We start from the raw sequence: 53,997 nt of genomic DNA on the forward strand, positions 1-53,997 counted from the left end.
GCGGCCAGGAGGCCGCGTAAATCCTCCCCATTCATATGGGGAGGTGGCGCGTCGGCACTTTCACGCTCCGCGTGAAAGTGCCCTATCCGCGACGGTGGGGTCAGAAGCCGCAGTCGTGTTGTCGCCCATGACCCCTCCGTCGGCGTATGACGCCGACACCTCCCGATTTGAATGGAGAGGATTCCGGTCACATCAGCGGCGGCGGGCCGGACATGCCGAGCGCGTGCGAGCCGAATAGCGGCGCCTGCACGTCGGGTGAGAACATGACATGCGCGTTACAGGCGTGGGCGTCGCGGAACAGCCGCTGCACCGAGTTCTTGAGATAGAGCCCGCTCGAGCCCGACACGTTCATCAGGATGTTCACCGCCTCGAAGCTGAGCCGCACCGAGAAGAAGGCGTCGCGCCGGTAGCGCAGCTTGTCGGCGTGCTGGACCTCGCGGCCCTCGCGCGCCACCGCCATGGCGTGGCCACAAACGCCGCGCATCAACATCTCGGCAGTGTCGATCCGCGCACTCGCCTCGGCGACCTTGATCTGGATCGCCTGGCTCATGCCGACCGGCATGCCCGTCGAGGTGGCGTTACGCTTGCGCGCCGCACCGACGACTTGCTCGTAGGCGCCCTGCGCGCAGCCCAGCATCACGCCCGACAGCACGTAAGGCCCCAATGCCAGAAGGGGCAACTTCCACAACAGGCCCGGATTCATCGCGGAGCCCGCATGCGGTTCGCCGGTCATCGCCCAGGCGGAGATGGTTCGATACTCCGGCACGTATAGCTTGGTGGTCGCAACGTCCTTGGAGCCCGTGCCGGCAAGGCCCACCGCATGCCAGGTATCGATGATCTCGTACTGCGAGCGATGGCAGAGCGCGAACCGGTGATCGACCGGCGGCCCATCGTCGCGCTCCCGCACGATGAAGCCCAGCATGTTCCAGTCGGAGTTGTCGACGCCTGAGGACAACGGCCAGCGGCCGGTCACTTCCCAGCCGCCGTCGACCTTGCGCCCTTGGCCGCAGGGAAAGGCGAGCGAGGTTGCAATCAGGGTGTCGGGCGAGACGTCCCAGATCTCGTCCTGGATGCGCGGATCGCAGTAGCCCAGCATCCAGTGGTGGCTGGCGAGATTGCCGAAATTCCACGCCGTCGAGGGACAGACCCGCGCCAGCTCGGCACAGACATCCACGAAGATTTGAACGTCGAGCTCCGCCCCGCCGACCCGCCTTGGTTGAGCGACGCGAAACAGCCCCGCCTCATGCAGGTCGCGCTCGGTCTCGTCCGGCAACCGGCGCAGCCGCTCGCACGCCTCGGCACGCTCGGCCAGCACCGGCTTGAGCGCGCCCGCCCGCGCCAACATCTCCTCGTAACCAACATCTGCGAAGGACGTTCGCTTCGTGGGCAGCACAGGCGACGGAGACCACGAGATCGGCCCTGCGTCGGGCATGGCTATTTCCTCCCGGGAAATTCGGCGTGAGGGAAAAGCGATTCCATTGCGATGACCATCCTTCGTCCCCAAGTAAGCACTGAGCAAGAGCGGAGTGAGTCCATGTCCGAGCCGCTAGTCGTCGAAGTCTGGGGCAAGCCTGCGGGCGTCGTCCTCAGGGAAGGCAAGACCTTCCGCTTCCACGCCTTCGCCCGTCCCTTCTCCGAGCTGGACGGCGCCGAGTTCAACACGCTGGGCCATGCCCGGCTGGCCGCCGCCAAACTCCAGCCGGTCCCGGTCGTCGCCCCTCCCCCGCGCCTCAGCTAGCGCGCCACCTTCCAACCCGCCTCGATCGCGAAGCGCTGGAAGAAGTCGACGTCGTAGGCCTGCTCGGGAGAGCGGCGCACCCATTCATCGATCTTGTGCGCATCCTCGCCGACCAGGATGCGCCAGCGGTCCTCCTTGACGCCGTCGAGGATGACCTTGGCGGCCTCGGCTGCCGTCATCGGCGCCTCGGCCAGGAAGCGGCGGGCGCGCTCGCGCACCGCCTCCTCGATATCGCCGTCCGACATCCTCGAGACATCGTGGCCGCCCGCCTTGAGCCGGGCCCGCGCCTGCTCGACCTGCTTGGGCGTCAGCTTGTCGGTGTCGTTGCCGGCCTGGACCTTGCCGGTATTGGCTGCAATGCCGGTGCCGATATGGCCCGGCATCACCACCGAGCACTTGATGTGCGGCGCGTTCAGCCGCAGGTCGGTCTGCAGCGCCTCGGAGAAGCCCTTCACCGCGAACTTGGCGGCCGCGTAGGCGGTCTGCGGGATGTTGACGCCGATCTGCGCCCAGAAGCCGTTGACGCTACTGGTGTTGACGATGTGCCCCTTGTCGGCCTTCTGCAGCATCGGCAGGAAGGCGCGGGTGCAGAGATAGACGCCGCCCCAGCAGATGTTGAACGTCCGCTCCCACTCCTCGCGGCTGTTGACGAACATCGACGAGCCGCCGCCGATGCCGGCGTTGTTGAACAGCAGGTGGATGCGGTCGGTCCGGTGCTGCGCGGCCACATCGTCACGGAACCGCAACACTTGCGCTTCATCCGAGACGTCGGCGATGAACGTCGTGATGCGCACGCCCTGCGGCAGGCGCTCCCGCTCGCACATCGCCCTGGTCTCGGCCAGCCCGCGCTCCGAGACGTCGCAGGCGGCGATGCTGCAGCCTTCGGCCACGAGCTGGCGCACCAGCTCGCGGCCCATTCCCGAGCCGCCGCCCGTGACGACGGCCAGACGGCCCGAGAGGTCTCTCATGGCAGCGACCGGATCTGGACCAGGCGCCACTTCAGATTGCCGGAGCCGTACTGAAGCGCGATCGGGCCGGCGCCGGGCAGCCGCTTGTCGGTGACATCGACCGTCTTCTGGCCGTTGAAGATCACCACGAAGTGGTCGCCGACGGCGGTGATGTCGTAGGTGTTCCACTTGCCGCCCGCCTTGGGCATCGGGATCACCTTGGCGACGTCGACGATCGCGCCGGTGCCGTAGCTCGGATCGGGGCGCTTGTCGAAGATGTTGACCTCGTAGCAGTTCTTGGCGTCGATCGCCGTCGAGCTGTTGCAGCGGATGAAGATGCCGCTGTTGACGTCGTCGTCGGCCCAGAACTCGGCATGGATCTGGAAGTTCTTGTACGAGGCCCTGGTGACGAGATAGGCGGGATCCTTGCCCTCGAGCTTGTCGGCAACCAGCGCGCCGCCTTCGATCCGCCAGTTGGCCGAACCGACCTTGCCGAAGTCGCCCATGGTCTTGCCGTCGACGATGGTCGTCCACTTGGGATCCTGCGCCGACGCGGCAACGCTCAGCAACGCAACACCCGCAGCGATCGCTATCATACGTTTCATGGCGTTTCCCCCTTCACATATTGATTGACGGTGAACCATAGCAACCGGCGCTACCAGGTGTCGATGCAGGGCCGGCGCTTGGTGCCATGGCCCGGCCGGCGCGGAGCGCCGAGCAGGCCAGTCGCCACCCATTTGCGCGAATCGGCCGGATCGATGACCTCGTCGACCTCGAAATAGGTCGCGGTCGATAAAGCCTTGCCACGGGCGTAGGCGGCCGCGACCATCTTGTCGAACAGCGCGCGCCGCTCGCCGGCATCGCTCACCGCCTCGAGCTCCTTGCGGTAGCCGAGCTTGACCGCGCCTTCGAGCCCCATGCCGCCGAACTCGCCGGTCGGCCAGGCGATCGCGAAGGTGCCGGCATGGAAGCTGCCGCCCGCCATCGCCTGCGCGCCCAGGCCATAGGCCTTGCGCAGCACGATGGTGCCGAACGGCACGCCGAGATTGGCGCCGGTCACGAACAGCCGCGAGCAGTGGCGCACCAGAGCGGTCTTCTCGACCTCCGGCCCGACCATCATGCCGGGCGTGTCGCACAGGAACAGCACCGGCAGGTCGAAGGCATCGCAGAGCTGCAGGAATCGCGCCGCCTTGTCCGAGCCGTCGGAGTCGATGGCGCCCGCCAGATGCACCGGGTTGTTGGCGACGATGCCCAGCGGCTTGCCCTCGATGCGCGCCAGCACCGTCACCATCCCGGGCCCGAAGGCGCGACGGATCTCCAGCACCGAGCCCTCGTCGCACATCGTCTCGATCACCTGCCGCACGTCGTAGACACGCAGCCGGTTCTCCGGAATCGCGCGGCGCAGCAGCCGCTGGTCGGCTGAGCGCCAGTCGGGCAGCGCGCCCTGGAAATAGGACAGGTACTTGCGCGCGACGGCGACCGCTTCGGCCTCGTCCTCGACCGCGATGTCGACGGTGCCGTTGGGCACCTGCACGCTCATCGGTCCCACTTCCTCGGGCGCGAACACGCCGAGATTGCCGCCCTCGATCATCGCCGGCCCGCCCATGCCGATCGACGAGTTCTTGGTCGCGATCACCACGTCGCAGCAGCCGAGGAGCGCCGCATTGCCGGCGAAGCAGCGGCCCGAATTGATGCCGACCAGCGGCGACACGCCCGACAGCCGCCCGAAGATGTGGAAGGCCATGGTGTTGAGGCCGGCCACCGACTGCACGTCGACATCGCCGGGCCGCCCGCCGCCGCCTTCGGTGAAAAAGACCAGCGGGAGGCGCTGCTCCTCGACGATTTCGAACAGCCGGTCTTTTTTGTGATGGTTGGTCTTGCCCTGCGTCCCCGCGAGCACCGTGTAGTCGTAATGCGCGATCGCGACCCGGCTGCGGTCCGGCCCGAACAGCGAGCCGTTGACCCGGCCCACACCGGTGATCAGGCCGTCGGCCGGCGTGCGCTCGACCAGGTCCTCGACGGTGCGGCGCGTCCGCTGGCTGGCGATCGCGAAGGCGCCCCATTCGATGAACGAGCCGGGATCGAGCAGGTCGTCGAGATTCTGCCGCGCCGTGCGCTGGTTGGTCTTGCGCCGGCGGCCGACCGCCTCCGGCCGCTTGTCGTCGAGCGTCATCGCCCGGCGCTCGAAATACTCGGCGAGATCGGGGCGGATGTAGTCGAGGTCGATCTTCTCCTCGACCGCGGCGCCCTTCACCTCGACGTCCGCTTCCTCGACGAACAGCAACGGCGCGCCTTCGTAGATCGTCTCGCCCGCCTCAACCGCGATGCGCCGCACATAGCCGCGCGCCGGGCTCTTGATCTCGTGCTGCATCTTCATGGCGTCCATGATCAGCAGCGGCTGGCCGGCGGCGACGGCGTCGCCTTCTTTGACCGCCAAAGTGACAATAGTCCCCTGCATGGGGGCGGGCACCGGGACCCCCACCCAACCCTCCTCCTCCGGGGGAGGGTTTATGACCTTCGCTCCCTCCCCCGCAGGGGGAGGGTTGGGGAGGGGGTGAGCCCCACTCGTGGTCTTGCCGAAAGTCAGCACCGCCAGCGGATCAACCGCATCGACCTTGGCGCCGGCCTGCCGTCCGCCGCTGCTCGCAGGGGCTGCCGCCTGGAAGTAGCGGCCGCCATTCAGCTTCGCCGCCGTGCCGATCAGCTTCTTCGCGTGCTCGTCGACGAAGCGGGTGTGGACCTTGTCGGCCCTTACGTCCTTGTCGCCGATCAGTGCGCGCAGGAAGCCGAGATTCGACGGCGCCCCCTCCAAGCGGAAGCCGGCCAGCGCCCGCTCGGCGCGCGCCAGGGCCGCGTCGTAGCTCGGCGCCTTGACGATCACCTTGGCGAGCAGCGAATCGAAGTTGGGATTGGTGCGGTAGCCCGCATAGCCGTAGGTGTCCACCCGCACACCCGGGCCCGACGGCGGCTCGAACACCGAGAGCGTGCCGCCGCCCGGCTTGGCCGAGCCGTCCTCGGTCATGGTCTCCATGTTGACCCGCAACTGGATCGCCGCGCCCTGCGGGCCGTCCGCCTTGGGCAGCTCTCCGCGCAATTGCGCCTGCACCAGATCGACGCCCCACACCTCTTCGGTGACGGTGTGCTCGACTTGCAGGCGCGGATTGGCTTCGATGAAGAAGAAGTCGCTGCCCTCGACCAGGAACTCGAAGGTGCCGAGGCTGCGATATTTGACGGCCTTCGCCATCGCCAGCGCCGCATCGACGATCTTCTTTCGCAGCGCCGGCTTGAGGCCGGGGCTCGGCGCCAGCTCGACGATCTTCTGGCTGCGGCGCTGCAGGCTGCATTCGCGCTCGCCCAGCGCCACCACGCCCTTGCCGTCGCCGACGATCTGGATCTCGATGTGGCGCGCCTGGCGCACCAGCCGCTCGGCATAGAGCGCGCCGTTGCCGAAGGCGGCCTTCGCCTCGGCCGAGGCGCGGACGAAGGCGTCGGCGATCGCGGCTTCGTCGGTGATCAGGCGCATGCCGCGGCCGCCGCCGCCGGCGATCGCCTTCAGCGCGATCCCCGACTTCGCATGCTTCTTGAAGAAGGCGGTCGCGCCCGCGACGTCGACTTCGTCGGTGCCCGGCAGGACCGGCACCTTGCACTTCCGGGCGTGCGCCCGGGCGCGGGCCTTGTCGCCGAACAGATCGATCTGCTCGGGCGTCGGGCCGACGAAGGCGATCCTGGCCGCGGCGCAGGCCCGTGCGAAGGCGGCGTTCTCCGACAAAAAGCCATAGCCCGGATGGACCGCATCGCACTTCGCGGCCTTCGCCGCCGCGACCACGCCAGCGATGTCGAGATAGGAAGCGGCGCCGCGGCCCTTCAGCGCCACCGCCTCGTCGACCCGTTTCACGTGAAGCGAGGTGGCGTCGTCCTCGGAGTGCACGCCGACGGTCGCGATGCCGAGCTCGGCCGCCGCCTCGGCGATGCGGATGGCGATCTCGCCGCGATTGGCGATCAGAAGTCTCTTGATCATGTTAGAACCGGTCCATGAAACGGCTGCTGATCGTGGCACATGCGCCGTCGGAGAACACCCGGGCCCTCAGGGACGCCGTCGAGCGCGGCGCGCTGGGCGAAACCGGCATCGAGGTCAAGGTCGTGGCGCCCCTGCAGTCCGGCCCCGACGACGTGCTGGCGGCGCAGGCGGTCATCCTCGGCACCACCGAGAATCTGGGCTACATGAGCGGCGCGCTGAAGGACTTCTTCGACCGCTCCTACAATCCCCTGCTCGAGCGCACGCAAGGGCTGCCCTGCGCGGTCTACATCCGCGCCGGCAGCGACGGCACCGGCACGCGGCGCGGCATCGAGACCATCCTGACCGGCCTGCGCTGGAAGATGGTTCAGGAGCCCTTGACCTGCCGTGGCCCCTGGCAGCCCGCCTTCGTCGAGCAGTGCGAGGAGCTGGGCGCGGCCATGGCGGCCGGGCTCGCCGCCGGCATCTTCTAGCGGCGGCGAAAACGGAGAGTGCGCCAAAAACGGGGAAAACGGTCGAAAACGGCAGCAGACGGCGATGTTCATGATCTCCTACGGGAAAACTCAAAGTCTCCCATAGTTAATCATAAATATATGATCGAGTCAACCGCGGCGCCTGGAGCTACTCTGCCGCCTGCTTTTTCTTGTCGTCGGCGACGTCGGTCATCATCACCGCGATGTCGGCGTTGACGTGGTGGGTCGGCCCCTCGGTTGCCTGCCCCGCCTGCACGACGTTGCGGCCGTAGGCGATCACCGTCGGGATCGCCTCGCGCGCGACCGGCGCCATGCGCTGCTTGCGCTTCAGCGCCGCCTCGATGAAGGGCGCGAGTTCCCGCGCCTTCTTCGCGTCGCGTTCGGCCTGGTCGGCCTTGAGCACCGGCATGACCTGGGCGGCGAACAGCTCGAGCGCCTCGCAGATATGCTCATGCCTGTTGCGGCCACCCTGCTGAATGAACACCACCTGATCGACGCCGGCGTCCTGGTACTGCTTCAGGTGCCCGATCAGGTCGGCCGGCGTGCCGATGCCGCTGCCGCGCCCCGCCGGCGGCAGCTTGTCCTTGGCCGCCTCGAAACGCTCCCAGACGTTGGTCACGCCCGGCTGATGGTTGCCGTAGACGTAGAAGTGGCCCAGCGAATAGCCGAAGAACTGGAAGCCCTCGGAGCCGCGGGCGCGCGCCTCGGCGGCATCCTCGTGCACCGAGAAGCCGGTCACCATGGCGATGTTGGCGTTGACCGTGTGGCCGATCGGCACGCACTCCTCGCTCTTGATGATGTCGTAATATTCGTGCGCCCACTTGCCGGCCTCGGCCGGATCGACGAAGGCGAAGGTCAGCGCGCCGATACCGGCGCGCGCTGCGGCATGGATGGTCTCGCGCTTCGAGCACGCCACCCAGATCGGCGGATGCGGCTTCTGCAGGGGCTTGGGCACGACGTTGCGCACCGGCATGGAGAAGAACTTGCCCTGAAAGCCGGGATACGGGCTCATCGCCATCATGTTGGCGGTCTGCTCGACCGCCTCGGCCCACATCGCCTTCTTCTGGTCGGGATCGATGCCGAAGCCCTCGAGCTCGACCCGCGACGCCGATTCGCCGGTGCCCCAGTCGACCCGGCCGTCGGCAATCAGATCGAGCGTGGCGATGCGCTCGGCCACCCGCGCCGGGTGGTTGTAGCCCGGCGGCGCCAGCACGACGCCGTGGCCGATGCGGATGTTCTTCGTCCGCGCCGCGCAGGCGGCAAGGAAGACCTCGGGCGCCGAGGAGTGCGCATACTCCTCGAGGAAGTGATGCTCGACCTCCCAGATGTGGTCGATGCCGAGCCGGTCGGCCAGCTCGACCTGGGCGAGCGCATCCTTGAACAACCGGTGCTCGGTGTCGCCGTCCCACGGCCGCGGAAGCTGGTGCTCGTAGAGGAGTCCGAAACGCATTGTGTGTCCTCTCGTATGAGTCTGATCGCTGGTCCAGCTCTCGCTGTCATCCCGAGCGCAGCGAGGGATCTATGGGTCGCAACATAGATCCCTCGCTGCGCTCGGGATGACACCGTTACCTTTTCTACTTCTCCGCCTACCTAGTGCGCGGTCCAGCCGCCGTCGACGACCAGGCCAGCGCCGGTCATGAAGCTCGCATCGTCCGACGCCAGGAACACGATGCCCTTGGCGATGTCCTCGGCCACGCCCAGCCGGCCGATCGGATGCAGGCCGAGCGTCGTCTTGCGCGCCTGCTCGGTGTCGTTGGTGCCGACCTGCTGGGCGCGCATCACGAAGGTCTTCTGGCCCATGTCGGTCTCGATCAGGCCGGGATGGATCGAGTTCACCCGGATGCCGTAGCCCTTGCGGCCGAACTCCAGCGCCGTCGACTTGGTGAACAGGGTCACGCCGCCTTTGGTCAGCGAATAGAGCGGGTCGAGCTGCGAGCCGACCAGGCCCGCGATCGAGGCCAGGTTGACGATGTTTCCCTTGGTCTTCTTGAGGTGCGGCAGCGCCGCCCGCGTGCCCAGCACCACGCCGGTCAGATTGACCGCGACCAGCTTGTGCCAGTCGTCGAGCGAAGCCTCCTCGACGCCCTTGCCGTTGAAGATGCCGGCGTTGTTGACCAGCACGTCGAGCTTGCCATGCGCCTTGACCGTGGCGTCCAGGGCGGCGACCCAGCTCGCCTCCTGCGTGACGTCGAGATGGAGATAGGTCGCGCCGATCTCCCGGGCGTGCTTGGTGCCGACCTCGTCCAGCACGTCGCCGATCACTACCTTGGCGCCCGCTTCGACCATCCGTTTGGCCGTCGCGCCGCCGATGCCGCGCGCCGCGCCACTGAGAAATGCGACTTTACCGTCGAGCCTGTTCATTTCGTTTCCTCCACTTCGTCGTCTCGACCGAGGAGCGCAGCGACGAGTGGAGAGACCTTGTCTGCTTCCGACACGGCCCCTCGGCTGCGCTCGGGGCGACGGGTTATTTCTTCCCGAGTTGGTTAAAAGGCACGTCCTTGTCGACGCGGACATCCGCCGGCAGGCCGAGCACCCGCTCGGCCACGATGTTGCGCAGGATCTCGTCGGTGCCGCCGGCGATGCGGAAGCCGGCGCCGCCGATCCATTGCGCCTGGAAGCCGGCCGCCTGCGGCACGTCCTCCTTCATGATGCCGGCCGGGCCCATCAGCTCCATGGCGAAGGCGCCCATATCCTGCATCTTGGGCGCGGCGACGATCTTGATGATCGACGACTCAGGCCCCGGCGTCTGGCCCTTCGACAAAGCCGTGAGCGTGCGATAGCGCGTCAGCTTCAGGCCCTGCTGCTGGACGTACCAGTCGGCGATCTTGCCGCGGACCTGCTGGTTGCGGATCGCCGGCCCGTCGTCGAGATCGGTGTCGCGCGCCAGCTCCATCAGCTCGTCGACGTCGAGGCCCCCCGACGGCAGGCCAACGGCAAGTCGCTCGTTCATCAACGTGGTGAGCGCGGCCTTCCAGCCCTCGCCCACCTTGCCCAGCCGCTGGCTGTCGGGGATGCGCACGTCGGTGAAGAACACCTCGTTGAAGTTGGCGCCACCCGACATCTGCTTGATCGGCCGCACCTCGACGCCCGGCGTCTTCATCGACAGGAAGAACATCGTCAGGCCGGCGTGCTTGGGCACGTTCGGATCGGTGCGGGTGATGATGATGCCGAAGTCGGAGTAATGCGCGCCCGAGGTCCAGACCTTCTGGCCGTTGATCACCCAGCCCTCACCGTCGCGCTCGGCGCGGGTGCGGATGCCGGCGACGTCGGAGCCGGCGGCGGGCTCGGAGAAGAGCTGGCACCAGATTTCCTCGCCGTGCAGCGCGGGCTTCACGTAGCGCGCCAGGTGCTCAGGCGAGGCGTAGGCCATCATGGTCGGGATGCACATGCCGAGCCCGATGTCGAAGAAGCCCAGCGGCACCAGGTAGTTCGATTTCTCCTGCTGGTAGATCACCTGCAGGATCGGCGAGGCGCCGCGGCCGCCGAATTCCTTCGGCCAGGTCATGCGGGCATAGCCGGCGGCGGCCTCCTTGGCCTGCCACTCCCTGGCCTTCTCGAGCAGGTTGGGATCGTCGTTGCGGGCGCGGAAGCTCTGCCGATCGTCGCTCTTGCGCGTCGCGTTGGCGTCGAGCCAGGCGCGCACTTCCTTGCGGAAGGCGGCTTCCTCGGGCGTGTCGTTGAAGTCCATAAAGAGTCTCCATCCGTAGCCCCTCCCCCGTCTGCGGGGGAGGTGTCGGCGTCTTCGCCGACGGAGGGGTCATGGGTTGCTAGGCAGCGTTCTTCTGTTCGAGCCGGGTCACCAGCTTGTCCTTCCAGGCCATCGGCCCGCCGATCGACAAGGCCATCACGCGCGCCCGCCGGTAATGGAACTGGGTGTCGGCCTCCCAGGTGAAGCCGATGCCGCCATGGGTCTGGATGTTCTCCTTCGAGGCGAAGTCGTAGGCGTCGGTCGCGGCAATGCGGGCCGCTGCGGCGGCCAGCGGCAGATCGGCGCCGCCGTCGGTCAGCATCATCGCGCCGTAATAGGCGTTGGAGCGCGCCAGCTCCAGTTTGACGTAGCAGTCGGCGAGCTTGTGCTTGATCGCCTGGTAGGAGCCGATGGCGCGGCCGAACGCCTGGCGCTGCAGGGCGTAGTCGCGCGCCATCCACATCGCCGCCTCGGCGCCGCCGACCTGGGCGAAGGCGAAGTAGACCGCCGCCGCATCGTACAGCCGCTCGAGCAGGGTCCAGCCGTCGCCCTCGGCGCCCAGCAGCTCGGCCGACGCACCGTCGAAGGTCAGCTCGGCATGCTTGCGCGCCGGATCGACGGTCTCGACGCGCTTCTTGGCCACGCCCTTCTGGTTGAGGTCGACCAGCACCAGCCCGTTCTTCGCCAGCACCACGGCGAAGGTCGCCGCGTCGCCGTCGGCCACCGGCACCTTCTTGCCGTTGAGGAAGCCGCCGCCGTAAGTCGTCGCGACGTTGCGCGGCTTGGGCGGCTGCGCGCCTTCGGACACCGCGAGCGTGCCGATCGCCTTGCCTTCGGCGAGCAGCGGCAGCCACTTCTTCTTCTGCGCCTCCGAGCCCGCGAGCTTGATCGCCTCGGTTGCCAGCACGACGGACGTATCGAACGGCACCGGCGCGGCGGCGCGGCCGATCTCCTCGGCGACGACGCAGAGCTCGAGCGGCGACAGGCCGAGGCCGCCATAGGCCTCCGGGATGCCGACGCCCGGCACGCCCAGCTCGACGAGGCCCGTCCAGACCTCCTCGGCATAGGCTTCGGGGCCGTCGAGCACGCGGCGCACGACCTTGGTCGGGCATTTGTCGGTAAGGAACTTGCGGACCTGCTCCTTGAGGAGCTTCTGGTCGTCTGAGAAATCGAAGTTCATGATGCGGACAGGCTAGCATAGGGTTCAGGCATGGAAACCCCGCAGATCAAAGACTGGCACGCCCACGTCTACTTCGATCCCGCCACGCGAGACGCCGCATGGGCGTTGCGCGAAAGGATCGAGAAGCAATTCGACATCGTGATGGGCCGCTTCCACGAGAAGCCGGTCGGCCCGCACCCGATGTTCAGCTACCAGGTGACGGTGCGGAACGACCAGTTCGCACCGGTCGTGTCGTGGCTGACCCTGAACCACGGCGACCTCACCGTGTTCATCCATCCCAACACCGGGCAGGATCTCGAGGACCATCGCGACCGCGCCGTCTGGATCGGGAAGTCGATGCCGCTGGTGCTGAGCCTGTTCACCGACCAAAAAAAGGACTGATCGACATGGATACTCTGCTGCCGCTCGCCAAACAGGTCGGCGAGAAGCTGAAGGCGCGCAAGGAGACGGTCGGCATCTCCGAATCGTCGGCGGGCGGGCTGATCTCCGCCGTGCTGCTCGCGGTGCCCGGCGCCTCGGCCTATTTCATGGGCGGCGCCGTGGTCTATACGCGCCCCGCAGGCGAGGCGTTCCTGACCGCGACGCCGTCCAAGCGCGCCGGCATCCGGTCGTCGTCCGAGCCGTGGGCCACCCTCGCCGCCGAGCTGGTGCGCGAGCGGCTCAACACGACCTGGGGCCTGGCCGAGACCGGCGCGTCGGGCCCGACCGGCAACTCCTACGGCGATCCCGCCGGCCACACCTGCGTCGCCGTCGTCGGCCCCAAGGGCAAGATCGCCCGCACCTTGCGCACCGGCTCCAGCGACCGCGTCGCCAACATGCGCGCGTTCGCGGCCGAGGCGCTCAAGCTGCTGGATGAGCAGCTTTCCTGACGCAGTGGCGGAGTCGATCGGCCCGGTGCGCTGGCGGCTCCAGGTGCCGCATCTTGGGCTTACCGACTACCGCAAGCTGCAGCGCCTCATGCTGCGCCAGTACGCGCGGCGCTCGCGCCGGACAATTATCGCCATCTGCGCCGCGATCGGCCTGGCGATGGGGTGCCCACGCTGGCGGCCGGCCACTGGAATGTCCGGGTAGGTGGCAACCTGGCCTTCGGCATCGGCCTCCACACACTCCTGATCGTCGAACACCACCGCATCCAATGGGCCTTGATTGCGCTCGCCCTCGCGGGCGCGGTCGTCACATGGCTGTTCTTGGTCGCGAACTACAGGGTGCTGATGCGGCGCATCTACGACACGTCGCTCCGCACCACGCCACACTGGTCGCTCGAGATCGGCGAGAACGGCCTGTACATGGTGCTGAACGAGATCACCGCGACGATCCCCTGGTTGGACGTCCTCAGCCTGCAGTCGAGCATGACCGCGAGCTTCCTCACCTTGAAAGGCTACTTCAAAGCGCTCGGAATCTCGCATGCGGGCTTCGCGACCGACGCCGACCGCGATGCCTGCCTCGCCTTTCTGAAAGCGAAGATTCCAGCGTCTTCACCGGTTGAAACTGAACGTCCAATGAACTAAGTTCAGTTAGTTTAGTTCTCCGGACGCCATGAAACAGGTCAACATCCACGACGCCAAGACGAACCTCTCCAAGCTGGTCGACAAAGCGGCCAAAGGCGAGCCGTTTGTGATCGCCAAGGCTGGCAAGCCCTTGGTCAAGGTCGTCGCGTTGGACTCGCCATCGCACAGCGAGGTCCGCCGCCTGGGCTTCATGGCCAAGCAACTGAAAGTCCCGGATGACTTCGATCGGATGGGCGCGTCCGAAATTGCCCGGCTATTCGGCTCCGCCCCGTGAACTTCCTGCTCGATACCCACGTCCTGTTGTGGGCGGCAGGACAGCCGGAAAAGCTTTCTCGCAGGACGCGAGGCTTGCTGAACGATCCGGCCAACTCGCTTCTCTTCAGTGCCGTCAGCCTCTGGGAGATCGTCATCAAGCAGACGCTTGGCCGAGACGATTTCAACGTCGATCCGCGACAACTGAGGCGCGGACTGCTCGACAACGACTACGGCGAGATTGCAATCACGAGCGCGCACGCGCTGGCGGTGGAAGGCTTGCCGCCACTGCATCGCGATCCCTTCGATCGAATGCTGCTGGCGCAGACGCATGTGGAAGGCTTCACGCTGCTGACCGCAGACGCCGCCGTCTTGCGCTATGCCGGTCTGGTACAGAAAGCCTAGACCAGTCTAGCGCACCCGATACAGCCGCACCGTCCAGCTCTTGCCGGCGTCGCTGCACAGCGCGCCGTCGGTGCCGTCGCGGCAGGCGAGCGCGGGCGGTGCGTCGCTGCTGCCGGCGTCGCAGGTCGGCTTGGCGTCGAGGCGCAGCTCGCGCCCTTCCCAGCGCGCCTGCGCCTGGGCGTGGCAGAAGAAGACGTTCGGTTGGTCGGTGCGGGTGTAGAGGTAGCGGCCGCCGCCCTTGTCGTCGACGAAGCACCAAGTGGTGGTGCCGCGATGTCCGCCATACGCGAAGTTGTCGGTGCGCCAGCAGCCCTTGAGGAATGCGAGGCTGCCGTCCGGCCGCTCGGGCAACTGCAGCGGGATGCTGGCCGGCGGCCGCGCCGCCGAGGTCGTGAACGGCTCGTTGGGCCGCGGATAGGGCGACGGCCGGCTGGTCGAGGGCGCCGCCATCGACGGCCGCGGTGCGCTGTAGGTCGAAGGCGGGGCCGGGCTCGAATAGCCGCCGGGCGGGACCGGCGTGATCGAGGGCTGCGGCGCCTGGTTGGTGCCGTTGGGCCAGCTCGGCCCGGTGCCGGTGACGCCGCCCAAGCCGCTGCCGATCCCGGTCGAGCCGCCGATCGGGCCGCCCGGCGCCACACCCTGTGCAGCCGCCGAGGCGCTCGCAAGCGCGGCGAGGATAGCCGCTACAAGGGCGATCCTGGACATGCCTGGATATTTGGGTCGACGGCCCGAGCGTCAAGTCACGGCTGGGTGTTCGGCGTCACTTCCAGCATTCGACCTGCGTGCTGGCCGCCTCGGCGCGGGCGGCGCGCTCGGTCGCCGGCACTTCGCGCGCGGCAGGATCGGCGGGCTCGTAGGCGATGTTGTGCGCCTCGAGGAAGTTCACCAGCGTCGTCACCTTGATCGCGAAGTTCACGTTCTGGGGGATGTCGCCGGTGAGGCGCGCGATCGCGACAGCGTTGAGCTTGGACACCACCACGCCCATCAGGCGGCCGGCCTCGTCGACCGCCGGGCCGCCGCTGTTGCCGGGCTGCACCGCCGCCGAGATCTGGATGAAGCGCGAGTCGTCGCGCAGGCCGCTCAGCGCCGTGACGTTGCCCAGCGTGGTGTTGCCGGCCGACGACAGTGCATCGGCCAGCGGATAGCCGAACACCAGCACCGGCTCGGCCGGCTTGATCGGCGCGCCGACGCGCAGCTTGAGGAAGGTCTTGCTCTGGGTCTGCACGCGCAGCGCCGCGAGATCGTCGGCGCGGCTGGTCGCCACGACGCGCGCCTTGCCGAGGTCGCCGCCGTTCTTGCGCAGGCGCAGGTCGACGCAGCCGTTGACCACATGGAAGTTGGTGACGACGGTGTCGGGCGCGATGAAGAAGCCGGTGCCCGCGCCCACGGCTTTCGGCACGCCGCCGGGTCCATTGCCCTGGCCGCCGGCGGGTGCGCGCGAGGCCACCGCCTTCTCGAGCTGCGACCGCACCGTGTCCGACGGCAAGCCGTCGCCGCGCTCGCCGATGCTCTTCTGGAAGGCCGAGATCGCCATGTTGGTCTTGAGCCCGGCGACGCCGTTGATCGGCCCGGGGTCGTAGCCGAGCCGCGTCAGCAGCGACTGGATCGCGGTCACCAGCAGGCTGCCCGAGGCCCCGGGCAGCGTTGCGGCGTGGCCCGGCGGCAGAGGCGGCACGGCTGGGCTCGCCGCCGCGTACTGTTTCACGCAGTCGCGGGTCCGTTGCAGCGCAGCTTCGATGCCGTCGAGGCTGATCGTGAAGCGCTTCTGGTTGGCCGACACCGTGAACTGCTGGCCCGACTTCAGTTCGCCGAAGATCTCCGGCGCCACGCTGAAGCCCATCCCGCGCCCGTTGAAGGCACGGCCGGTCGCCGTGTAGCTCGTGCCGCCCACCTGCAGGGTCGCGGTGTAGCTCTCCTTCGCCGTAAGCCCCCAGTCCGGCGCCTCGGCACCCACCGTCCAGACACCGTGGGCGGTGTAGCCGACGCCGAGGCCGAAGCCCTGGCTTTGCACGCGATAGAGCGTGCAATGGTCGAACGGACCCGCCGCGCCGCGCGTATAGGCCGTGACCTGCCAGGCGCCGACCTGGGTCGACGAGCCGGCGATGGGATCGGCCGCGGCGAGGCTCGGCAGCAGCCCCGCGCTGCACAGCACAGCCCACGCACCGACCTTCATGCCACAACCTCCCCGGGGGGAAGATGGTCACATGCGGCGCGTCGGTCGTCCACCGGCGGTCATGCCGCCGTCGATCACCAGCTCCTGGCCGGTCATGTAGCTTGCAGCGTCAGTGCACAGGAACAGCACGCCGTTGGCGACGTCCTGCGCCTCGCCGACACGGGTCAGCGGCACGACGGCGGCGGCGCGCTCGCTCGGATCGATCGGCGCATTGCTGCGGTTGCCGGTGGCGCCGGTCGGGATCTTCTCCCAGATCGGCGTGGCGATGATGCCGGGATGCACGGAGTTGCAGCGGATGTTGTCCTCGGCGTGCTCGAGCGCCACCGACTTGGCGAGCAGCCGCACGCCGCCCTTGGTCGCCGAGTAGGCGGCAAGCCCCGGCGCGCCGCGCAGGCCCGCGATCGACGACATCAGCACGATCGAGCCGCCGCCCTGCTTCTTGAGCGCCGGGATCGCGTGCTTGATCGACAGGAAGACGCCGTCGAGGTTGATCGCCTGCTGCTTCTGCCAGTCGGCGAGCGTCATGGTGGCGATCGGCGCCATGATGCCGACTCCGGCATTGGCGACCATGATGTCGAGCCGGCCGAAGCGCTTCTCGGCCTCGGCGATCACGCCCGGCCACGCCGCCTCGTCGCGCACATCATGGCGCAGGTAGTGCGCCTTGCCGCCCGCCTTGGCGATGCGGACGACGACCTCCTTGCCGCGCAGGTCGTCGATGTCGGTGATCAGGACCGACGCGCCCTCGCGCGCCAGCGTCTCGGAGCAGGCTTCGCCGATGCCGGAGGCACCGCCGGTGACGATCGCGCCTTTGCCGGCAAGGAGAGCCATTAGCGGCTCTTCCAGTTGCCCGGGCGCTTCTCGGCGTAGGACTTGACGCCCTCCTTGAAGTCCTCGGTCTTGCGCGTCCAGTCCTGCTCGGTGAGCTCGCGCTCGGTCGCGATCTCGGCACCGTCGGCGAAGCCGCGGCGCATGGTCTCGCGGGTCGACAGGATGGCGAGCGGCGCGGACTCCGCGATCTCGGCGGCGAGCTTCATCGCCTCCTTGCGCACGTCGGCGAGCGGCACCAGCACGTCGGCGAGGCCCCATTCGTAGGCCTGCTCGCCGCCGATGCGGCGGCCGGTATAGAACATCAGGTTCGCCTTCTGCTGGCCGATCAGGCGCGGCAGCGTGAAGGTGAGCGAGAAGCCGGGATGGAAGCCGAGCCGCGTGAAGTTGGCGGCGAAGCGCGCCTCGGCGCAGGCGACGCGGAAGTCCGGCATCAGCGCGAGGCCGAGGCCGCCGCCGATCGCCGGGCCCTGGATGGCGCCGATCGACGGCTTCTTCGAGCGGAACAGCCGGGTCGCTTCCTTGTAGAGATGCTTGCCGCTCTCGGCCGAGCCGGTTTGCGGGCGGTTGGCGAAGTCGGCGCCGGCGCAGAACGACTTGCCCTGCGCGCACAGTACGTAGGCGCGGATGTTGATGTCGCGATCGAACGCCTCGAAGGCGTCGGCGATCTGGTTGATCAGGGAATTGTCGAAGAAATTGTGCGGCGGCCGCTGGATCTCGACGACGCCGACATGACCTTCGCTCGAGACGCCGATATCCTTGTAGGTGCCGCTCATGTGTTTCCCCTGCGGGTTATGGGTGAACGGCGATCTTGCCCCGCGCCGGGGCCGTCCGTCGAGTTTGGGAGGTCGAAAAATGCCGCAACGCGAACACCCGTCGGCGAAGCATGCCCTGGTGCTGGGCGGAGGCACCATGGGCGTGGGCATCATCGCCATGTTCCTGGGCGGCGGCTGGAAGGTCGACGTCGTGTCGCGCTCGGCCTCGACGCGCGACGGCTTGCCTGCGGCATGCGCGAAGGCGCTGGCCGCCATGGGCAAGCCCGCGGATAAGTTGCTGGGCTCGCCCGGCAACCAGTCAGGGCTGCGGACTTTCGCGACCCTGCCCGAGGCCGACTGGTCGAAGATCGACGTCGCGGTCGAGACGGTGACCGAGGACCTCGCGCTGAAGCAGAAGCTGTTCGCCGAGATGGAGCAGCTCGCGCGCCCCGGCTGCGCGATCACCTCGAATTCCTCGAGCTTCCCGATCAGCGCGATCGCCAAGGGCCTGAGGACGCAGGGCCGCATGATGGGCCTGCACTTCTTCATGCCGGCGCATCTCATCCCGCTGGTCGAGGTGGTGAGCTCGGTCCACACCGACCCGACGGAGGCCGAGCGCGTGGCCGAGATCATGAAGGCGCTGGGCAAGCGGCCGGTGCAGGTGCGCAAGGACGTCATCGGCTTCCTCGGCAACCGCATCCAGGGCGCGCTGATGCGCGAGGCGCTGTGGCTGATCGAGCAGGGCGTCGCCTCGCCCGAGGACATCGACGCGACGGTGCGGCTGAGCTTCGGCTTCCGCTACGCCGCGGCCGGCCCGATCGTTCAGAAGGAGCATTCCGGCTGGGACACGACCTGCGCCGTCGCCAAGATCATCTGGCCCGACCTCACCAACGCCTCTGGCCCGCCGCCGGTGCTGCAGAAGAACGTCGACGAGGGCCGCATCGGCTTCAAGACCAAGCGCGGCTTCTTCGACTGGGACGACGAGAGCATGGCCAGGGAGCGCGCCCGCTACGAGCGCGCGCTGCGCAAGTGCCTCGAGATCTTCAAGGAAGAAGGGATCGTCTGATCTATTGGCGGTGCGGCGCCGGGCGATAGCCGAACCACGCCGTCGCGACCAGCACGCCGAGATGATGGAGCAGCGTCAGCGCGCCGGCGGCGAGGAAGACGACGCTGACCCAGCAGATGATCGGGTCGATGCCCTCGGTCGGCATGACATCGTTGGGCAGGCGGACAGCCTCGACGCAGATCTCGGCGAACAGGCCGAGGATCAGCAGGCCGATACCGCTGGAATGACAGACCCGATCGATCGCGATCTGCCGCACCTCGTCGGGCAAGCCGACGAGGTGCGCCATCTCGCGCAACGTGTGGCGCTCCTCGATGGCAACGCCCCAGCCGATCAGGATGACGCCCAGCCCTTCGAGGATCTCGGCGATGTGCTCGACATCCTTGCCCGCCAGCAGGTCGCGGCAGGCGGCAAAGATCCCGAGCGACAGCGGCACCATGATCAGCAGGCCAACCAGCCCGAAGAACGGTGCCGACACGAAGATACGCATCAAAAACCGAAACATGACGCTCCCCCGCCGCAGGCGGGGCCGGTCGGTCAGGCGGCGCGGCCGCGACCCCGGCCGCCAAACCGGCGACCGCGCCATTGTGGCCGAGCCTCGCGGTCGCCGTAAGACCGCTCGGCTTGCGACTCGCTGCCATGGGTTGGACGCTGGTCGCCGCGAGGGCCCTGACCGTGGCCGTGAGGACCGCCGCGATGCTCCGGGCGATGCCCCTGCGGACGGTCACCGTGCGGACGGTCACCCTGTGAGCGGTCGCCGTACGGCCGGTTGCCGTGCGGCTGGTCGCCGCGATGATGGTGCTCGCGATGTGGCCGCTCCTCCTGGCGCGACTCGGGGCGCGGCTGGTCGCGGAAGTCGCCCTGCATCCACTGGGGGTCGCCGTCCTGGCGCGGACGATCGTCGTGACGCGGGCGGTCGTCGTGGCGGTGATGATGCGGTCCGCCGTGGCCGCGATGCTCGACACGCGGCCCGCCGCGATGACCGCGATGCTCGGGACGCGGACCGCCGCGGTGGCTGCGCGGACCACGGCTCTCGCCGCGCGGCTCGCTTCGCTCGTCGCGCCGATCGTCGCGCTCCGGGCGCGAAGCCGGCGCGACCTGCGGCAGGTCCTCGTTCGCCGGCATCGGCAGCACGGCGAGGCGCTGGTTGGTCAGCCGCTCGATGCTCTTGAGCTGGCCGCGCTCGCTGCCGTCGCAGAACGACAGCGCGATGCCCGAGGCGCCGGCGCGCGCGGTGCGGCCGATGCGATGGACGTAGCTCTCGGCCTCGGCCGGCAGCTCGTAGTTGATGACGTGGGTCACGCCCTGCACGTCGATGCCGCGCGCGGCGAGGTCGGTCGCGACCAGCACGCGAGCGCGGCCGCGGCTGAAGGCGTCGAGCGCCTTCTGGCGCGCGTTCTGCGACTTGTTGCCGTGGATCGCCTCGGAAGCGACGCCGGTCTTCTCCAGCGCCTCGGCGACCCGGTTGGCGCCGCGCTTGGTGCGGGTGAAGACGATGACGCGCTCGAGCGCGGAGTCGGCCAGCAGGTAGCTGAGCAGCGCGCGCTTGGTGCCGGCGTTGACGAAGTAGACGCTCTGGTCGATGCGATCGACGGTGCGGCCCTGCGGCGCGATCTCGACCTTCTCGGGATTCTTCAGGATCTCGTGCGCCAGCTTGGAGATATCGCCCGGCATGGTGGCGGAGAACATCAGCGTCTGGCGCTGCTTGCCCACCGCGGCGACGATTCGGCGCACATCCTTGATGAAGCCCATATCGAACATGCGGTCGGCCTCGTCGAGCACGAGGAAGCTGACGTTGCCGAGCCTGGCGTGGCCCTGGTTCATCAGGTCGAGCAGACGGCCTGGCGTGGCGACCAGGATGTCGACGCCGCGATTGAGCGTCTCGATCTGGCGGCCGAAGCCCAGACCACCGATCACCATGCCGAGGCGCAGGCCGAGGCCGCGTCCGTAGGTGTCGAAGCTGCGGCCGATCTGCACCGCCAGCTCGCGGGTCGGCGCGAGCACCAGCGCCCGCGGGCTCTTCGGCTGCGCGCGCTCCTTGGCGGCGGCGAGATGCTGCAGCACGGGCAGTGCGAAGGCCGCCGTCTTGCCGGTGCCGGTCTGGGCGATGCCCAGCACGTCGCGGCCCTGCAGCAGCAGGGGAATGGTGCGAGCCTGGATGGGGGTGGGCACGGTGTACTGGGCGGCGTCGAGGGCACGCAGCAACGGCTCGGCGAGGCCGAGATCCGCAAACAAAACATCACTCACTGGGAAACTAGTCCTTACGGCCGCTCGAGCTTGGAGCGGCTTTTGGCTCACTCTCCGGCGCGGCGGAGGCGGCTCTTCCTTCTGGGAGATTGTCTCGGGATGAAGCGCCCCTGTTTGGTCGGGCGCGTCGCGCAATCGCGAGAAACCTTGTATCCTCGCGCTTCGCGAGTCGGCGCGTGTATGACGGTGCATTGGGGCCAAGTCAAGGCGCGTCGATAGTTGCGTCCGGCGGCGGCTGCACGCTCGAATGTTCCAGCTGCGGCCTGCCGATCAGCGCCTTGCGCATCAGCCACTCGGTCGCCGGATCGACCTCGGTCAGCAGCCGGACCTCGCCGCCGCTCAGCATCCCGGCGGGCACGCCGTCCTGGAACAGCAGGCGATTGCCGGCCAGGGCCGGCAGGCGCGGCCCCGGCGTCAGGATGCCGGCGAGATTGAGCGGGTCGGCGCCGGACACCACCGTCCATTCCTTCTCCGTCGGCTGGCGCCGGACTTCGCGCAGGGTGCCGATCGCTTCCGGCAGGGCGAACTGCTCGCCGGTGAAGCCGGCGACGAAGCGGCCGCCACGAATCTCGCCGCGGCTTTCGAGCCGGCGATAGACGCGCAGCAGCTCGCGCCACGGCGGCAGCCAGGGCGATTCCCGTTCGAGCATGCGCCAGAACACGACGCCGTAGCGGCGCAGCAGGGTGAGCGCGACATGCTCCACCGCGGCGGCATCGATCTTGTCGGTCGCCGGTGCGCGGACCAGCGACCAGCGGCCGGTCTCGTCCATGCGGGGCGCCGCCACGCGACGGCGTCGGCGTCCCGGCCGGCGCTCGCTCGGCGGCACCAGCAGCGCGCGCAGGCCGCCGAAGCTGTCGGAGGTGACGAGGCCCAGCGCCACCAGCTCGGCCAGCGCCTCCTCGACCTGCGAGCGCAGCAGGCCGCTATGGTCCGCCAGCTCATCGAAGAACGAGGCGCCGTGCGCGGTCATGAAATCGAGCACCGCGCGCGCCTTGGCACTGGGCCGTCCATCATCGGCCGGCAGCAGCGAGCGCCACAGCCCGACACGGCGGCGCGGCGCGATGGTGATCGGCGTCGAGCGCACCGGCGCGGCGCGGCGTTCGCCGTCGCTGCGGCCGTTGCGCGAGCGCAGGTGCGTCCAGGCGGCCTGCCCGGCGAGGCAGCGCGCATCGAGCCAGCTCGGTGAATAGTCGGAAATGCGAGCCGGCAGGATCTCGCTCTCCCACGCCGCGGCCGGCGCACCGAAACCTTCGAGCTGGGCGATCACCGCTTCGAGCGCCTTGGCGCCTTCCATGCGCGCATCGGAGGCCACGTGCTGCCACTGGAACAGGAAGCGCAGGAAGTCGCGCGCAGACACCGGCTCGATCTCCGCGCGCAGCCGCTTGATCGTATAGTGATGGATGCGCGCCAGCAGGCGGCGCTCGCACCATTCGTCCTCCGTCACGCCAGCCGAGAAGCGGCCGCGCATAGCGAAGCCCTCGGACTCCATGGTCGCGAGGCCGGCTGTGATCTCCAGGCCCAGCGGCGCGGCGAGCGCCGCCTCGGTCACCGGCCCCAATCCTTCGAGGCGACCGTGCAGCAATTCGACCACCGCCTCGTCGCGCGAAAAAGTCTTGTCGTAGCCCGAGGGTGCGGCAATCGCTGGCTTCGTCGCGATGTCGGGCCACAGCGCGCGGAACAGCGACAGCCGCTCCGCCGCGATCCACAACCCCGAGCCATCGAGCTCGATTCGCGCCGCGCGCTTCTGGTGGGCAAGGTCAGCCAGCCAGTCGCGCCAGCCGGCATTCGCCTGGACCTCGGCATCGGTCAGGAAGCCCAGCCACACCAGCGCGTCGTGCAATTCGTCGGCGTTGGCCGCGTCCGGCCAGACCTCGGCCTTCACGCGCGCAATCGCCTCGGGATCGAGCTGGCCGAGCTCCGACGCCTGCTCGGGCGCAAGCCAGCGGCGCGCCATCACCGCCTGGGTGCGGCGTTCCTCCAGCGGCGCGTCGTCGAGGAAGGCATAGGGCCGCGCCGACAGCACCTCGATCGCCAGCGGCGACGGCTGGGTGAGTTCGCGCGTCACCACCTGCACCCGGCCCGCTTCCATGTTCTTCAGCAGGCGCTCCAGGCCGTCGAGGTCCATCGCCTCGTGAAGGCAGTCGTGCAGCGCTTGGCTGACCAGCGGATGGTCCGGGATCTCGCGGTCGCCCGGCAGGTTCTCGGCGCAGGCGATCTGGTCGGGGAAGACCGAGCCGACGAGATCCTCGGCCTGCATGCGCATGAGCTGCGGCGGCACCTTGCGGCCGCCGCGGAAGCGCGGCAGGGCGAGCGCCACGCCGCTCACCCAGCGCCAGCGCGTGGTGAACATCGGCGAATCGAGCACGGCTTGCGTGAGCACGCCGCGCACCGAGTTGGAGTGCAGGTAGCGCGGCACGTCGCCGAGCGCGAAGCTGTGCGCCTCGGTGAGCGAGATGACGATGTTGTCCTCGGTCGCCGCCGCCTGGATCTCGAAGTTGAATTTCGCGCAGAAGCGCTTGCGCAGCGCCAGGCCCCAGGCGCGGTTGAGCCGGCTGCCGTACGGCGAATGCACGACGAGCTGCGTGCCGCCGGCCTCGTCGAAGAAGCGCTCGAGCACGATCGTCTCGGCTGTCGGCAGGCAGCCCAGCGCGCCAAAGCCGGCGCGGAGATAATCGACGAGCTGCTCGGCCGCCGATTCGTCGAGGCCGAGCTCTTCGGTCAGCCAGCGCAAGGCGTCCTGCCCTGTCGGGTCGAGCTGCAGGCGCTGCTCGACATGGCTGCGGAAGCGCGACACCGCGGCGGAGAGCGCGTCGCTGCGACCGGGCGCCTCGCCCAGCCAGAACGGGATGTTCGGCGCCTGCCCTTGCGCGTCCTCGACGCGCACCGTGCCGCGCTCGACGCGCTGGATCTTGTAGCTGCGGTTGCCGAGCTGGAAGATGTCGCCGGCCAGGCTCTCGACCGCGAAGTCCTCGTTGACGCTGCCGATGATGTTGTTCTCGGGCTCGAGCAGCACCTGGTAGTCGGCATTGTCGGGGATCGTGCCGCCCGCGGTGAGGGCGGTGAGCCGCGCGCCGCGGCGCCCCTTCAGTTGGCGATTGACGGCGTCGTGATGGATCAGCGCGCCGCGCCGGCCGCGGCGGGTGTTGAAGCCGTCGGCCAGCATGGCGACGATCGGATCGAAGGCCTCGCGCGCGAGGTCGCGATAGGGCCAGGCGCGCCGCATCAGCGCGAACAGCTCGTCCTCGCTAAAGTCCCGGGCAGCGACCTCGGCGACGATCTGCTGCGCCAGCACGTCCATCGGCTGCGACGGGATCTCGAGGCGATCGAGCTCGCCGCGCCGGACACTGTCGAGCAGGGCGGTGCACTCGACCAGGTCGTCGCGCGACGACGGGAACAGCCGGCCCTTGGGCGTGCCGTCGACGGCATGGCCGGAACGGCCGACCCGCTGCAGGAAGCTCGCGATGCGGCGCGGCGAGCCGATCTGGCAGACCAGGTCGACGTCGCCGATGTCGATGCCGAGCTCCAGCGAGGCGGTGGCGACCAGCGCCTTGAGCTGGCCGTGCTTCAGCCGCTGCTCGGCGTCGAGGCGATGCTCCTTGGCGAGGCTGCCGTGATGAGCCGCGACATTGGCCTCGCCGACCAGCTCGGACAGCCGCTTGGTGATGCGCTCCGACAGGCGCCGCGTGTTGACGAAGATCAGCGTGGTGCGGTGCTGCTCGACCACCGCCGCCAGCCGGCGATAGACCTGCTCCCAGACCTCGTGCGACATCACCGCATCGAGCGGCGATTCGGGCACCTCGATCGCAAGGTCCCGCTCACGCTTGTGGCCCGAGTCGACGATGGCGCAGTCGCCGCCTTCGACACCGACCAGGAAGCGCGCCACCTCTTCGATGGGGTTCTGCGTCGCCGACAGGCCGATGCGCAGCAGCTTGCCGCTGAGCGCTTCCAGCCGCTCCAGCGACACCGCGAGATGGCTGCCGCGCTTGTTGGGCGCGACGGCATGGATCTCGTCGACGATCACCGTGCGGGTGGTCGCCAGCATCTTGCGGCCCGATTCCGACCCGAGAAGGATGTAGAGCGATTCCGGCGTGGTGACGACGATATGCGGCGGCCGCCGGCCCATCTTCTGCCGCTCGCCCGCCGGCGTGTCGCCGGTGCGCACCCAGGTGCGGATGTCGACGTCCGGCAGGCCCTGCTTCGCCAAATTCTCGCGGATGCCGGCGAGCGGCTCCCGCAGATTTTTCTGGATGTCGTTGCTGAGCGCCTTCAGTGGCGAGACGTAGACGATCTGCGTCTCGTCCCTGAGCGCGCCCGCGATGCCCTGGCGCACCAGATCGTCGATCGCGGCCAGGAAGGCGGCAAAGGTCTTGCCCGAGCCGGTGGGCGCGGCGATCAGCGTATGCCGGCCCCTCTTGATCAGCGGCCACGCGTCCGCCTGCGCCGGCGTCGCGCGCGCGAAGCGCTGCTCGAACCAGTCGGCGACGGCCGGGTGAAAGAGGGATCTCAAATCCATGATTCAGGAATCGCCCCCAAATGTCGTGCGCGCGCGGCCGGATTCAACGACGGCGTTCCGCGGGAGTCCACGCGAGTCCACTCGCGAGTGGACACCTTAAGGCTTTGATATGTCGGGCTCTTCGCCCGGGAGTCCACGAATCCACCCACACGCCACCGGCCTGAAAAACACCGAAGTCGGGTCGAGCCGCGCCGAAGGACATTCTCAAGAGGAAGCAACCGCATCGTCATGCGCGCGACTCTGCCCCAAGTCGGCGCAGACTCCTATTATGGGCAATGGCGGCAAACTTTTGGCCCAAGAATCAGGGAGCGAATCGCGTTCCATTGCCCAGAAAGGGCCCGCGAGCGAAAGCTTATCCCCAGTCGATGGTGAGGCTCACCCCCACCCAACCCTCCCCCTGAGGGGGAGGGCTAGAGAGGGCGTTAACCGCGCTTCTTGCGCAGCAGCTTGCCCGGCAGGTTGCCGGTCGGCTCGTTGTCGCGCAGCAGGACCTGGCCGTTGACGATGGTGGCGGCCATGCCGTCGCACTTCTGCTTCAGCCGCTTGGCACCGGCCGGCAGGTCGGTGACGACCTCGGGCATGCGCGCGCCGACCGTGTCGGCGTCGAACACCACGATGTCGGCCGCCATGCCCTCGCGGATCAGGCCGCGGTCGTGGAAGCCGAACTGGGTGGCGGTGTCGCAGGTGATCATCTTCACCGCCTCCTCCAGCGTGAAGGCCTGCTTGTCGCGCACCCAGTGGCTGAGCAGATGCGTCTGCAGCGAGCTGTCCATGATCTGCGAGACGTGCGCGCCCGAGTCCGAGAAGGTCACGACCGAGCGTGGGTGCTTCATCAGCTCCAGCGCCTCGGTCTGGTCCTCGTTGGCGACCGGCTGGATCATGAAGAACTTCATGTCGCGCTCGAGCGCCATGTCGATCATCAGCTCGACCGGATGGGTGTTCTTCATCCGCGCCAGATCGGCCATCGACTTGTGCGGGCCCTTCATGTCGGTGAGGGCGAAGATCCAGTCCCACTGCGGCGGCCGCGCTTCGGCGCCGACCACGGTCGGCCCCTCGTAGGGTTTCGACGCGATCTCGACCAGCTGTCGGCGCTTGTCGGCGTTCAGCAGCCACTGCTTCTGCTCGGCGAGCGGCAGCTTGCGCATGTCGCGCCACATCTCCCACTTGTCGAACGGCAGGTGGGTCTCGAACGAGAGCAGCACGTTCAAGGACCGGCTGTGGACCTGGGCGAACATGCGCCCGCCCTCGCGGTTGGTGCGCTCGATGATGTCGAAAGTGGTGCGCCACGCGCCCGGGTTGTTGCGGCGGCTGAACAGGCCGAAGGTGATCGGCCGGCCGCTCTCGATCGCGAGCTTGCTCAAGCCCTCGTAGTAGGCGCGCGCCTTGTGGCCGTCGGCGCCGCGCGGCTCGCCGGCGACCTCGACCATGCCGCCGCCCATCGACTTCACCAGGGCCTCGAATTCGGCCCAGCTTGCGAGCCGGCTCGCCACCGGCTTGTCGTCCGAGGTCTGGTGGGCGACCGAGCGGGTGGTCGAGAAGCCGTGCGCGCCCGACGCGATCGCTTCCTGCGTATGATGGATCATCGCCTTGAGGTCGTCCTCGGTCGCCTCGTCCGTGAAGGCGCGCTGGCCCATGACATGGGTGCGGATGGCGCAGTGACCGACATAGCCCGCATAGTTGATGCCCTTGGGCAGCTGCTCGAGCACGTCGAGGAATTGCGGGAAGGTCTCCCAGCGCCACTTGATGCCGGCCTTCATGGCGGCGCGGCTGATATCCTCAGCGCGCTCGAGGTTGCGCATCACGAGGTCGGCTTCCTCGGCGCGGCACGGCGCCAGGGTGAAACCGCAATTGCCCATCACGACCGAGGTCACGCCCTGGAAGCACGAGCTGGTGCCGATCGGGTCCCAGAAGATCTGCGCGTCCATGTGGGTGTGGCCGTCGACGAAGCCCGGCGCGACCACGCGGCCCTCGGCATCGACGACTTCTTTTGCGCTCTCACCGGAGAGGCGGCCGATCTCGACGATCTTGCCGTCCTTCGCGCCGACGTCGCCGCGGTAGCGCGGCAGTCCCGAACCATCGACGATCATGCCGTTCTTAACGAGCAGGTCGAATGCCATTGGCGGTCCTCCGGTGTGACGCCTAGGATAACTCAACGAACACGCGAGGAAACCATGGAATTCGGCGTTCTGTTTACATCCCATCCGAATCCCAAGGAGGAACCCTATCCGCATCGCGGCGTGCACGCCCGCACAACGGAAGAAGTCATCGAGGCCGAGCGGCTGGGCTACGACACCGCCTGGATCGCCGAGCACCACTTCGCCACGAGCTACGGCATCATGCCGGACTGCTTCGCCTACATGGCGTATCTCGCGGCCAAGACCAGCCGGATCAACATCGGCGCCGCGGTGATCACGCTGCCGCTCTACGATCCGATCCGCGTGGTCGAGAACACCTCGTTCGTGGACATCCTGTCCAACGGCCGCGTTCGCCTCGGCGTCGGCTCGGGCTACCGGCCGTACGAATTCGTCGGTCTGGGCCGCGACTTCGAGGGCCGCCGCGATAGCGTCGAGGAGGCGATCGGGCTGATGTTCGACGCCTGGCACCGCCATCGCTGGGACCACAAGGGCAAGTATTTCAGCGGCACGGTGCAGGGCGACTACGAGATGCTGCCGCATCCCGTGCAGATGCCGCATCCGCCGCTCTACATGGCGGGCGGCACCGACCGCTCGATCGGCTACTCGGGCCGCAACGGCTTCGGCCTGATGCTGTCGACCTTGCCGGGCGTCGAGACGCTGGCGGCGCAGACCTCGCTCTACAAGCGCGAGCTGGCCGAGGCGTCACTGGAGCGGCGCCAGAACCCGGCGGCGGGCAACATCGACATCGCGCGCTGGGTCTATATCGCCGATTCAGACAAGGAGGCGCGCGCCGACACCGAGGAAGCGATCGTCAAGCACATCAGCCATTTCGGCGGCTCGGGCACCAGCGGCTATCTCGGCTCGGTCTCCGAGAAGGGCAGCGCGATCAACTACGACGATCTGCTCGCCACGACGCTGCTGCACGGCTCGGCCGAAACGGTGATCGCCCGGCTGCGCGAGATGCAGGCGCGCACCGGCATGACCTCGCTGCTGCTGCACTACCCGCCCTACTACGGGCACGACAAGGCGATGAAGAGCCTGCGCCTGTTCGCCGAGCGCGTCATCCCGGCCTTCCGGCCGCCGGCGCGCCGCGCGGTGGCAGCCGAGTAGCCCCCTTCCTCCCCATTCAAATGGGGAGGTGTCAGCGTCTTACGCTGACGGAGGGGTCATGGGCCTCACCATGATTGGATTGCGGCTCATGACCCCTCCGTCGGCGATTACGCCGACACCTCCCCATCTGAATGGGGAGGAAAAGGCTCCACATGAAGAACAACACCTCCCTCGGCGCCCTCCTCACCATGCTGGCGATGCTGTGCTTCGCCAGCATGGACGCGGTCAGCAAGTCGCTGGTGGTCGACTACTCGGTCGGCCAGTTGATGTGGGTGCGCTATTTCCTGCTCTGCTTCTTCGCCTGGTTCCTGGTGCGCAAGCAGGGCGTGCGCGCGGCGCTGCGCAGCAACAAGCCCGGCCTGCAGATCTTCCGCTCGGTGGTGGCGGTGTTCGAGGGCGCGATGTTCGTGCTCGCCTTCCGCTACCTGCCGCTCGCCGACACCCACGCGGTCGCCGCGACCTCGCCGCTGATCGTGATCGCCTTGGGCGTGCTGTTCATGGGCGAGCGCGCCGGCACAGCACGCTGGCTCGCCGTCGCGGCGGGCTTCGTCGGCGTGCTGCTGATCGTGCGGCCGGGCTTCCGCACCCTCGACTGGCCGTTGCTGCTGCCGCTCGCGGGCGCGCTGCTGTGGGCGGGCTACCAGCTCCTGACGCGGCTCAACGCCCGCTACGACCAGCCGAGCACCAGTCTGCTGTGGTCGGCGGTCGTCGCCTTCATCGCCACCAGCTTCGTCGGCCCGCTCGACTGGAAATGGCCGACCGCGATGGCGTGGGTCATGATGATCGCCGTCGCCTTCATCGGCGCGATCGCGCACTACGCCCTGATCAAGGCGCTCGACCATGCCGAGGCGGGCGCGGTGCAGCCCTACAGCTACACGCTCCTGGTCTGGGCCGCTGTCATGGGCTGGCTGGTGTTCGGCGACATCCCCGACCACTGGACGATCATCGGGGCTACGGTCGTGGTCGCGAGCGGCCTCTACACTTGGCACCACAACCGGCGCGCAGCAGCAGGTCCGACCCCCTCACCCTGAGGAAGATCCAACTTCTCGTCGTCTCGACCGGACCCTCGCGGAGCGAGGCGCAGTGGAGAGACGCGCCGCTTCGGTCGGGACGACGGGTCAACCTATCTCGGCCACGCCCTGAGGTTCACCAGCCCGCCGTCGATCGGCAGGGTGATGCCGGTCACCCAGCGCGATTCGTCGGATGCAAGATAGACCGCGCCGTAGGCGATGTCCCAGGCGGTGCCCTCGGTCTGCATCGGCACCATGTTCTTGCGCCGCTCGCGCGCCTCGGCGCCGAGATGCGCCACCATCGGCGTGTGCACCGAGCCGACGACGATGCAGTTGGCGCGGATGTTCTGGGTCGCGTAGTCGGCCGCGACCGACATGGTGAAGCCGTGCAGGCCCGCCTTCGCGGTTGAATAGGCGACCGCGCCCGGGCTGCCCATCAGGCCGAGCGCACCCGCGATCGACGACACCATGATCACCGAGCCGCCGCCGCCTGCCTTCATGCGCGGCAGGCACGCTTTGGTACAGAGCATGGTGGTGGTGAGGTTGGCCTCGATCACCTTGTGCCAGTCCTCGAGCTTGACCGTCTCGGGCGTGCCCGGCGCGCCGATGCCGACATTGTTGTGCAGGATGTCGAGCCGGCCATAAGTCTTCACCGCATGCGCGGCCATCGCCTCGCAGGCCTCGGCCCTGGCGACGTCGCCCGCGAACACCGAGGCCTCGCCGCCCTCCTGCTTGATCTGCTTCGCGAGCTTCTCGGCCCGCTCGGCGCTGCGGTTGACCAGCACCACCCTGGCGCCCTCGCGCGCGAACAGGATGGCCGTGGCCATGCCGTTGCCGACGCCCTCGCCGCGCGGCGCCGCGCCCGTGACCACCGCGACCTTGCCTTTCAGACGATCCGCCATTTCAATCTCCTCCCGTTTCAATGCTATGGGGTCGCGTCATGGCCAGCAACGACACCTTCGAGGGCGGCTGCACCTGCCGGCACGTCCGCTACCGCATCAAGTCGAAGCCCCTGTTCGTCCATGCCTGCCACTGCTCCTGGTGCCAGCGCGAGACTGGCACGGCCTTCGCGCTCAACGCGATGATCGAGGCCGACCGGGTCGAGCTCATCACGGGCCGTCCCGAGCTGGTCGACACGCCGTCGGCCAGCGGCAAGGGCCAGAAGATCTGGCGCTGCCCGCAGTGCCGGGTGGCGCTGTGGAGCAACTATTCGGGCTCGGGCGACGCGGTGCGCTTCGTGCGGGTCGGCACGCTCGACGACCCGTCGGCGATGCCGCCCGACATCCACATCTTCACCTCGACCAAGCAGCCCTGGGTCGTGCTGCCGGAGGGCGCCAAGGCGGTGCCCGAGTTCTACAAGCCCAGGGACACCTGGCCGAAGGAGACCCAGGAGCGCTTCGCCGCCGTCCGCGCGACATGAACCAGGCGACGCGGGACAAGCTGCTGCGTGTCGGCGCCAAGCCCGTCGTCGCGGCGTTGGCGCAGCGCGGCCTCAGGGGCCGGGCGATCAAGCTGCCGGCGGCCGATCCGTTCGCCGGCACCGTCGCGCTCACCGTCGAAGCCTGCCGCCCCGGCAGCGTGCTGGTCGCCGACCTGGCTGGCCCGGCGGTCGATCGCCTGCGCCAGCGCGGCATCGAGATCGTGGCGCGGCGCGAGCTGCGCGGCCTGCGGCCAGAGGCGGGCGACGGGCTGCTGCGCGACCGCGACAGCCTGGTCGTGATCCCGGCCTCGCTGGTCGACGAGGTCGCCGAGGCCGCGGCCGAAGCCGTCGCCTTCGAGGAATTCACCGCCGACCAGGTGGCGCAGGGCGGCGGCGTCTACGGCCTGCACATCCCGAGCGGCGAGCGGGCCAAGCAGGCCTTCGCGCAATGGCGGCGCATGAAGGGCAAATGATTCCTCCCCTTCGCGGAGTCCGCGAAGGGGAGGTGCCCCGCGTCTTACGCGGGCGGAGGGGTCGGGCGCCACAGTCTTGTCGCGACCCATGACCCCTCCGCCCCGCTATGAGCGGGGCACCTCCCCGACGCTGCGCGTCAGGGAGGAAGGTTACGGCTTTTTCCAGTAGTCAGGCAGCTTGGCCGCCAACCAGCGCGCGAGGGCGGCGTTGACGTCGATCGGCTTCTCCTGCGCCATCCAGTGGCCGGACTTCACCACCACCTCGGTGAGGTCGGCGCAATGCGCGCGCATCGGCTCGGCCAGCCGCGAGCTCACGGTCTCGCAGGTGTAGTCATGGAGCCCATGCAGGAACAGCACCGGCATCGCCAGCCGGCCATCGTTCGGCGCGCGCTTGGCATAGGCGCCGTTGGCCTCGTGGTTCATGTACCAGGAGTCGGGCCCAAAGAAGCCGTGCCGCGTCAGCGCCGCGACATAGGCGTTGAGGTCCTGCTCGGTGAGCACGTCGGCATCGCGCGGCAGGTCGGGCCACGGCCCGCCGCCCAGCCAGCCGCCGGTCTTGCGCACGCCGGCAGTGCGCGAAGGCTTGCCGACGCCGTCGGGATTGCCCTTGCGGAACAGCGCCTTCACCGTGTTGCGGATGTTGCCCTCGAAGCTCGTGTGCGCCTTGTCGAAGCTCTCGAGATAGAAGAACTGGTAGTCCCACTGCCCGGCCGGATACTCGTCTTTGGGATAGACGGAGCGGTCGACCAGCGGCACCACGCTGTCGAGCGTGAAACCGGCCGGCAGGTAGGGCACGCAGAGGTTCGCCACGCCGACCGCCTTGTCGGCGTGATGCGCGGCGATGTTCCAGACCACCGGGCTGCCCCAGTCGTGGCCGATCCACACCGCACGATCCTGTCCAGGGGCGCGGCCGAGCGACGCCAGCAGCTCGAGCATGTCGTGCACGATCGGCTCCTGCGCGAAGTCCTCGTGGCGGCCGTAGGTGCTCGAGCGGCCGTAGCCGCGCATGTCGGGCGCGACGCAGCGGAAGCCGAGCGCGGCGAAGGCCGGGAGCTGGTGCCGCCACGACAGCGAGAGCTCGGGCCAGCCGTGGCAGAAGATCAGCAATGGTCCGTCTTCCGCTCCGCAGGCGAGATAGAAGGTGGTGTGGCGGTCCGTCTTGACCGTGTGTTCGGTGACAGGGAAGGTCATGGCAGGAGAGCAGCATGAGCATCGATACCGGGACAACTGAACTTTTGTGCGTCGTGCGCGACGGCGTCGCGGTCATCACCCTCAACCGGCCGGAGGCGCGCAACGCGATGTCGCCCGACCTGACCGCGGCGCTGCGCACCCAGATCAAGGCGCGCGGCGCGGACGACAGCGTCGGCGCGCTGCTGATCACCGGTGCCGGCACCGCCTTCTGCTCCGGCGGCGACGTCAAGGCGATGGGCGGCCGGGGCCCGCGCGGCCAGATGACCTTCGAGGAGCGCCTCGCCGACCTGCGCTGGCGGCAGACCAACCTCACCGGCGCGCTGGTCGCGGTACGCAAGCCGACCGTCGCGGCGCTGCCCGGCGCCGCCGCCGGCGCGGGGCTGGCGATCGCGCTCGCCTGCGACATGCGGATCGCGGCCAGGTCGGCGTTCTGCGCCACCGGCTATGCCCGCATCGGCCTGTCGGGCGACTACGGCATCGCCTGGCTGCTGACCCGCACCGTCGGCCCGATGCGGGCGCGCGAGCTGATGCTGACCGCCGAACGGGTCGATGCCGAGCGCAGCGAGCGCATCGGCCTGGTCAACAAAGTGGTCGAGGACGCCAGGCTGCAGGACGAGGCCTTCGCGCTCGCCAAGTCATTGGCCGAGGGGCCGCAGATCGCCTACCGCAACATCAAGGACAATCTCGACGAGGCGCCGTACATCGACTACCCGACGGCGATGCATCGCGAGGCCGAGCGCCTGGTCGGCGCCTCGCGCACCGCCGACCACAAGGAAGCGGTCGCCGCCTTCGTCGAGAAGCGCAAGCCGGTGTTCAAGGGGCGTTAGAGCGCTGACCTAGTCCCGATCGGGGGCTCCCAGCGGGAAGAGCGAACGGAAGGGCCGCGCTTCGTCGACCGCGCGGGCGAAGGACGGGCGCTTCAGCAAGCGCGCCCTGTAGGTGGCGACATTGGGGAACTGGGCACCGATCGGCTGCACCCAGTCGGCATAGAAGAGCGAGGGCGCGGCGGCACAGTCGGCCATCGTGAAGGTGTCTCCCGCCGCCCACTCACGCCCCTTCAATTCCTTCTCCAGCCAGCCATAGGCGACGTCGAGCCGCGCACGGGCGTCGGCGACGCCCTTCGGATCGCGCTCGTTCTCCTGGCGCAGCTTGTCGCCCACGATCCTTTGCATCGGAGTCATGACGTAGAGGTCGAAGAAGCGATCGAGGAGGCGCGCCTTGAGTGAGGGCACGAGATGAGGCGCAACATGCTCGATGATGATGCTCGACTCGATCACCGGCGTCCCGTCGTCGACCAGCACCGGCATCAACCGGACCGGCCACAGGCGGGCCAGCTCGCCCCACGCCTCGGCATTGTCCAGGACGCGCCAGGTGAAAGGCGTGGCGTTCTCGTAGAGCGCGATCAGGACCTTTTGCGTGTAGGACGAGAAGGGATGGCCGTGCAGGACCAGCGCCATGGCAACCTCACTTATTACTTAACCTATCGGTTAGGTATAAGCCGGTCCGCACCCTGTCAACCCGCGATCACACGTAGCAGTGCAGGCGCTGGCCAGGCAGCAGGTCATAGGGAGCCTTCCAGCCCGGCAGCTCGGCCATGCGGGCCAGCCAGGCCGCGATCGCCGGATGGCTCACCGCGAGATCGTAACCGGCTTCGTGCCTGGGAAACGACAGGTACGCCATCATCGAGATGTCGGCGATCGACGGCTTGTCGCCGATCGCGAACGGCTGCTCGCGGAGATGCGCATCGAGGATGCCGAGATAGTCGTCGATGCGGCGCTTCATGAAAGCCAGCACCGCCGGATCGGGCGACGGCGTGAAGGCGCGATTGTAGCGGTAGGTCGCCATGTAGCCGGTGAGCTTGTGGTTGTCCCAGAACAGCCAGCGCAGGATCTCGAAGCGCTCGGCGTCGGTCGTGCCGCCGAACCGGCCGTAGCGTTCGGCGAGGCGCAGCAGGATCGGCGCGGTCTGCGTCAGCCGCTGGCCGTCTTCCTCGAGCACGGGGATCTCGCCCATCTCGTTGACCCGAGCGCGCCACTCCGGCGTGCGCGTGACGCCGCCGCCGAAGTCGGTCCAGACCGGCTCGAAGGTCTCACCGCACAAGGTGAGCATGAGGGCGAGCTTGTAGCTGTTCCCCGATTCCGGGAAGTAATGCAGGCGGTAGTGCGTCATGCCGCCGACGATAGGGCCGGCGGCGCCTGTCCACGATTCAGTCTTGCTTCTGCTGGCGCGAGGAAATCTTTCTCAGGACACCCGCACCGCGCGCTTGCCGCGGTTGTTGCCTTCGAACAGGCCGATCAGCGCGTCGGGCGCCGTCTCCAGCCCGTCGAAGATGTCGAGCTCGGCCTTGAGGCGGCCCTCGGCGATCCAGCGCGCCAGCCGCGCCTCGGCTTCGGCGCGGCGGTCGTAGAAATCCATCACGATGAAGCCTTCGAGCCGCAGGCGCTTGACGACGACCAGGCCAGGCACGCTCATCGGGCCGGGTGCCGGCCGCTCGACGTCGTATTGCGAGACGTTGCCGCAACAGACGACGCGGCCGCGCAGGTTCGCCAGCGCCAGCGCCGCGTCGAGCACCGGCCCGCCGGTATTGTCGAAATAGACGTCGATGCCGTCGGGGCAGGCCGCCCGAAGGGCGCGGAAGACGTTGCCAGCCTTGTAGTCGACCGCGGCATCGAAGCCGAGCTGCTTGACCAGCCAGTCGCACTTGTCCTGGCCGCCCGCGGTACCGACGACGCGGCAGCCGGCGATCTTCGCGATCTGGCCCACCATCGAGCCGACCGCGCCGGCCGCCGCCGATACCAGCACGGTGTCGCCCGGCTTGGGCTGGCCGACCTCGAGCAGGCCGAAATAGGCGGTGAGGCCGGTGACGCTGAGCGGCCCGATCAGCAACTCGATCGGCGCCTCTGTGATGCGCCTGGTAAGCTGCCGCGCCGGCAGGGCGGCATAGTCCTGCCAGCCCCAGTCGCCCTCGACGAGGTCGCCCTTGGCGAGGCCGGGCGCCCGGGACTCGACGACCTCGCCGAGCGCGAAGCCGCTCATCACCTGGCCGGGCTGCAGCGCGTCGCGATAGGTCTTGCCCATCATCCAGGCGCGGTTGGCGGGATCGAGCGACAGCAGGCGCGTGCGCACCAGCGCCTCGCCCGGCTGCGGCTCGGGGATCGCCACCTCGCGCCATTCGAAGGTGTCCTTGCCGATCTTGCCCTGCGGCTGCTTGGCGTAGAGCCATTGGCGGTTCATCGGATCAATCCTTGTAGTTCGCGGCGCGCTTCTGAAGGTTGGACATCACCGCTTCGATCTGGTTGGGCGAGCCGATCAGCTTCTGCTGCTCGACCGACTCGTCCATCAGGCCGGCCGCCGCATCGACGGCGACGGCGTTGTTGAGGATGCGCTTGGCGGCGCGGATCGCGTCGGGGCTCTTGCCGGCGATCTCCTTCGCGGTCTCCAGCGCGGCGGCGCGCGGATCGGCAACGATCTTGGTCACCAGGCCGAGCGTCTGTGCCTCCGTGCCGTCGAAGATGCGGCCGGTGTAGGTGAGCTCGCGCGCCACGTCCTCGCGCACGAGATGGCGCATCAGCTGCGTGCCGGCCAAATCGGGCACGAGGCCCCACTTGATCTCCATCACCGAGAAGCGCGCATCGGCAGTGGCATAGCGCAGGTCGGCGCCGAGCATGATCTGGAAGCCGCCGCCGAAGGCCACGCCATGCACCGCGGCGATCACCGGCACCGGCAGGGTGCGCCATTGCCAAGCGCATTGCTGCGGCCGGTTGGCGATGCCGTGGGTGCGCCTGGGCAGGTCGCGGGTGACCGAGTTGCCATCCTGGGCCTTCATGGCGGCGAAGCTCGCCATGTCGAGGCCGGCGCAGAACGCCTTGCCCTCGCCCGACAGCACGACGCAGCGCAGGCCCTTCATCTCGCGCAGGGTGTCGCCGGCCTCGATGATGCCTTCGAACATCGCATTGTCGAGCGCGTTCATCTTGTCGGCGCGGATCAGGCGGACGTCGGCGATGCCGTCCTTGAAGTCGATCGAGACGCGGTCCTTCATTTGTCCCTCTCCGATTTGAGCCAGTCGCGCAGGCGGCGCTTCACTTCTTCCGGTTCAAGCCTTTTAGGCCGCTGCTGCAGCGGCCCAGGCGGCGCGAGACTGCCGTCGTCGCGCTTGGGCCACACCAGCACGGCGATCGCGCGCTGGATGTCGGCGAAGGTCGCATCGTCGGGCAGCTTGTCGAGCAATGCCCGAACCTGATCCTTGTCGCTCTGTTTCATCGCGCTGCCACCTGCCAGACGCCCTGGGCTACGTACACCGCGCCGATAGCGAGGATGACCCGCCGCGTCCAGTAGTAGAACTGCTTGTCCGACAGCCGGTCGAGGAAGCTGCGCGACAGGGTCGTGCCCAGCACCGCGAAGACCGCGGCGAAGGCCATGACCAGCCACTGTTCGAGATCGCGCCCGGCCGGGTTGGCGATCAGGGCGCCGAAATAAGTGACCTTGGTGAGATGGCCCATGACCTGGGCCGCCGCCTTGGTCGAGACGTTGACCTGCCGCGACATGCCGGTGCGGACATAGAAGACGTCGAGGATCGGGCCGGTGACGCCCGAGACCAGCTGCAGCGCACCGCCGATCGCGCCGGCCAGGAAGGCCTGCCCGCGCCGCTCGATGTTGGGGGCGACGGTCTGCGGCACGGCGAGCGCCACGAAGGGCGTCAGGCCGACCGCCATCAGCACGGCCCACTTGGGCGGCACGAACGCGAGCGAGGAGAACACGACCAACGAGAAGGCCGAGCCCAGGCCGAAGCCCAGCACCACGCCCCAGTTGATATGGCGCCGCCACAGCCACGACCGCCAGCCGTTGGCCGCGATCTGGATCACGCCGTGGAACACCATGGCGACCGGCACCGGCAGGACGAACAGCAGGAAGCCGATCAGCAGCATCCCGCCCGCCATGCCGAAGATGCCCGAGATGAAGGAGGTCACGACCGCAACGACGGCGAGCGCAGCAAGAACCAGCGGAGTGAACATTCGTCCAGCGGCGTAGCGCAGCATTTGGAGGCTGTCGAGGTTCGGCTAAGGTGCCGCCATGTCCGACACCGATCTGCTGTTCACGTCAGCCGTGAAGGCCGCCGCCCTCATCCGTTCGAAGACGCTTTCGCCCGTCGAATATGTCGACGCCGTGCTGAAGGCCGTCGACAGGGCCCAGCCCAAGCTCAACTGTTTCCGCGTGGTGATGGCGGAGGAGGCGCGGCGCGACGCCAAAGCCGCCGAGGATGCGGTGATGCGCGGCGAGGCGCTGGGGCCGCTGCATGGCGTGCCCGTCAGCATCAAGGACCTGGTCGACGTGAAGGGCGTGCCGACGCGGCACGGCTCGGCGATCTTCGCCGACAATCCGCCAGCGGCGGCCGACGACATCCTGGTCAAGCGGCTGCGCGACGCCGGCGCGATCATCCTCGGCAAGGCGACGTCGCCGGAGTTCGGCGTCAAGGGCCTGACCGACGGTCCGGAGTTCGGCATCACGCGCAACCCCTGGAACCTCGAGCGTACGCCCGGCGGCTCGAGCGGCGGCGGCGCAGCGGCGGTCGCGGCGGGGCTGGGTCCGCTCTCGCTCGGCACCGACGGCGCCGGCTCGGTGCGCGGGCCGGCCTCGTGCTCGGGCCTGGTCGGGCTGAAGCCGACGCTCGGCACCGTGCCCTACGACACCGCGCGCGACGCCTTCGCCAACAACATCTTCGCGGGGCCGCTGGCGCGCACCATCATCGATGCCGCGGTCATGCATGCCGCGATGATGGGCCCTAGCGAGAAGGATCCGTGGTCGCTCGGCGCCACGCCGCGCCCGCTGTCGCCCAAGCTCTCGGGCGAGGACCTGTCGGGCGTGCGCATCGGCTACATCGAGCGGATGGCCAACCCGCGCGTCGCCGCCGACGTGCGCACCAACACGCGCGCCTGCCTCGCCGCCTGGGAGGCGATGGGTGCGGCGGTCGAGGAGGTCGCCGACCCGATCGACTGGATCGAATACGAAGGCCGCGTGCTCTACCAGGCGGGCTTCGCCGTGACCTGCGCGCAGTACCTGCCGAAGTGGCAGAACCAGATGGACCCGGTGACACTCGCCTTCATGGAGCGCGGCGCCAGGTTCACGCTGGCCGACTTCCGCAACGCCCAGTTCGCGCGCACCGTCCTGTTCCGCAAGATCCAGACGCTGTTCGAGCGCTGCGACTTCATCGTCTCGCCGACCAACGCCCGCACCGCGCTCGACGTGACGCACGACGCCGCCAACGACGACGTGATCATCGACGGCGTGAAGTGCGGCATCACCCGCCAGGGTTGGACCTCGTACCAGTACCCCTTCAACCTCACCGGCCATCCGGCGCTCGCCGTGCCGTCGGGCTTCGGCGACGACCACATGCCCACCTCCGTCCAGATCGTCGGCAAGTGGGCGCACGAGACCGACGTGCTGCGGCTCGGTGCGCTGCTCGAGGCGGCGCGGCCGTGGGCGCAGCACCGGCCGGAAAAATTCGCCCTGTAGTCCTTACTCCAGGCATTGAATAAGGCATCATTCGATGCCAAATCTTGTGCCTGACGGAGGTCACATGCGCACGACAATCGCCTTGGACGACGACTTGGTGAGCGAAGCCCAAGCCTTCACCGGCCTTACGGAGAAGTCCTCGCTGGTCCGGGAGGCACTAAAGGCGCTCATCGAGCGGGAGAGCGCCCGTCGACTGGCCCGGCTTGGCGGCAGTGAGCCGAAACTCAAGGCACCTCCGCGACGCCGTTCCACGCCAGCATGATCCTGGTCGACACCTCTGTCTGGGTCGATCATCTTCGCGCGGGCGACCCGAAGCTTGCGACACTGCTGCAAGCCAACCAAGTGCTTACCCATCCATTCGTGGTCGGTGAGATCGCGCTCGGAAGCCTCAAACAACGCCGTCTGATTTTGGGAGCGCTCGCGAACCTGCCGCACGCTCCTGTCGCTCGAGCCGAGGAGGTCCTGCTCTTCATCGACCGACATTCGCTGGCCGGGACGGGGCTTGCCTATGTCGATGTACATCTTCTTGCGTCGGCTCAGCTCGCGGCCGGAGCAGCCATACTTACTCGTGACAAGAGGCTTGAAGCGACAGCCCGAAGACTCGGCTTGGCATAAGAATCCGGAGGAATGATGCGAATTAAAGTGGTGCTTCTAGGCCTTCTGGCCGCGCTCGCGTTGGCCTGGCCGGCCGCGGCCGAGTTCCCCGACAAGCCGATCCGCATCATGGCGCCCTATGCGCCGGGCGGGAACATCGACGTCACCGCGCGCATCGTCGCCGACAAGCTGAAGGACGTGCTGGGCGTCACCGTGCTGGTCGAGAACAAGGCCGGCGCCTCGGGCATGATCGGCTCGGACGTGATCGCCCGCTCGGCACCCGACGGCTACAACCTGCTGGTCTCGGCCAACTCGATGGTCGACATCCCGGCGATCTACGGCAACGCGCCCTACGACTGGCGCACCGCCTTCCAGCCGATCAGCCACATCCAGGCGGTGCCGGGCGTGATCCTCGTGACGCCGTCGTCGCCGATCAAGACCCTCGCCGAGTTCATCAAGATCGGCATCGACAAGCCCAACGCGTTGACCATCGCCGACTCGGGCGTCGGCACGACCAACCACATCATCGAGGTGCTGCTGAGCGCCGGCAGCGGCGCGCAGTACACGCTGGTCCACTACAAGGGCAGCGGACAGGCCTCGATCGACGTGATCGCGGGCCAGGTGCCGGCCCAGATCGACCAGGTGAACAGCGCCCTGCCGTACATCAAGGCCGGCAAGCTGCGCGCGCTCGCGGTGACGGCCGACAGGCGCCTGGCGGAGCTGCCCGACGTGCCGACGGTCAAGGAGCTCGGCATCAAGGGCCTCGAGGACTTCACCTACGCGACCTACACCGGCCTGTTCGGGCCGGCGAAGATGCCGCCGGCAGTGCTCAAGAAGCTCAACGAGGCGATGGTCAAGGTGATGACTGATCCGGCGGTGGTGAAGAGGTTCGCCGACCTCACCGCCGAGGCCAGGCCGAGCACGCCCGAGGAGCTGGCCGCGCTGCTCGACAAGGAAGACAGGCAGGTGGTGCCGCTGATCAAGAAGCTCGGCATCAAGGCCGAGTAGGGCGGTACCGGTGACCTGGCTTCCCCCCGCTATCGCGCCGATCGTGCTGCTGCTCTGCTCCAACGTCTTCATGACGTTCGCCTGGTACGGGCACCTGAAGTTCACCGACCGGCCGCTGTGGCTGGTGATCGTCGCGAGCTGGGGCATCGCCTTCATCGAGTACTGCTTCGCGGTGCCTGCCAACCGCTGGGGCGTCGCGGCCTACAGCCCGGCCGAGCTCAAGACCATGCAGGAGGTGGTCACGCTGGTCGTATTCGCCGCCTTCTCGGTCCTCTATCTCGACGAGCGTCTGACCCTGAACCATGCCGTGGGCTTCGGCTTCATCGCGCTCGGCGCCTTCTTCGTCTTCAAGGGTCCGCTCCCGACCTGAAAGTTCGGGATGAAACCGCCGTCGGTCGCGTAAGCTCGGACGACCGATGGCCATGAGTGAACGCAAGCGGCTCGAGATCGCCAGCCTGGGCGCAGTCCTGGTGCTGGCCACTGCGCTGCGGCTGTGGCGGCTGGAGGCCAACGGCTTCGGCACCGAGTACTACGCCGCCGGCGTGCGCAGTGCCCTGCAGGGCTTCTCCCTCCTCTTCTACAATTCGTTCGACCCGGCGGGTTTCATCTCGCTCGACAAGCCGCCGGTCGCCTTCTGGATCCAGGCGCTGTTCGCCAAGGTTCTGGGCTTCAGCGGCTGGACGATCCACCTGCCGCAGGCCTTGGCGGGCATTGCATCGGTCGCGCTGCTGTATCGGCTGGTGCGTCAACCCTTCGGCCGCGCCGCGGCGATCATCGCCGCGCTGGCGATGGCGGTGATGCCGGTCGCGGTGGCGGTCGACCGCTCCAACAACACCGATTCGTGGCTGGTGTTCTTCCTGCTGCTGGCGGCCTGGTCGGCCTTGCGCGGCCGCGGCGGATCGCTGGTGGTGGCGATGGCGCTGCTGGGTGCGGCCTTCAATGTGAAGATGCTGGCCGCGCTGGTCTGCGGCCCGGCCCTGCTCGCCGGCTGGTGGCTCTCGAGCCCGCTCGACTGGCGCCGCCGGCTCGGCTGGATGGCGGGCGCCGGGGTAACGCTCGCCGTAGTGTCGCTATCCTGGCCGGTCGCCTTCGATCTCACGCCCAAGGACCGCCGGCCCTACGCCGGCAGCACCGAGGGCAATTCCATGCTCGAGCTGGTGGTCGTGCATAACGGCCTCGAACGCTTCGTGCGGCTGCGGCCCGAGCAGCCGCGGCCACCCGAGGCGGCCCAGGCCTTCCAGGCCTACGACGACGTGCCGACCGGACCGTCGCGGCTCGCCACGCCGCGCCTGGCCGCACAGTTCGGCTGGCTGCTGCCGCTCACCCTGGTCGGGCTGTTCTTCGTGCGCCGTCGCGACGGCATCCATCCCGAGCTGGCGCTGTGGGGCGTGTGGCTGATCGCCTACGGTGTCGTGTTCAGCGCCGCCGGCGGCATCTTCCATATCTATTACCTGTCGGCGCTGACGCCACCGGTCGCCGCGTTGGCCGGCATCGGCGCCGTGCGGCTATGGCGACGCGGGCCGGCGGGACTGGCGATCGGGCTCGGCCTTTGCGCGGCGTGGCAGGTTTACCTCGCCGGCGCATCGCTCGGCTGGACCACGGCCTGGCTCGGCTTCCCGGTCGTCGCGCTGGCCGCCGGCATCGCCGCCGTGTCGCGCGACAAACGTCCGCCGGCCGTGATCGGCGGCATCGCGTTGCTGGCGCTGCCGGCCGCGTGGGCGCTGAGCGCGATCTTCTCGCCGGGCAGCCTCGTGCTGCCGTCGGCCAGCCTGCCGCGCTGGCTCGGGATGGACGACGGCCGCGGCCCGCTCCTGTCGCGGCACTATCCGTCGCTCAGCGACGATCCGAAACTCGAGCAGTTCCTGCTCGCCAACCGCGGCAACGCCCGCTTCATCGTGGCAGCGCCGACCACCGGCCTGGTCGCGCCGCTGATTGTGCGCACCGGGCAGCCGGCGATGGCGGTCGGCGGCTTCTTCGGCAACGAGCCGATCCTCACGGTCGAGGCGTTCGCCGACACGGTGAAGCGCGGCGAGGTCCGTTATGTGCTCCTGACGGCACGCGCCCGGCAGACCGACCTCACGCGCTGGGTGCGCACCAACGGCAAGCTGGTCGACGAGTCGGAATGGCGCGCGGTGTCGGCCGAAGGCCGCCGGCCGATCCAGCTCTACGACCTGCGTTAGTCAGCCGACTGACCGGCGGCGATGATCGCCGCCTTCGCCCGTTCGCCGGCGCGCCGGTTGCGCCGCTTCAGCCACCACATCAGGAAGCCGGTGACGGCGAACAGCGGGATGACCAGGCCGACGACGAAGACCAGGAACTTGTAAACGCTGCCCAGACCCTGGCCGTAATGCAGCGCGCGCTGCCAAGCGATGATCGTTTCGCCAGTAGAGAGCGTCTTCGGGTCGAAAACGTCGACGATGGTCTTGCGCCACGGATCGATGATCACGGTGATCGTCGGCGCGCCCTCGCCGTGGCCGGTGCGGATCATGCCGATGCGCAGCGCCTGGTCGGGCCGCGTCGGCAGGAAGGCGTTGAGGAAGCGCGCATCCGGCACGCGCGCCTTGGCCAGCGCCAGCGCGTCGTCGAGGCCGATCGCGGTCGCGCCGCGCATCGGCTCGACCCGCGCCTGGAACTGGGCGGCGCGCATGTCGCGGCCCGGCCAGACCGTGTTGACCGCCGCCGCAATCTGCTGCGGGAAGGCGAGATAGACGCCGGTGAAGTTCACCAGCATGAACAGCACGAGGCTCCAGATGCCGACCGCGCCGTGCAGCTCGCGATTGAGGCGTACGCCGCGCGCCTTGCGGCGCACCGTGAAGGCTGCCTTCCACTGGCCGGCGCGCGGCCACCACAAGTACAGGCCCGAGCAGCCGAGCACGAGCAGCGCCACACCCAGCCAGCCGACGATCTCGCGGCCCAGCCCGCCGACGATGAACAGATGGCCGTGCAGGTCGTGGAAGAAGCGGACCCAGCCGGTCATCGTCTGCTGCGTCTGCAGCAGCTCGAGCGACACCGGATCGAACAGCAACTGCTGGCTGCCGGCGAACGGGCTCTGGGTGGGCACGCGACCCTGTGCCGGCTGTTGGCCGCCCTGCTGTTGCTGCTGGCCGCCCTCTCGACGGCCTTCGCCGCCGAACTGCGGCCGCTCGGTCGCCATGCCGGGCCGCGACAGGCGCACCGCCGCCGGCTCGCCGACCTCGATCGGCCAGCGCACGGCGATCGGGATGCGGCCGGGCTCCTTGCTCGCGGCCTTGGCCGCCTCGATCAGGGCGCTGGGCGACTGCCAGTCGCCGATGGTTTTCACCGTGGGCTCGCCCTGGCCCACCAGGTGCTCGATGTCGTGGGCATAGACCAGGACGGCGCCGGTGACGCCCATCATCACCAGCGGAAGCATCAGGATCAGGCCGATCCAGAGATGTAGCTGTTGCAGCCAGTAACGCGCGGCCATCGGCCTCCCACTTGCCCGGAACGCTGGCTGGCGACGGCTGGCCGCGTAGTGTCGACTATCCCGCGCCTGCCGCGCGGGCGATCTGGTTGGTCAGCAACGCCGCGATGTAGGCGAGCCCCAGCATGTATACGAACGTGACGGCCATCCATCCCCAGCCGCCGGTCTCGCGGCGGATCACCGCCAGCGTCGAGGCGCACTGCGGGGCGAAAACGTACCAGGCAAGCAGCGCCAGCGCGGTCGCCAGCGGCCACTGGCCCTTGAGGATCTGGCCGATCTTCTCGGTCGCCTCCTCGCCGCCATCGACCGCATAGAGCGTGCCCAGGGCGCCGACCGCGACCTCGCGGGCCGCCATGCCGGGGATCAGCGCGACGTTGATCTGCCAGTTGAAGCCCAGCGGTTGCGTGATCGGCCCGATCGCATGGCCGATCTTGGCGGCGAAGCTGTAGTCGATGGCCGGATCGGTGGCACCCTCGGGGGCCTGCGGGAACGAGGCCAGCGCCCAGATCAGGATCATCATCGACAGGATGGTGGTGCCGGCGCGCCTGAGGAACGCCGAGGCGCGCTGGGCGACGCCGAACACCAGGCTCTTGAGCTGCGGGATCTTGTAGTCGGGCATCTCGAGCATGAACGGCTCGCCCGCGCTCGTGCGCCAGAACAAGCGCTTGGCGACGAAGGAGACGGCGAGCGCCGCGGTGATGCCGGCGGCGTAGAGGCCGAACATCACCAGCCCCTGCAGGCCGACGAAGCCCCAGACCTCGCGGTCGGGAATGAAGGCCGAGATGATCAGGGTGTAGACCGGGATGCGCGCCGAGCAGGTCATCAGCGGCGCCACCAGGATCGTCGTCAGCCGGTCGCGCCGGTCGTCGATCACGCGGGTCGCCATGATGCCCGGGATGGCGCAGGCGAAGGACGACAGCAGCGGGATGAAGGCACGGCCGTGCAGGCCCGCGCCGCCCATGATCCTGTCCATCAGGAAGGCCGCGCGGGCCATGTAGCCCAGGTCCTCCAGCACCAGGATGAAGAAGAACAGGATGACGATCTGCGGCAGGAAGACGATGACGCTGCCCACGCCCGCGATCACGCCGTCTTTCAGGAAGCTGCGGACGATCTCCGGCAACGGCGCCGAGCCGACCAGCGCGCCGAGCCAGGTGAAGCCGTCGGAGATCAGATTCATCAAGGGCTTGGCCCAAGCGAACACCGCCTGGAACATCACGAAGAGGATGGCGAGCAGGATGACGAGCCCCGCCGCCGGATGCAGCAGCAGCTTGTCGACACGCGCCGTCGTCGGATCGAGATGGCCGGGATTGCGCACCGCCGCGCGCAGCACGCGGTCGGCCTCGCGCTGGGCATTGCGCAGGCCCGTGGCATCGGGCGCACGCCAGCTCGCGGCGCCGGCGGCCGGCAGCGCGTCGAGCTGCTTGTCGAGGGCGGCCAGCAATGCGTCAGTGCCGCCGCGGCGCACCGCGACCGAGCTCACCACCGGCAGGCCAAGCTCGCGCGCCAGCACCCCCATGTCGATCTCGACGCCGCGTTTCTTCGCGATGTCCATCATGTTCAGGGACATCAGGACGGGCCGGCCGACCTGCTTCAGCTCGAGCGCCAGACGCAGCGCCAGGCGCAGGTTGGAGGCATCGGCGACGCAGACGATCAGGTCGGGCGCGCGCTCGGTGGCGAGCTTGCCCAGCACGACGTCGCGCGTGATCTCCTCGTCGGGCGAGCGGGCGCGCAGCGAATAAGTACCGGGCAGGTCGACGACCTCGGCTGGCCGGCCGGCCGGCGTGCTGAGCCGGCCCATCTTCTTCTCGACGGTGACGCCGGGATAGTTGGCGACCTTCTGCCGGCTGCCGGTGAGCGCGTTGTACAACGCGGTCTTGCCGCAGTTGGGGTTGCCCACCAGGGCAACCACCGGAGCGAGATCGACGGCGACGTTCATGGGTGGTCCGTCACGACCACGGCCATGGCCTCGCGGCGGCGCAGGGCGATGGTCGTTGCGGCCACCCGGACGGCGATCGGGTCGCCGCCGAACAGGCCTTGGTGCAGCAGCTCGACCGTCGCCCCCTCGACGAACCCCAATTCGAGCAGCCGGCGCTCGAGCTCAGGCGGCTCCAGGCCGGCCGAGGGCGCACGCGTCAGGTCGAGCGCGGTGATGCGGCCGCGAAAACCCACACGGGCGGCGCCCAGTGCTATGGTGGGAATGGTGGTCATTGCGAGTGCTTCCTAATAGCACCCGCGCCAGGGGCTCGCCAGCGGAGGAAAGCAGCATGTCATCGGTCGTTTTGGCGCACGGCGCATGGTCGGCGAGCTGGGCCTGGAAGAAGATGCGGCCGTTGCTCCGCGCCGCCGGGCATGAGTTCTTTTCGCCTACTTACACGGGCCTGGGCGACCGTGCACACCTCGCGAATCGCGCCATCGACCTCACGACGCACATCGATGACGTGGCCAATGTGCTGGAATTCGAGGACCTGAAGGACGTCACCCTGCTCGGCCATTCCTATGGCGGCATGGTGGCGACCGGCGTCGCCGACAAGATGGCCGACCGCATTGCCCGTGTGGTCTATATCGACGCCTTCGCGCCCAAGGACGGCCAGAGCCTGTTCGACCTGCTGGGCCCCAGGGGCGAGGCCCACATGCGCGCGGGAGCGGACAAGGACGGCGACGGCTGGAAGCTGCCGCTCAACCCCATGCCGCCCGACACCGCGCCGGAAGACTCGGCCTGGGCAGTGCCGAAACGCCGGCCGCAGCCGATCAAGACCTTCGAGCAGAAGATCAAGCTCGCGCACACGACCTTCCCGCCGCGCCATTACATCTATGCCAGGAAGAACGGCCCGGGCGACGTCTTCCGCCAGTTCGGCGACCGCGCCAAGAGCGAGCCCGGCTGGAAGTACTACGAGATCGACGCCAGCCATAATCCGCACATCACCTGCCCCGATGCGCTGATGAAGCTGCTGACGGAGATCATGGCGTCCTAAACCAAGTTCGACACATGCCGACCTATCACTCTCAACCTAAGCGTCAGTTCGGGCGCCTGAAAGGCAAGATGTCGGTCGGCCCGGAATTCTTCGAGCCTTTGCCGGAAAGCGAATTGAAGCTGTGGGAATGACAATGTCGAAGATCACCACCCTCGCCGATCTCGAGGCGCTGTACGGCCAGCCGGTCGAGGCGGCGACCGTGAAAGAGGTCGACCGGCTGACGCCGCACTATCGCGCCTACATCGAGGCGGCGCCGTTCGCAGCGCTGGCGACCTCGGGGCCGGAGGGCCTGGACTGCTCGCCGCGCGGCGACAAGCCGGGCTTCGTGCGCATCCACGACGACAAGACGCTGATGCTGCCCGACCGGCGCGGCAACAACCGGGTCGATTCGCTGCGCAACATCGTGCGCAATCCGCAGGTCGCGATGCTGTTCCTGATCCCCGGCGTGACCAACACGCTCAGGGTCAACGGCCGCGCCCATCTCAGCGTCGATCCGGAGCTGCTCGAGTCCTTCGCCGTCGAGGACAAGGCGCCGCGCTCGGTGACGGTGATCGCCGTCGAGTCGGTCTACTTCCAGTGCGGCCGCGCGCTGATCCGCTCGGAGCTGTGGGATCCCCGCCGGCACGTCGATCCCAAGAGCCTGCCGAGCGCCGGCCAGATCCTGGCCGCGCTCAGCGAGAACCGCGTCGGCGGCACCATCTACGACCGCGAATGGCCGGGGCGCGCCGCCAAGACGATGTGGTGATCCGTCCTCGCGCGCCGGCCGACGACGCGGCGATCGCCGAGATCAACGACAGCGCCTTCGGCGGGACCGGCGAATCGAAGCTCGTGCACGCGTTGCGCGACGCCGGCCTGGTCGCAATCGACCTCGTCGCTCTCGAATCGTCCGACCTCGTCGGGCACGTTCTGTTCAGTGACCTCGACGTCGCGATGGACGGCCGCTCCGTGAAGGCGCTGGCGCTCGCACCGGTCGCCGTCCGGCCCGATCGCCAGCGACGCGGGATCGGCAGCGCGCTCATCCGCCGAGGCCTCGACCTCGCGCGCACCGACGGCTGGGCTGCCGTGATCGTGCTCGGCGATCCGGCCTACTATCCGCGCTTCGGCTTCTCGGCGGCGGCGGCGCGGCCTCTGCGGGCGCCGTTTTCCGGCGACGCGTTCATGGCGCTCCCGCTGCGTCCCGGCGCGCTCGAGGGGTGCGCTGGCCGGGTCGTCTATCCAGCCGCGTTCGATGTCGTCAGCTAAGCCGCCGCGCGCGGCGGCGCCGCCTGGGCCTTCACCAGGCTCAACGCATCGATGAAGTTCTTGCAGTAGGCGCCGGCGGTGGTGCGGAACACCTTCTCGACCAGCGCCGCATGCCGATCCTTGCGCTCCGGTGCGGGCATGGTGAGCGCGACGTGCATGGCATCGGCGATGGCGTCCGGATCGAACGGATTGACGATCAGCGCCTCGGTGAGCTCGTGCGCCGCGCCCGCGAACTTCGACAGGATCAGCACGCCCGGATCGTCCTCGGGTTGGGCGGCGATGAACTCCTTGGCGACCAGGTTCATGCCGTCTCGCAACGGCGTCACCACGCCGATGCGGCTCAGGCGATAGAGGCCGGCAAGCTGCGAACGCGGCGCAGTGCGCGTCGAATAGCGCAGCGGCGTCCAGTCGAAATCCGAGAAGCGGCCGTTGATCCGGCCGGTCAGCCGGTCGAGCTCGGTCCGCAGCTTGCGGTACTCGTCGACCTCCTCGCGCGAGCGCGGGCAGATCTGCAGGAAGTGGATGTGGCGGCGGTGCTCCTGATGCTTCTCGAGCAGCCGGGCCAGCGCCTCGAAGCGCTGCGGCAGACCCTTGGAATAGTCCATGCGGTCGACGCCGATGGCGAGCGCGCGGCCGGCCAGGCTGCCGACGACGCGATGCACCATCTTGTCGTTGACCGAGCGGACGGCATCCTGGCGGAACGACTCGGCATCGATGCCGATCGGATCGGCGAAGGCGCGCATCGAGCGGCCGTTGAGCCGCACCCACTCCCCCTGCACCGCGGCGCCCAGCATGCGCTGGGCGCAGTCGCGGAAATCGCGCGCGTGCTCCTCGGTCTGGAAGCCCACGAGGTCGAAGGCGCAGAGGTCGGCGATCAGCTCGCGCGCCACCGGCAGCGCCTCCATCATCGACGGCGGCGCGAACGGGATGTGCAGGAAGAAGCCCAGCGGGCCGTGGAAGCCCTGCTCGCGCAGCATGCGGCCGAACGGGATCAGGTGATAGTCGTGCGCCCACACCGAATCGTCGGGCTGCAACACGGTGCCGAGCGACGCGGCAAAGCTGCGGTTGACCGCGAGGTAGGCCTCGTACTCCTCGCGCCGGAACTGCATCAGGCCGAGCCGGAAATGCAGCAGCGGCCACAGCGCGCCGTTGGCGAAGCCGACGTAGTAGCCCTTGTAGTCCTCCGAGGTGAGATCGACGGTGGCGTAGGTGACGCCGCGCGCCTCGACGATCGCGGGCTCGAGCGCCGGCTCCGAGGCGAGCCGCCCGCTCCAGCCGAACCACATCGTGCCGGGCGTCAGCAGGTCGCGCAGCGCAACTGCCAGGCCGCCCGCCGAGGCGCCGCGCGCCTTGGGGATCGGCACGCGGTTGGAGATGATCACGAGGCGTGCCATAGGCCCTCCTCCCAGCTGCGGGACAGGCGCATGGCGGACAGGATCAGCCCGACCTGGCTGTAGGTCTGCGGGAAGTTGCCCCACAGCTCGCCGGTCCTGGGATCGATGTCCTCCGACAGCAACCCGACATGGTTGCGCCGCCCGAGCACGTTGTTGAAGAGTTCAAGCGCTTCAGATCGACGACCGACGCTCGCCAGAGCGTCGATGTACCAGAACGTACAGAGCAGAAAGGCGTTGGACGGCTTGCCGAAGTCGTCCGCCTCGATGTAGCGCATCAGGAAGCCGTTCCGCATGAGGCGCTTTTCGATCGCGTCCAGGGTCGCGTGGAAGCGCGGATCGTCCGACGGCAGCAGGCCGATCTCGGGCAGGACCAGGCTCGAGGCATCCGCCATCTCCCGGTCGAGCACGCCCGACAGCCAGCCGTCGGGCATCGTCGAGCGCTTGAGGATCTCCTGGCGCAGCACGCCGGCCCGCGCCAGCCATTCGCGCGATTCGGAATCGACGCCGACGCGCCGGGCGATCATGCCGAGCCGGTGTTGCGCGGCCCAGCACATGGCAGCGGAGAAGGTGTGCACCTCCTCGCGCTCGCGGTATTCCCAGAGGCCCGCATCCGGGGTCAACGCGACCTTGTGGGCTTCGTTCCCGACCACGCAAAGCTGACGATAGAGCTCGACGTCGCCGTGCCGCGGCAGACGCTCGTCCCAGAACATCTGCGCCGCCGTCATCACCATCGAGCCGTAGGTGTCGTTCTGACGCTGGATGACAGCCGCATTGCCGGTGCGCACCGGGCCGTAGCCGCGATAGCCCGGCAGCGAATCGATCAGCCTTTCCTCGGTCTCGGTGCCGGGCGCGATCGGGAACAGCGGCGCGATCTCCTCGGGCTCGCCGCGCGAGCTGCCGGCCTCGACGATGTTGACGATGAAGCGCACGAAGCCCTCCATCGTGCGCGTCGCCGACAGCCGGTTGAGCGCCGTCACGGTGTAGAAGGAATCGCGCAGCCAGGAGAAGCGGTAGTCCCAGGTGCGCGGCGTGCCGGCCGCTTCCGGGACCGAGGTGGTGAGCGCCGCCAGCACCGCGCCGGTATCCTCGAAACTGCACATCTTGAGGGTGATCGCGGCGCGGATCACCGCGGCCTGCCAGTCGAACGGAATGTTGAGGTCGCGCACCCAGCTCCACCAGTAGGCCTCGGTCTCGGCGAGGAAGGTGCGGCCGAGCGAATCGGGATTCTCGGTGATGCTTTCGTCGGCGCCGACGATCAGGGTGAGTGGCCGGTCGAGCCCGAACTCGCTCTCGTGCAGGATGTGGGTGATCGAGCCGTCGGTGGTGAGCCGCAGCACCGCGGCATCGCCGACGAAGCGCGCATGGTTGCTGCCGCTGGTGATCGCGGGCTTCAGCGAGCCGTAGTTGAAAGTCGGGCGCAGCCTGATCGTGATCCGCGGCCGGCCGGCGACCGGCTCGATGCGGCGCACCAGCATCGGCGGCCGGAACATGCGGCCGAAGCGTCGGAAGCGCGGCGCGAAGTCGACGATGCGCGCCGTGCCGTTGCTGCCCTCGATCGTGGTCTCGAGGATCGCGGTGTTGGGCAGGTAGCGCTGCCGGCCCTCGCCGCCGCCCGCCACGATGGCCTCCATGAAGCCGCTCTGCGGGTCGGTGCCGCCAAGCAGCGCATTGAACACCGGATCGCCGTCGAGCCGCCCCATGCCGTGCCAGACATGCCGGCCGCGCCGGTCGATCAGGCTTGCGATCGCGCAGTTGCCGATCACGCCGAGCTCGAGCGTACTCATGGGGCGGGACCTGCCGGCGCGGACTGCGATGGCAGGCCGTCCATGCGCTCCATGCCGTGGGTCAGCCAGGCGCGCACGTTGGCGGGATCGCCGCCGAACACCTCGGCGACGCGCAGGCCCATGCCGCCGAAGCGGCGCGCCATCGACATGCCGGCCTCGTCGGTGAAGTCGTCGCCGACGAAGATCGGCCGGCGGCCATGGAACGGCGCATGCTCCATCAGCCGCTCGACCGCATCGCCCTTCGACGCCGCGCGCAGGCCGATCTCGACCGCCTCGCGCGCCGGGATCAGGCGGAACCAGGGATGGTCGGCCGGCACCAGGCTGCGCGCCAGTTCCCACACCTCGGATTCGCGCTCAGGCGCCAGACGATAGTGAACGGTGAGGCCGTGCGGCTTGGGCTCGATACGCACGCCGGGCCAGCGCTCGGCCGCGTCGCCGAGCGCCAGCCGCCAGCCGTCGGGTACGGCAATGCCGACCGGCAGCTCCTGCAAGGTGCCGTCGGCGAAGCGCACGGTGACGCCATGCTCACCTGCGGCGGAGGCCCGGAAAGGCATGAGCAGCCGGTCGATCTGGCGGAGCGGCCGGCCACTCACGATGGCGACGGCGCCTTCGAGCTGGTGATGGAGGTGCGACAGCAGGGACGGCAGGGACGGCGGGACCACGACCGATTCCGGAGTGGCCGCGATCTCGACCAGGGTGCCGTCGAAATCCAGAAACAGCGCGGTTTTCCGGTCCAGCTCCGGTGGAGTCATGTCGGCGAGGCCCTTTGCGCGTTGAATCGGTCGTCCGGACGCGAGCGGCCACGCCGCGCTGCGCGGTTGACTAACGCGCAAGGGGCCAGAGAGTTGCGTTACCGAACCGTTTCAACAGGAAACGCTCGAGCGTATTCCGTCCGATCGGACGGAATACGCCCTGTCCGCGCGTTTCCCATCGGAAACCGCTTTAGCGCAGCGGGCCCATTTCCTGCCAGAAGGCCTTGCCGGACTCGTAGGCTGCGGCCGCCGGCGAGATGCCGGCATCGCGCAGACTGCGCGCATCCATCTGGGCGAGGCAGCGGCGCATGTCGCGGCGCTGGCGCCACAGTTCCAGGGTGAAGGCGGCGCGCTGGCGCCAGGACGGCTTGTCGGCGGGCGAGACGTAGAGGTCGGTGGCGCCGAGGAGGCGGTCGCGGGACTGGTAGCTCATCTTTCCCTCCTCCAAGAGGTGACGGAGCGAACATGGTCCCGGGCAAGAGGGCTCTCAATTACACGCGAGGTAATCGTCCAAGAGTCCTTCTCATGCCGCACGGCAGAAAACTTGGCGTCGACCGCGTGCTATGCTTTCGCGAGAAAAGGAGTTCGCATGCTGCCGTCCCAACGCGCCCTGTTCGACATGCCGCGCGATGTCTGTTTCATGAATGCTGCAGCCTGGAGCCCGCTGCCGCTGGCCTCGCAGGAGGCCGGCCGTGCCGCGGTCGGACGCAAGGGCCAGCCGTGGAAACTGCCGGACGGCTTCCAGCGCGAGCAGTACGAGCGCACGCGCAAGGCGGCGGCGGCGCTGATCGGTGCCGAGCCCGATGATGTGGCGCTCATTTCCTCGGTCGGCTACGGCGTCTCAACCGCGGGCAAGGTGCTCACCCTGCCGCGCGGCACGCGGGTGATCGTGCTGGAGAACGACCACACCTCGCCGGTGCTGGAGTGGCATGCACGCGCCGCGGCCGGCGGCTACACCGTCGACACGGTGAAGCAGCCGGCGGACGGCGACTGGACCTCGGCCGTGCTCGAGGCGATCGAGCGCGCGGGTGGCGCACCGGTGTCGCTGGCGTCGATCTCGTCGGTGCACTGGTCGGATGGCGGCGCGCTCGACATTCCGCGCATCCGCGCTGTCCTCAAGAAGCAGGGCGCGGCGCTGCTGGTCGACGCCACGCACGACGCGGGCGTGCGTCACATCG

At 68.5% G+C, this 53,997-nt stretch carries 56 protein-coding genes (2 of these 56 only partly in view); 25 read left to right on the forward strand and 31 right to left on the reverse strand.

Annotation, left to right across the window (positions count from 1 at the left end):
• A protein-coding gene (locus tag J0J01_RS03140; RefSeq protein WP_296378716.1) for an ABC transporter ATP-binding protein crosses the window boundary here: on the forward strand, nt 1-20 show its end. Its footprint begins 706 nt before the window's first position; only the last 20 of its 726 coding nucleotides appear in the window; its start codon lies beyond the left edge, outside the window; it ends in the stop codon at nt 18-20.
• Between the two features lie 167 nt (nt 21-187).
• Here J0J01_RS03140 and J0J01_RS03145 read toward each other — a convergent pair whose 3' ends face one another.
• A complete protein-coding gene (locus J0J01_RS03145; protein WP_296378717.1) occupies nt 188-1,345 on the reverse strand; it encodes an acyl-CoA dehydrogenase family protein in 1,158 nt (385 codons plus the stop codon).
• Between the two features lie 189 nt (nt 1,346-1,534).
• Here J0J01_RS03145 and J0J01_RS03150 point away from each other — a divergent pair, with 189 nt between their 5' ends.
• Nucleotides 1,535-1,738 carry a hypothetical protein gene (locus J0J01_RS03150; protein WP_296378718.1) on the forward strand — a complete coding sequence of 68 codons (204 nt, stop codon included), beginning with the start codon at nt 1,535-1,537 and terminating at the stop codon, nt 1,736-1,738.
• On the opposite strand, the gene J0J01_RS03155 is transcribed toward J0J01_RS03150, so the two are convergent.
• From J0J01_RS03155 to J0J01_RS03165, 3 genes are read right to left on the reverse strand one after another with little or no spacing between them, the layout of a single operon-like run.
• Entirely contained in the window at nt 1,735-2,706 is a 972-nt protein-coding gene (locus J0J01_RS03155; RefSeq protein ID WP_296378719.1) for an SDR family oxidoreductase, read from the reverse strand. The genes J0J01_RS03150 and J0J01_RS03155 overlap by 4 nt on opposite strands.
• Entirely contained in the window at nt 2,703-3,290 is a 588-nt protein-coding gene (locus tag J0J01_RS03160) for a DUF1080 domain-containing protein (protein ID WP_296378720.1), read from the reverse strand. Before J0J01_RS03160 ends, J0J01_RS03155 begins: the two co-directional genes overlap by 4 nt.
• 50 nt (nt 3,291-3,340) lie before the next feature.
• Nucleotides 3,341-6,703: a carboxyl transferase domain-containing protein gene (locus J0J01_RS03165; RefSeq protein WP_296378721.1), complete on the reverse strand. Its 3,363-nt coding sequence runs from the start codon at nt 6,701-6,703 to the stop codon at nt 3,341-3,343.
• Between the two features lie 14 nt (nt 6,704-6,717).
• On the opposite strand from J0J01_RS03165, the gene J0J01_RS03170 reads away from it, so the two are divergent.
• Nucleotides 6,718-7,173 (forward strand): flavodoxin family protein, encoded by a 456-nt coding sequence (locus J0J01_RS03170; RefSeq protein ID WP_296378722.1) that lies wholly within the window; start codon nt 6,718-6,720, stop codon nt 7,171-7,173.
• 148 nt (nt 7,174-7,321) lie between these two features.
• Here J0J01_RS03170 and J0J01_RS03175 read toward each other — a convergent pair whose 3' ends face one another.
• The 4 genes from J0J01_RS03175 to J0J01_RS03190 form a co-directional block, all read right to left on the reverse strand.
• Nucleotides 7,322-8,623, reverse strand: a complete 1,302-nt coding sequence (locus J0J01_RS03175) for an LLM class flavin-dependent oxidoreductase (protein WP_296378723.1) — start codon at nt 8,621-8,623, stop codon at nt 7,322-7,324.
• A 140-nt stretch (nt 8,624-8,763) separates the two neighbouring features.
• A complete protein-coding gene (locus J0J01_RS03180) occupies nt 8,764-9,534 on the reverse strand; it encodes a glucose 1-dehydrogenase (RefSeq protein WP_296378724.1) in 771 nt (256 codons plus the stop codon).
• Between the two features lie 103 nt (nt 9,535-9,637).
• Nucleotides 9,638-10,861: an acyl-CoA dehydrogenase family protein gene (locus tag J0J01_RS03185; RefSeq protein ID WP_296378725.1), complete on the reverse strand. Its 1,224-nt coding sequence runs from the start codon at nt 10,859-10,861 to the stop codon at nt 9,638-9,640.
• Nucleotides 10,862-10,940: 79 nt separating this feature from the next.
• Nucleotides 10,941-12,041 carry an acyl-CoA dehydrogenase family protein gene (locus J0J01_RS03190; protein WP_296378726.1) on the reverse strand — a complete coding sequence of 367 codons (1,101 nt, stop codon included), beginning with the start codon at nt 12,039-12,041 and terminating at the stop codon, nt 10,941-10,943.
• Nucleotides 12,042-12,071: 30 nt separating this feature from the next.
• Here J0J01_RS03190 and J0J01_RS03195 point away from each other — a divergent pair, with 30 nt between their 5' ends.
• The 6 genes from J0J01_RS03195 to J0J01_RS03220 are packed head-to-tail and all read left to right on the forward strand — an operon-like array spanning nt 12,072 to nt 14,206.
• Nucleotides 12,072-12,422 (forward strand): DOPA 4,5-dioxygenase family protein, encoded by a 351-nt coding sequence (locus tag J0J01_RS03195; RefSeq protein ID WP_296378727.1) that lies wholly within the window; start codon nt 12,072-12,074, stop codon nt 12,420-12,422.
• Nucleotides 12,423-12,427: 5 nt separating this feature from the next.
• Nucleotides 12,428-12,910: a CinA family protein gene (locus J0J01_RS03200; protein ID WP_296378728.1), complete on the forward strand. Its 483-nt coding sequence runs from the start codon at nt 12,428-12,430 to the stop codon at nt 12,908-12,910.
• A complete protein-coding gene (locus J0J01_RS03205) occupies nt 12,894-13,112 on the forward strand; it encodes a hypothetical protein (RefSeq protein ID WP_296378729.1) in 219 nt (72 codons plus the stop codon). The genes J0J01_RS03200 and J0J01_RS03205 overlap by 17 nt, the downstream gene beginning before the upstream one ends.
• Nucleotides 13,073-13,549, forward strand: coding sequence for a hypothetical protein (locus J0J01_RS03210; RefSeq protein ID WP_296378730.1), 477 nt, complete (start codon nt 13,073-13,075; stop codon nt 13,547-13,549). Before J0J01_RS03205 ends, J0J01_RS03210 begins: the two co-directional genes overlap by 40 nt.
• Nucleotides 13,550-13,577: 28 nt before the next feature.
• The gene (locus tag J0J01_RS03215; protein WP_296378731.1) at nt 13,578-13,823 is read left to right on the forward strand and encodes a type II toxin-antitoxin system prevent-host-death family antitoxin; all 246 of its coding nucleotides are present in this window, start codon (nt 13,578-13,580) and stop codon (nt 13,821-13,823) included.
• The gene (locus J0J01_RS03220) at nt 13,820-14,206 is read left to right on the forward strand and encodes a type II toxin-antitoxin system VapC family toxin (protein WP_296378733.1); all 387 of its coding nucleotides are present in this window, start codon (nt 13,820-13,822) and stop codon (nt 14,204-14,206) included. The genes J0J01_RS03215 and J0J01_RS03220 overlap by 4 nt, the downstream gene beginning before the upstream one ends.
• 6 nt (nt 14,207-14,212) lie before the next feature.
• On the opposite strand, the gene J0J01_RS03225 is transcribed toward J0J01_RS03220, so the two are convergent.
• From J0J01_RS03225 to J0J01_RS03240, 4 genes are read right to left on the reverse strand one after another with little or no spacing between them, the layout of a single operon-like run.
• A complete protein-coding gene (locus tag J0J01_RS03225; protein ID WP_296378734.1) occupies nt 14,213-14,911 on the reverse strand; it encodes a hypothetical protein in 699 nt (232 codons plus the stop codon).
• A gap of 55 nt (nt 14,912-14,966) precedes the next feature.
• Nucleotides 14,967-16,379 carry a serine protease gene (locus tag J0J01_RS03230; protein WP_296378736.1) on the reverse strand — a complete coding sequence of 471 codons (1,413 nt, stop codon included), beginning with the start codon at nt 16,377-16,379 and terminating at the stop codon, nt 14,967-14,969.
• 27 nt (nt 16,380-16,406) lie between these two features.
• The gene (locus J0J01_RS03235; protein WP_296378737.1) at nt 16,407-17,207 is read right to left on the reverse strand and encodes a glucose 1-dehydrogenase; all 801 of its coding nucleotides are present in this window, start codon (nt 17,205-17,207) and stop codon (nt 16,407-16,409) included.
• Complete coding sequence (locus J0J01_RS03240) at nt 17,207-17,980, reverse strand: enoyl-CoA hydratase-related protein (RefSeq protein ID WP_296378738.1); 774 nt, start codon at nt 17,978-17,980, stop codon at nt 17,207-17,209. The genes J0J01_RS03235 and J0J01_RS03240 overlap by 1 nt, the downstream gene beginning before the upstream one ends.
• A gap of 79 nt (nt 17,981-18,059) precedes the next feature.
• Between J0J01_RS03240 and J0J01_RS03245 the strand changes: the two genes are divergently transcribed.
• Nucleotides 18,060-19,025, forward strand: coding sequence for a 3-hydroxyacyl-CoA dehydrogenase NAD-binding domain-containing protein (locus J0J01_RS03245; protein WP_296378739.1), 966 nt, complete (start codon nt 18,060-18,062; stop codon nt 19,023-19,025).
• A gap of 1 nt (nt 19,026) precedes the next feature.
• On the opposite strand, the gene J0J01_RS03250 is transcribed toward J0J01_RS03245, so the two are convergent.
• The 4 genes from J0J01_RS03250 to J0J01_RS03265 form a co-directional block, all read right to left on the reverse strand.
• Nucleotides 19,027-19,512 carry a hypothetical protein gene (locus J0J01_RS03250; RefSeq protein ID WP_296378740.1) on the reverse strand — a complete coding sequence of 162 codons (486 nt, stop codon included), beginning with the start codon at nt 19,510-19,512 and terminating at the stop codon, nt 19,027-19,029.
• Nucleotides 19,513-19,559: 47 nt separating this feature from the next.
• Complete coding sequence (locus J0J01_RS03255) at nt 19,560-21,269, reverse strand: DEAD/DEAH box helicase (RefSeq protein WP_296378741.1); 1,710 nt, start codon at nt 21,267-21,269, stop codon at nt 19,560-19,562.
• Between the two features lie 202 nt (nt 21,270-21,471).
• A complete protein-coding gene (locus J0J01_RS03260; protein WP_296378742.1) occupies nt 21,472-25,782 on the reverse strand; it encodes a DEAD/DEAH box helicase in 4,311 nt (1,436 codons plus the stop codon).
• A 422-nt stretch (nt 25,783-26,204) separates the two neighbouring features.
• Entirely contained in the window at nt 26,205-27,899 is a 1,695-nt protein-coding gene (locus J0J01_RS03265) for an amidohydrolase family protein (protein ID WP_296378743.1), read from the reverse strand.
• A 54-nt stretch (nt 27,900-27,953) separates the two neighbouring features.
• Between J0J01_RS03265 and J0J01_RS03270 the strand changes: the two genes are divergently transcribed.
• Together J0J01_RS03270 and J0J01_RS03275 are read left to right on the forward strand one after the other, a co-directional pair.
• Nucleotides 27,954-29,027 (forward strand): LLM class flavin-dependent oxidoreductase, encoded by a 1,074-nt coding sequence (locus J0J01_RS03270; protein WP_296378744.1) that lies wholly within the window; start codon nt 27,954-27,956, stop codon nt 29,025-29,027.
• A gap of 152 nt (nt 29,028-29,179) precedes the next feature.
• Complete coding sequence (locus tag J0J01_RS03275; RefSeq protein WP_296378745.1) at nt 29,180-30,058, forward strand: DMT family transporter; 879 nt, start codon at nt 29,180-29,182, stop codon at nt 30,056-30,058.
• A gap of 92 nt (nt 30,059-30,150) precedes the next feature.
• On the opposite strand, the gene J0J01_RS03280 is transcribed toward J0J01_RS03275, so the two are convergent.
• Entirely contained in the window at nt 30,151-30,939 is a 789-nt protein-coding gene (locus J0J01_RS03280; protein WP_296378746.1) for an SDR family NAD(P)-dependent oxidoreductase, read from the reverse strand.
• 38 nt (nt 30,940-30,977) lie between these two features.
• Here J0J01_RS03280 and J0J01_RS03285 point away from each other — a divergent pair, with 38 nt between their 5' ends.
• Complete coding sequence (locus J0J01_RS03285; protein ID WP_296378747.1) at nt 30,978-31,457, forward strand: GFA family protein; 480 nt, start codon at nt 30,978-30,980, stop codon at nt 31,455-31,457.
• A complete protein-coding gene (locus J0J01_RS03290) occupies nt 31,454-31,930 on the forward strand; it encodes a hypothetical protein (protein ID WP_296378748.1) in 477 nt (158 codons plus the stop codon). The genes J0J01_RS03285 and J0J01_RS03290 overlap by 4 nt, the downstream gene beginning before the upstream one ends.
• A 150-nt stretch (nt 31,931-32,080) precedes the next feature.
• Here J0J01_RS03290 and J0J01_RS03295 read toward each other — a convergent pair whose 3' ends face one another.
• A complete protein-coding gene (locus J0J01_RS03295) occupies nt 32,081-33,121 on the reverse strand; it encodes an alpha/beta hydrolase (RefSeq protein WP_296378749.1) in 1,041 nt (346 codons plus the stop codon).
• Nucleotides 33,122-33,135: 14 nt separating this feature from the next.
• On the opposite strand from J0J01_RS03295, the gene J0J01_RS03300 reads away from it, so the two are divergent.
• Complete coding sequence (locus J0J01_RS03300; RefSeq protein WP_296378750.1) at nt 33,136-33,948, forward strand: enoyl-CoA hydratase-related protein; 813 nt, start codon at nt 33,136-33,138, stop codon at nt 33,946-33,948.
• Nucleotides 33,949-33,957: 9 nt separating this feature from the next.
• Here J0J01_RS03300 and J0J01_RS03305 read toward each other — a convergent pair whose 3' ends face one another.
• The 6 genes from J0J01_RS03305 to J0J01_RS03330 form a co-directional block, all read right to left on the reverse strand.
• Complete coding sequence (locus tag J0J01_RS03305) at nt 33,958-34,578, reverse strand: glutathione S-transferase family protein (protein WP_296378751.1); 621 nt, start codon at nt 34,576-34,578, stop codon at nt 33,958-33,960.
• Between the two features lie 67 nt (nt 34,579-34,645).
• Nucleotides 34,646-35,290, reverse strand: a complete 645-nt coding sequence (locus J0J01_RS03310) for a glutathione S-transferase family protein (protein ID WP_296378752.1) — start codon at nt 35,288-35,290, stop codon at nt 34,646-34,648.
• Nucleotides 35,291-35,362: 72 nt separating this feature from the next.
• Nucleotides 35,363-36,355, reverse strand: a complete 993-nt coding sequence (locus J0J01_RS03315) for an NADP-dependent oxidoreductase (protein WP_296378754.1) — start codon at nt 36,353-36,355, stop codon at nt 35,363-35,365.
• A 4-nt stretch (nt 36,356-36,359) separates the two neighbouring features.
• Complete coding sequence (locus J0J01_RS03320; RefSeq protein ID WP_296378755.1) at nt 36,360-37,160, reverse strand: crotonase/enoyl-CoA hydratase family protein; 801 nt, start codon at nt 37,158-37,160, stop codon at nt 36,360-36,362.
• Nucleotides 37,157-37,381 (reverse strand): hypothetical protein, encoded by a 225-nt coding sequence (locus tag J0J01_RS03325; protein ID WP_296378756.1) that lies wholly within the window; start codon nt 37,379-37,381, stop codon nt 37,157-37,159. The genes J0J01_RS03320 and J0J01_RS03325 overlap by 4 nt, the downstream gene beginning before the upstream one ends.
• Entirely contained in the window at nt 37,378-38,133 is a 756-nt protein-coding gene (locus tag J0J01_RS03330) for a sulfite exporter TauE/SafE family protein (protein ID WP_296378757.1), read from the reverse strand. Before J0J01_RS03330 ends, J0J01_RS03325 begins: the two co-directional genes overlap by 4 nt.
• A 58-nt stretch (nt 38,134-38,191) precedes the next feature.
• On the opposite strand from J0J01_RS03330, the gene J0J01_RS03335 reads away from it, so the two are divergent.
• From J0J01_RS03335 to J0J01_RS03360, 6 genes are all read left to right on the forward strand, one after another.
• Nucleotides 38,192-39,631 (forward strand): amidase family protein, encoded by a 1,440-nt coding sequence (locus J0J01_RS03335; protein WP_296378758.1) that lies wholly within the window; start codon nt 38,192-38,194, stop codon nt 39,629-39,631.
• A 64-nt stretch (nt 39,632-39,695) separates the two neighbouring features.
• Nucleotides 39,696-39,893, forward strand: coding sequence for a type II toxin-antitoxin system VapB family antitoxin (locus tag J0J01_RS03340; RefSeq protein ID WP_296378759.1), 198 nt, complete (start codon nt 39,696-39,698; stop codon nt 39,891-39,893).
• Complete coding sequence (locus J0J01_RS03345; RefSeq protein WP_296378760.1) at nt 39,890-40,246, forward strand: PIN domain-containing protein; 357 nt, start codon at nt 39,890-39,892, stop codon at nt 40,244-40,246. The genes J0J01_RS03340 and J0J01_RS03345 overlap by 4 nt, the downstream gene beginning before the upstream one ends.
• Nucleotides 40,247-40,276: 30 nt before the next feature.
• Nucleotides 40,277-41,233: a tripartite tricarboxylate transporter substrate binding protein gene (locus J0J01_RS03350; RefSeq protein WP_296378761.1), complete on the forward strand. Its 957-nt coding sequence runs from the start codon at nt 40,277-40,279 to the stop codon at nt 41,231-41,233.
• 10 nt (nt 41,234-41,243) lie between these two features.
• Nucleotides 41,244-41,603, forward strand: a complete 360-nt coding sequence (locus tag J0J01_RS03355) for a DMT family protein (RefSeq protein WP_296378762.1) — start codon at nt 41,244-41,246, stop codon at nt 41,601-41,603.
• Nucleotides 41,604-41,655: 52 nt separating this feature from the next.
• A complete protein-coding gene (locus J0J01_RS03360) occupies nt 41,656-43,413 on the forward strand; it encodes a glycosyltransferase family 39 protein (RefSeq protein ID WP_296378763.1) in 1,758 nt (585 codons plus the stop codon).
• Here J0J01_RS03360 and J0J01_RS03365 read toward each other — a convergent pair.
• The 3 genes from J0J01_RS03365 to J0J01_RS03375 are packed head-to-tail and all read right to left on the reverse strand — an operon-like array spanning nt 43,410 to nt 46,883.
• Nucleotides 43,410-44,678 carry a PepSY-associated TM helix domain-containing protein gene (locus tag J0J01_RS03365; protein ID WP_296378764.1) on the reverse strand — a complete coding sequence of 423 codons (1,269 nt, stop codon included), beginning with the start codon at nt 44,676-44,678 and terminating at the stop codon, nt 43,410-43,412. The two genes, J0J01_RS03360 and J0J01_RS03365, sit on opposite strands and share 4 nt — an antisense overlap.
• A 55-nt stretch (nt 44,679-44,733) precedes the next feature.
• Nucleotides 44,734-46,611 carry a ferrous iron transporter B gene (locus J0J01_RS03370; RefSeq protein ID WP_296378765.1) on the reverse strand — a complete coding sequence of 626 codons (1,878 nt, stop codon included), beginning with the start codon at nt 46,609-46,611 and terminating at the stop codon, nt 44,734-44,736.
• Nucleotides 46,608-46,883, reverse strand: coding sequence for a FeoA family protein (locus J0J01_RS03375; protein WP_296378766.1), 276 nt, complete (start codon nt 46,881-46,883; stop codon nt 46,608-46,610). Before J0J01_RS03375 ends, J0J01_RS03370 begins: the two co-directional genes overlap by 4 nt.
• A gap of 56 nt (nt 46,884-46,939) precedes the next feature.
• Here J0J01_RS03375 and J0J01_RS03380 point away from each other — a divergent pair, with 56 nt between their 5' ends.
• From J0J01_RS03380 to J0J01_RS03390, 3 genes are all read left to right on the forward strand, one after another.
• Nucleotides 46,940-47,647: an alpha/beta hydrolase gene (locus J0J01_RS03380; RefSeq protein ID WP_296378767.1), complete on the forward strand. Its 708-nt coding sequence runs from the start codon at nt 46,940-46,942 to the stop codon at nt 47,645-47,647.
• Nucleotides 47,648-47,780: 133 nt separating this feature from the next.
• Nucleotides 47,781-48,392 (forward strand): pyridoxamine 5'-phosphate oxidase family protein, encoded by a 612-nt coding sequence (locus tag J0J01_RS03385; protein WP_296378768.1) that lies wholly within the window; start codon nt 47,781-47,783, stop codon nt 48,390-48,392.
• Nucleotides 48,359-48,889: an N-acetyltransferase gene (locus J0J01_RS03390; RefSeq protein ID WP_296378769.1), complete on the forward strand. Its 531-nt coding sequence runs from the start codon at nt 48,359-48,361 to the stop codon at nt 48,887-48,889. Before J0J01_RS03385 ends, J0J01_RS03390 begins: the two co-directional genes overlap by 34 nt.
• Here the strand turns inward: J0J01_RS03390 and J0J01_RS03395 are convergent.
• The 4 genes from J0J01_RS03395 to J0J01_RS03410 all read right to left on the reverse strand — a co-directional run bounded on the left by J0J01_RS03395 (nt 48,886) and on the right by J0J01_RS03410 (nt 53,252).
• Nucleotides 48,886-50,283: a trehalose-6-phosphate synthase gene (locus J0J01_RS03395; RefSeq protein WP_296378770.1), complete on the reverse strand. Its 1,398-nt coding sequence runs from the start codon at nt 50,281-50,283 to the stop codon at nt 48,886-48,888. The two genes, J0J01_RS03390 and J0J01_RS03395, sit on opposite strands and share 4 nt — an antisense overlap.
• Nucleotides 50,268-52,067 carry a glycoside hydrolase family 15 protein gene (locus J0J01_RS03400; RefSeq protein WP_296378771.1) on the reverse strand — a complete coding sequence of 600 codons (1,800 nt, stop codon included), beginning with the start codon at nt 52,065-52,067 and terminating at the stop codon, nt 50,268-50,270. The genes J0J01_RS03395 and J0J01_RS03400 overlap by 16 nt, the downstream gene beginning before the upstream one ends.
• Nucleotides 52,064-52,819, reverse strand: a complete 756-nt coding sequence (otsB, locus tag J0J01_RS03405; protein ID WP_296378772.1) for a trehalose-phosphatase — start codon at nt 52,817-52,819, stop codon at nt 52,064-52,066. Before otsB ends, J0J01_RS03400 begins: the two co-directional genes overlap by 4 nt.
• A gap of 190 nt (nt 52,820-53,009) precedes the next feature.
• The gene (locus tag J0J01_RS03410) at nt 53,010-53,252 is read right to left on the reverse strand and encodes a DUF1127 domain-containing protein (protein ID WP_296378773.1); all 243 of its coding nucleotides are present in this window, start codon (nt 53,250-53,252) and stop codon (nt 53,010-53,012) included.
• A gap of 156 nt (nt 53,253-53,408) precedes the next feature.
• Here J0J01_RS03410 and J0J01_RS03415 point away from each other — a divergent pair, with 156 nt between their 5' ends.
• Nucleotides 53,409-53,997, forward strand: partial view of an aminotransferase class V-fold PLP-dependent enzyme gene (locus J0J01_RS03415; protein ID WP_296378774.1) — the 5' portion only. Its footprint extends 563 nt past the window's final position; the window shows 589 of its 1,152 coding nt (coding positions 1-589); the start codon lies at nt 53,409-53,411; its stop codon lies beyond the right edge, outside the window.

Origin of the sequence: Reyranella sp. (assembly GCF_017305915.1) — a bacterium.
GTDB lineage: Bacteria > Pseudomonadota > Alphaproteobacteria > Reyranellales > Reyranellaceae > Reyranella.

Coding starts and splice junctions, on each gene's coding strand:
- J0J01_RS03145 (WP_296378717.1), bottom strand. CDS start 1,345: ATGTTGGCGCGGGCGGGCGCGCTCAAGCCGGTGCTGGCCGAGCGTGCC.
- J0J01_RS03150 (WP_296378718.1), top strand. CDS start 1,535: ATGTCCGAGCCGCTAGTCGTCGAAGTCTGGGGCAAGCCTGCGGGCGTC.
- J0J01_RS03155 (WP_296378719.1), bottom strand. CDS start 2,706: ATGAGAGACCTCTCGGGCCGTCTGGCCGTCGTCACGGGCGGCGGCTCG.
- J0J01_RS03160 (WP_296378720.1), bottom strand. CDS start 3,290: ATGAAACGTATGATAGCGATCGCTGCGGGTGTTGCGTTGCTGAGCGTT.
- J0J01_RS03165 (WP_296378721.1), bottom strand. CDS start 6,703: ATGATCAAGAGACTTCTGATCGCCAATCGCGGCGAGATCGCCATCCGC.
- J0J01_RS03170 (WP_296378722.1), top strand. CDS start 6,718: ATGAAACGGCTGCTGATCGTGGCACATGCGCCGTCGGAGAACACCCGG.
- J0J01_RS03175 (WP_296378723.1), bottom strand. CDS start 8,623: ATGCGTTTCGGACTCCTCTACGAGCACCAGCTTCCGCGGCCGTGGGAC.
- J0J01_RS03180 (WP_296378724.1), bottom strand. CDS start 9,534: ATGAACAGGCTCGACGGTAAAGTCGCATTTCTCAGTGGCGCGGCGCGC.
- J0J01_RS03185 (WP_296378725.1), bottom strand. CDS start 10,861: ATGGACTTCAACGACACGCCCGAGGAAGCCGCCTTCCGCAAGGAAGTG.
- J0J01_RS03190 (WP_296378726.1), bottom strand. CDS start 12,041: ATGAACTTCGATTTCTCAGACGACCAGAAGCTCCTCAAGGAGCAGGTC.
- J0J01_RS03195 (WP_296378727.1), top strand. CDS start 12,072: ATGGAAACCCCGCAGATCAAAGACTGGCACGCCCACGTCTACTTCGAT.
- J0J01_RS03200 (WP_296378728.1), top strand. CDS start 12,428: ATGGATACTCTGCTGCCGCTCGCCAAACAGGTCGGCGAGAAGCTGAAG.
- J0J01_RS03205 (WP_296378729.1), top strand. CDS start 12,894: ATGAGCAGCTTTCCTGACGCAGTGGCGGAGTCGATCGGCCCGGTGCGC.
- J0J01_RS03215 (WP_296378731.1), top strand. CDS start 13,578: ATGAAACAGGTCAACATCCACGACGCCAAGACGAACCTCTCCAAGCTG.
- J0J01_RS03225 (WP_296378734.1), bottom strand. CDS start 14,911: ATGTCCAGGATCGCCCTTGTAGCGGCTATCCTCGCCGCGCTTGCGAGC.
- J0J01_RS03230 (WP_296378736.1), bottom strand. CDS start 16,379: ATGAAGGTCGGTGCGTGGGCTGTGCTGTGCAGCGCGGGGCTGCTGCCG.
- J0J01_RS03235 (WP_296378737.1), bottom strand. CDS start 17,207: ATGGCTCTCCTTGCCGGCAAAGGCGCGATCGTCACCGGCGGTGCCTCC.
- J0J01_RS03240 (WP_296378738.1), bottom strand. CDS start 17,980: ATGAGCGGCACCTACAAGGATATCGGCGTCTCGAGCGAAGGTCATGTC.
- J0J01_RS03245 (WP_296378739.1), top strand. CDS start 18,060: ATGCCGCAACGCGAACACCCGTCGGCGAAGCATGCCCTGGTGCTGGGC.
- J0J01_RS03250 (WP_296378740.1), bottom strand. CDS start 19,512: ATGCGTATCTTCGTGTCGGCACCGTTCTTCGGGCTGGTTGGCCTGCTG.
- J0J01_RS03260 (WP_296378742.1), bottom strand. CDS start 25,782: ATGGATTTGAGATCCCTCTTTCACCCGGCCGTCGCCGACTGGTTCGAG.
- J0J01_RS03265 (WP_296378743.1), bottom strand. CDS start 27,899: ATGGCATTCGACCTGCTCGTTAAGAACGGCATGATCGTCGATGGTTCG.
- J0J01_RS03270 (WP_296378744.1), top strand. CDS start 27,954: ATGGAATTCGGCGTTCTGTTTACATCCCATCCGAATCCCAAGGAGGAA.
- J0J01_RS03275 (WP_296378745.1), top strand. CDS start 29,180: ATGAAGAACAACACCTCCCTCGGCGCCCTCCTCACCATGCTGGCGATG.
- J0J01_RS03280 (WP_296378746.1), bottom strand. CDS start 30,939: ATGGCGGATCGTCTGAAAGGCAAGGTCGCGGTGGTCACGGGCGCGGCG.
- J0J01_RS03285 (WP_296378747.1), top strand. CDS start 30,978: ATGGCCAGCAACGACACCTTCGAGGGCGGCTGCACCTGCCGGCACGTC.
- J0J01_RS03290 (WP_296378748.1), top strand. CDS start 31,454: ATGAACCAGGCGACGCGGGACAAGCTGCTGCGTGTCGGCGCCAAGCCC.
- J0J01_RS03295 (WP_296378749.1), bottom strand. CDS start 33,121: ATGACCTTCCCTGTCACCGAACACACGGTCAAGACGGACCGCCACACC.
- J0J01_RS03300 (WP_296378750.1), top strand. CDS start 33,136: ATGAGCATCGATACCGGGACAACTGAACTTTTGTGCGTCGTGCGCGAC.
- J0J01_RS03305 (WP_296378751.1), bottom strand. CDS start 34,578: ATGGCGCTGGTCCTGCACGGCCATCCCTTCTCGTCCTACACGCAAAAG.
- J0J01_RS03310 (WP_296378752.1), bottom strand. CDS start 35,290: ATGACGCACTACCGCCTGCATTACTTCCCGGAATCGGGGAACAGCTAC.
- J0J01_RS03315 (WP_296378754.1), bottom strand. CDS start 36,355: ATGAACCGCCAATGGCTCTACGCCAAGCAGCCGCAGGGCAAGATCGGC.
- J0J01_RS03320 (WP_296378755.1), bottom strand. CDS start 37,160: ATGAAGGACCGCGTCTCGATCGACTTCAAGGACGGCATCGCCGACGTC.
- J0J01_RS03325 (WP_296378756.1), bottom strand. CDS start 37,381: ATGAAACAGAGCGACAAGGATCAGGTTCGGGCATTGCTCGACAAGCTG.
- J0J01_RS03330 (WP_296378757.1), bottom strand. CDS start 38,133: ATGTTCACTCCGCTGGTTCTTGCTGCGCTCGCCGTCGTTGCGGTCGTG.
- J0J01_RS03335 (WP_296378758.1), top strand. CDS start 38,192: ATGTCCGACACCGATCTGCTGTTCACGTCAGCCGTGAAGGCCGCCGCC.
- J0J01_RS03340 (WP_296378759.1), top strand. CDS start 39,696: ATGCGCACGACAATCGCCTTGGACGACGACTTGGTGAGCGAAGCCCAA.
- J0J01_RS03345 (WP_296378760.1), top strand. CDS start 39,890: ATGATCCTGGTCGACACCTCTGTCTGGGTCGATCATCTTCGCGCGGGC.
- J0J01_RS03360 (WP_296378763.1), top strand. CDS start 41,656: ATGAGTGAACGCAAGCGGCTCGAGATCGCCAGCCTGGGCGCAGTCCTG.
- J0J01_RS03365 (WP_296378764.1), bottom strand. CDS start 44,678: ATGGCCGCGCGTTACTGGCTGCAACAGCTACATCTCTGGATCGGCCTG.
- J0J01_RS03370 (WP_296378765.1), bottom strand. CDS start 46,611: ATGAACGTCGCCGTCGATCTCGCTCCGGTGGTTGCCCTGGTGGGCAAC.
- J0J01_RS03375 (WP_296378766.1), bottom strand. CDS start 46,883: ATGACCACCATTCCCACCATAGCACTGGGCGCCGCCCGTGTGGGTTTT.
- J0J01_RS03380 (WP_296378767.1), top strand. CDS start 46,940: ATGTCATCGGTCGTTTTGGCGCACGGCGCATGGTCGGCGAGCTGGGCC.
- J0J01_RS03385 (WP_296378768.1), top strand. CDS start 47,781: ATGTCGAAGATCACCACCCTCGCCGATCTCGAGGCGCTGTACGGCCAG.
- J0J01_RS03390 (WP_296378769.1), top strand. CDS start 48,359: ATGGCCGGGGCGCGCCGCCAAGACGATGTGGTGATCCGTCCTCGCGCG.
- J0J01_RS03395 (WP_296378770.1), bottom strand. CDS start 50,283: ATGGCACGCCTCGTGATCATCTCCAACCGCGTGCCGATCCCCAAGGCG.
- J0J01_RS03400 (WP_296378771.1), bottom strand. CDS start 52,067: ATGAGTACGCTCGAGCTCGGCGTGATCGGCAACTGCGCGATCGCAAGC.
- otsB (WP_296378772.1), bottom strand. CDS start 52,819: ATGACTCCACCGGAGCTGGACCGGAAAACCGCGCTGTTTCTGGATTTC.
- J0J01_RS03410 (WP_296378773.1), bottom strand. CDS start 53,252: ATGAGCTACCAGTCCCGCGACCGCCTCCTCGGCGCCACCGACCTCTAC.